51 protein-coding genes and 1 pseudogene (2 of these 52 only partly in view) are annotated in these 57,671 nt (G+C 34.7%); 46 read left to right on the forward strand and 6 right to left on the reverse strand.

Annotated elements, in window-relative coordinates; all coding sequences use genetic code 11:
- The 12 genes from CPHY_RS07765 to CPHY_RS07820 form a co-directional block, all read left to right on the forward strand.
- Window positions 1-84: the 3' end of a DUF3343 domain-containing protein gene (locus CPHY_RS07765; RefSeq protein ID WP_012199518.1), read on the forward strand. The gene continues 153 nt to the left of window position 1, outside the view; 84 of the gene's 237 nt are visible here — the last part of the coding sequence; the start codon falls outside the window, past its left edge; the stop codon is at window positions 82-84.
- A gap of 52 nt (window positions 85-136) precedes the next feature.
- Entirely contained in the window at window positions 137-880 is a 744-nt protein-coding gene (yqeC, locus tag CPHY_RS07770) for a selenium cofactor biosynthesis protein YqeC (RefSeq protein ID WP_012199519.1), read from the forward strand.
- Window positions 881-1,138: 258 nt separating this feature from the next.
- Window positions 1,139-1,789 carry a helix-turn-helix transcriptional regulator gene (locus tag CPHY_RS07775; protein ID WP_157668675.1) on the forward strand — a complete coding sequence of 217 codons (651 nt, stop codon included), beginning with the start codon at window positions 1,139-1,141 and terminating at the stop codon, window positions 1,787-1,789.
- 455 nt (window positions 1,790-2,244) lie between these two features.
- Window positions 2,245-2,619, forward strand: a complete 375-nt coding sequence (locus CPHY_RS07780) for a RidA family protein (protein ID WP_012199521.1) — start codon at window positions 2,245-2,247, stop codon at window positions 2,617-2,619.
- Window positions 2,620-2,948: 329 nt separating this feature from the next.
- The gene (ssnA, locus tag CPHY_RS07785) at window positions 2,949-4,286 is read left to right on the forward strand and encodes a putative aminohydrolase SsnA (protein WP_012199522.1); all 1,338 of its coding nucleotides are present in this window, start codon (window positions 2,949-2,951) and stop codon (window positions 4,284-4,286) included.
- Between the two features lie 52 nt (window positions 4,287-4,338).
- Window positions 4,339-6,021: a selenate reductase gene (locus CPHY_RS07790; RefSeq protein WP_012199523.1), complete on the forward strand. Its 1,683-nt coding sequence runs from the start codon at window positions 4,339-4,341 to the stop codon at window positions 6,019-6,021.
- A gap of 246 nt (window positions 6,022-6,267) precedes the next feature.
- On the forward strand, window positions 6,268-7,641 hold the full coding sequence (gene hydA / locus CPHY_RS07795) for a dihydropyrimidinase (protein ID WP_012199524.1): 1,374 nt from the start codon (window positions 6,268-6,270) through the stop codon (window positions 7,639-7,641).
- 181 nt (window positions 7,642-7,822) lie between these two features.
- A complete protein-coding gene (gene xdh / locus CPHY_RS07800) occupies window positions 7,823-10,372 on the forward strand; it encodes a selenium-dependent xanthine dehydrogenase (RefSeq protein ID WP_041703359.1) in 2,550 nt (849 codons plus the stop codon).
- Between the two features lie 66 nt (window positions 10,373-10,438).
- Entirely contained in the window at window positions 10,439-11,722 is a 1,284-nt protein-coding gene (locus tag CPHY_RS07805; protein ID WP_012199526.1) for a uracil-xanthine permease family protein, read from the forward strand.
- 253 nt (window positions 11,723-11,975) lie between these two features.
- The gene (dpaL, locus tag CPHY_RS07810; RefSeq protein ID WP_012199527.1) at window positions 11,976-13,196 is read left to right on the forward strand and encodes a diaminopropionate ammonia-lyase; all 1,221 of its coding nucleotides are present in this window, start codon (window positions 11,976-11,978) and stop codon (window positions 13,194-13,196) included.
- A gap of 94 nt (window positions 13,197-13,290) precedes the next feature.
- Window positions 13,291-14,475: a YgeY family selenium metabolism-linked hydrolase gene (locus CPHY_RS07815; protein ID WP_012199528.1), complete on the forward strand. Its 1,185-nt coding sequence runs from the start codon at window positions 13,291-13,293 to the stop codon at window positions 14,473-14,475.
- A gap of 353 nt (window positions 14,476-14,828) precedes the next feature.
- On the forward strand, window positions 14,829-16,292 hold the full coding sequence (locus tag CPHY_RS07820) for an N-acyl-D-amino-acid deacylase family protein (RefSeq protein WP_012199529.1): 1,464 nt from the start codon (window positions 14,829-14,831) through the stop codon (window positions 16,290-16,292).
- 312 nt (window positions 16,293-16,604) lie between these two features.
- Here the strand turns inward: CPHY_RS07820 and msrA are convergent.
- Both msrA and CPHY_RS07830 read right to left on the reverse strand, forming a co-directional pair.
- A pseudogene (gene msrA, locus CPHY_RS07825) lies at window positions 16,605-17,069 on the reverse strand (peptide-methionine (S)-S-oxide reductase MsrA); the annotation flags it as partial.
- Between the two features lie 371 nt (window positions 17,070-17,440).
- Window positions 17,441-18,319: an NAD(P)/FAD-dependent oxidoreductase gene (locus tag CPHY_RS07830; RefSeq protein WP_012199531.1), complete on the reverse strand. Its 879-nt coding sequence runs from the start codon at window positions 18,317-18,319 to the stop codon at window positions 17,441-17,443.
- A gap of 240 nt (window positions 18,320-18,559) precedes the next feature.
- Here CPHY_RS07830 and CPHY_RS07835 point away from each other — a divergent pair, with 240 nt between their 5' ends.
- The 11 genes from CPHY_RS07835 to baiCD all read left to right on the forward strand — a co-directional run bounded on the left by CPHY_RS07835 (window position 18,560) and on the right by baiCD (window position 30,417).
- Complete coding sequence (locus CPHY_RS07835; RefSeq protein WP_012199532.1) at window positions 18,560-19,840, forward strand: DUF1576 domain-containing protein; 1,281 nt, start codon at window positions 18,560-18,562, stop codon at window positions 19,838-19,840.
- Complete coding sequence (locus CPHY_RS20730) at window positions 19,837-20,190, forward strand: hypothetical protein (RefSeq protein ID WP_012199533.1); 354 nt, start codon at window positions 19,837-19,839, stop codon at window positions 20,188-20,190. Before CPHY_RS07835 ends, CPHY_RS20730 begins: the two co-directional genes overlap by 4 nt.
- 156 nt (window positions 20,191-20,346) lie before the next feature.
- Entirely contained in the window at window positions 20,347-21,519 is a 1,173-nt protein-coding gene (locus tag CPHY_RS21665; RefSeq protein ID WP_012199534.1) for a DUF429 domain-containing protein, read from the forward strand.
- Between the two features lie 52 nt (window positions 21,520-21,571).
- Window positions 21,572-22,108, forward strand: coding sequence for a YbjQ family protein (locus CPHY_RS07850; RefSeq protein ID WP_012199535.1), 537 nt, complete (start codon window positions 21,572-21,574; stop codon window positions 22,106-22,108).
- Between the two features lie 476 nt (window positions 22,109-22,584).
- Window positions 22,585-23,208 carry a hypothetical protein gene (locus CPHY_RS07855; protein ID WP_012199536.1) on the forward strand — a complete coding sequence of 208 codons (624 nt, stop codon included), beginning with the start codon at window positions 22,585-22,587 and terminating at the stop codon, window positions 23,206-23,208.
- A 3-nt stretch (window positions 23,209-23,211) separates the two neighbouring features.
- A complete protein-coding gene (locus CPHY_RS07860; RefSeq protein ID WP_012199537.1) occupies window positions 23,212-23,775 on the forward strand; it encodes a hemerythrin domain-containing protein in 564 nt (187 codons plus the stop codon).
- Window positions 23,776-24,343: 568 nt separating this feature from the next.
- Window positions 24,344-25,906, forward strand: coding sequence for an endo-1,4-beta-xylanase (locus CPHY_RS07865; RefSeq protein WP_012199538.1), 1,563 nt, complete (start codon window positions 24,344-24,346; stop codon window positions 25,904-25,906).
- Window positions 25,907-26,251: 345 nt separating this feature from the next.
- Window positions 26,252-26,623 (forward strand): ACT domain-containing protein, encoded by a 372-nt coding sequence (locus CPHY_RS07870; protein WP_012199539.1) that lies wholly within the window; start codon window positions 26,252-26,254, stop codon window positions 26,621-26,623.
- A gap of 37 nt (window positions 26,624-26,660) precedes the next feature.
- Window positions 26,661-27,236: a rhomboid family intramembrane serine protease gene (locus tag CPHY_RS07875; protein WP_012199540.1), complete on the forward strand. Its 576-nt coding sequence runs from the start codon at window positions 26,661-26,663 to the stop codon at window positions 27,234-27,236.
- A 163-nt stretch (window positions 27,237-27,399) separates the two neighbouring features.
- On the forward strand, window positions 27,400-27,969 hold the full coding sequence (locus CPHY_RS07880; RefSeq protein ID WP_012199541.1) for a TetR/AcrR family transcriptional regulator: 570 nt from the start codon (window positions 27,400-27,402) through the stop codon (window positions 27,967-27,969).
- Window positions 27,970-28,479: 510 nt separating this feature from the next.
- The gene (gene baiCD / locus CPHY_RS07885; RefSeq protein ID WP_012199542.1) at window positions 28,480-30,417 is read left to right on the forward strand and encodes a bile acid Fe-S flavoenzyme BaiCD; all 1,938 of its coding nucleotides are present in this window, start codon (window positions 28,480-28,482) and stop codon (window positions 30,415-30,417) included.
- A gap of 126 nt (window positions 30,418-30,543) precedes the next feature.
- Here baiCD and CPHY_RS07890 read toward each other — a convergent pair whose 3' ends face one another.
- Window positions 30,544-30,840 (reverse strand): DUF3892 domain-containing protein, encoded by a 297-nt coding sequence (locus CPHY_RS07890; protein ID WP_012199543.1) that lies wholly within the window; start codon window positions 30,838-30,840, stop codon window positions 30,544-30,546.
- 447 nt (window positions 30,841-31,287) lie between these two features.
- Here CPHY_RS07890 and CPHY_RS07895 point away from each other — a divergent pair, with 447 nt between their 5' ends.
- The 6 genes from CPHY_RS07895 to CPHY_RS07920 all read left to right on the forward strand — a co-directional run bounded on the left by CPHY_RS07895 (window position 31,288) and on the right by CPHY_RS07920 (window position 38,616).
- Window positions 31,288-32,097 (forward strand): FAD binding domain-containing protein, encoded by an 810-nt coding sequence (locus CPHY_RS07895; RefSeq protein WP_012199544.1) that lies wholly within the window; start codon window positions 31,288-31,290, stop codon window positions 32,095-32,097.
- The gene (locus tag CPHY_RS07900; RefSeq protein ID WP_012199545.1) at window positions 32,087-32,557 is read left to right on the forward strand and encodes a (2Fe-2S)-binding protein; all 471 of its coding nucleotides are present in this window, start codon (window positions 32,087-32,089) and stop codon (window positions 32,555-32,557) included. Before CPHY_RS07895 ends, CPHY_RS07900 begins: the two co-directional genes overlap by 11 nt.
- Window positions 32,557-34,851 carry a xanthine dehydrogenase family protein molybdopterin-binding subunit gene (locus CPHY_RS07905; protein ID WP_012199546.1) on the forward strand — a complete coding sequence of 765 codons (2,295 nt, stop codon included), beginning with the start codon at window positions 32,557-32,559 and terminating at the stop codon, window positions 34,849-34,851. The genes CPHY_RS07900 and CPHY_RS07905 overlap by 1 nt, the downstream gene beginning before the upstream one ends.
- Window positions 34,841-35,452, forward strand: a complete 612-nt coding sequence (locus CPHY_RS07910) for a nucleotidyltransferase family protein (protein ID WP_012199547.1) — start codon at window positions 34,841-34,843, stop codon at window positions 35,450-35,452. The genes CPHY_RS07905 and CPHY_RS07910 overlap by 11 nt, the downstream gene beginning before the upstream one ends.
- 181 nt (window positions 35,453-35,633) lie before the next feature.
- Window positions 35,634-37,658 (forward strand): methyl-accepting chemotaxis protein, encoded by a 2,025-nt coding sequence (locus tag CPHY_RS07915; RefSeq protein WP_012199548.1) that lies wholly within the window; start codon window positions 35,634-35,636, stop codon window positions 37,656-37,658.
- Between the two features lie 202 nt (window positions 37,659-37,860).
- Window positions 37,861-38,616, forward strand: coding sequence for a glucosamine-6-phosphate deaminase (locus CPHY_RS07920; RefSeq protein ID WP_012199549.1), 756 nt, complete (start codon window positions 37,861-37,863; stop codon window positions 38,614-38,616).
- 154 nt (window positions 38,617-38,770) lie between these two features.
- Here CPHY_RS07920 and CPHY_RS07925 read toward each other — a convergent pair whose 3' ends face one another.
- Entirely contained in the window at window positions 38,771-39,082 is a 312-nt protein-coding gene (locus CPHY_RS07925; protein WP_012199550.1) for a DUF3784 domain-containing protein, read from the reverse strand.
- A 60-nt stretch (window positions 39,083-39,142) separates the two neighbouring features.
- The gene (locus CPHY_RS07930; RefSeq protein WP_012199551.1) at window positions 39,143-40,204 is read right to left on the reverse strand and encodes an IS1595-like element ISClph1 family transposase; all 1,062 of its coding nucleotides are present in this window, start codon (window positions 40,202-40,204) and stop codon (window positions 39,143-39,145) included.
- Window positions 40,205-40,721: 517 nt separating this feature from the next.
- Between CPHY_RS07930 and CPHY_RS07935 the strand changes: the two genes are divergently transcribed.
- The 4 genes from CPHY_RS07935 (at window position 40,722) to CPHY_RS20735 (ending at window position 42,925) form a co-directional block, all read left to right on the forward strand.
- Window positions 40,722-40,985, forward strand: a complete 264-nt coding sequence (locus CPHY_RS07935) for a CD3324 family protein (RefSeq protein WP_012199552.1) — start codon at window positions 40,722-40,724, stop codon at window positions 40,983-40,985.
- A gap of 299 nt (window positions 40,986-41,284) precedes the next feature.
- Window positions 41,285-41,821, forward strand: coding sequence for a hypothetical protein (locus tag CPHY_RS07940; protein WP_012199553.1), 537 nt, complete (start codon window positions 41,285-41,287; stop codon window positions 41,819-41,821).
- 56 nt (window positions 41,822-41,877) lie between these two features.
- A complete protein-coding gene (locus CPHY_RS07945; RefSeq protein ID WP_012199554.1) occupies window positions 41,878-42,174 on the forward strand; it encodes a GNAT family N-acetyltransferase in 297 nt (98 codons plus the stop codon).
- Window positions 42,175-42,466: 292 nt separating this feature from the next.
- Entirely contained in the window at window positions 42,467-42,925 is a 459-nt protein-coding gene (locus CPHY_RS20735; RefSeq protein WP_012199555.1) for a GNAT family N-acetyltransferase, read from the forward strand.
- Window positions 42,926-43,247: 322 nt separating this feature from the next.
- On the opposite strand, the gene CPHY_RS07955 is transcribed toward CPHY_RS20735, so the two are convergent.
- Window positions 43,248-44,102, reverse strand: a complete 855-nt coding sequence (locus tag CPHY_RS07955; protein ID WP_012199556.1) for an AraC family transcriptional regulator — start codon at window positions 44,100-44,102, stop codon at window positions 43,248-43,250.
- A gap of 258 nt (window positions 44,103-44,360) precedes the next feature.
- Here CPHY_RS07955 and CPHY_RS07960 point away from each other — a divergent pair, with 258 nt between their 5' ends.
- The 13 genes from CPHY_RS07960 to gcvPB form a co-directional block, all read left to right on the forward strand.
- On the forward strand, window positions 44,361-45,680 hold the full coding sequence (locus tag CPHY_RS07960; RefSeq protein ID WP_012199557.1) for an ABC transporter substrate-binding protein: 1,320 nt from the start codon (window positions 44,361-44,363) through the stop codon (window positions 45,678-45,680).
- Between the two features lie 93 nt (window positions 45,681-45,773).
- On the forward strand, window positions 45,774-46,661 hold the full coding sequence (locus CPHY_RS07965; RefSeq protein ID WP_012199558.1) for a carbohydrate ABC transporter permease: 888 nt from the start codon (window positions 45,774-45,776) through the stop codon (window positions 46,659-46,661).
- Between the two features lie 10 nt (window positions 46,662-46,671).
- Window positions 46,672-47,499 (forward strand): carbohydrate ABC transporter permease, encoded by an 828-nt coding sequence (locus CPHY_RS07970; RefSeq protein WP_012199559.1) that lies wholly within the window; start codon window positions 46,672-46,674, stop codon window positions 47,497-47,499.
- A gap of 139 nt (window positions 47,500-47,638) precedes the next feature.
- On the forward strand, window positions 47,639-47,980 hold the full coding sequence (locus CPHY_RS07975) for an iron chaperone (protein ID WP_012199560.1): 342 nt from the start codon (window positions 47,639-47,641) through the stop codon (window positions 47,978-47,980).
- Between the two features lie 125 nt (window positions 47,981-48,105).
- Entirely contained in the window at window positions 48,106-48,708 is a 603-nt protein-coding gene (locus CPHY_RS07980; protein WP_278183993.1) for an FAD-dependent oxidoreductase, read from the forward strand.
- A gap of 346 nt (window positions 48,709-49,054) precedes the next feature.
- The gene (locus tag CPHY_RS07985) at window positions 49,055-50,158 is read left to right on the forward strand and encodes an endonuclease/exonuclease/phosphatase family protein (RefSeq protein WP_012199562.1); all 1,104 of its coding nucleotides are present in this window, start codon (window positions 49,055-49,057) and stop codon (window positions 50,156-50,158) included.
- A gap of 351 nt (window positions 50,159-50,509) precedes the next feature.
- A complete protein-coding gene (argS, locus tag CPHY_RS07990) occupies window positions 50,510-52,384 on the forward strand; it encodes an arginine--tRNA ligase (RefSeq protein ID WP_012199563.1) in 1,875 nt (624 codons plus the stop codon).
- Window positions 52,385-52,552: 168 nt separating this feature from the next.
- Complete coding sequence (locus CPHY_RS22420; RefSeq protein ID WP_012199564.1) at window positions 52,553-53,548, forward strand: GNAT family N-acetyltransferase; 996 nt, start codon at window positions 52,553-52,555, stop codon at window positions 53,546-53,548.
- A gap of 12 nt (window positions 53,549-53,560) precedes the next feature.
- On the forward strand, window positions 53,561-54,358 hold the full coding sequence (locus CPHY_RS08000; RefSeq protein ID WP_012199565.1) for a sugar phosphate isomerase/epimerase family protein: 798 nt from the start codon (window positions 53,561-53,563) through the stop codon (window positions 54,356-54,358).
- Window positions 54,359-54,630: 272 nt separating this feature from the next.
- The gene (gene gcvT / locus CPHY_RS08005; RefSeq protein WP_012199566.1) at window positions 54,631-55,713 is read left to right on the forward strand and encodes a glycine cleavage system aminomethyltransferase GcvT; all 1,083 of its coding nucleotides are present in this window, start codon (window positions 54,631-54,633) and stop codon (window positions 55,711-55,713) included.
- Window positions 55,714-55,738: 25 nt separating this feature from the next.
- Window positions 55,739-56,122 carry a glycine cleavage system protein GcvH gene (gene gcvH / locus CPHY_RS08010; protein WP_012199567.1) on the forward strand — a complete coding sequence of 128 codons (384 nt, stop codon included), beginning with the start codon at window positions 55,739-55,741 and terminating at the stop codon, window positions 56,120-56,122.
- A gap of 13 nt (window positions 56,123-56,135) precedes the next feature.
- Window positions 56,136-57,455, forward strand: a complete 1,320-nt coding sequence (gcvPA, locus tag CPHY_RS08015; RefSeq protein WP_012199568.1) for an aminomethyl-transferring glycine dehydrogenase subunit GcvPA — start codon at window positions 56,136-56,138, stop codon at window positions 57,453-57,455.
- 4 nt (window positions 57,456-57,459) lie between these two features.
- Window positions 57,460-57,671, forward strand: the 5' end (the start) of a protein-coding gene (gene gcvPB, locus CPHY_RS08020; RefSeq protein ID WP_012199569.1) for an aminomethyl-transferring glycine dehydrogenase subunit GcvPB. It continues 1,249 nt past the right edge of the window; only the first 212 of its 1,461 coding nucleotides appear in the window; the start codon lies at window positions 57,460-57,462; its stop codon lies off the right edge, out of view.

Below are 57,671 nucleotides of genomic sequence, written 5' to 3' on the forward strand. Positions count from 1 at the left end.
AATCCGGAGGTAAGATTTGAATTGGAAAATTTCATGGAAGAAAATCATATTGGCTACGATCAGATATATGAGATAGAGATATAAAAGCATTATAGTGAAAATAAAATCGGTTTTCACAAACAGAATGGAGACTTTTATGGAGTTTTATCAATTATATGGTTCAGAAGAACTCATAAAACAAGATAGTATTTCTAAAGCTTTTGGAATAGAACTATCTCAAAGAAAGGTGATTGCTTTTGTAGGCGCAGGAGGTAAAACGACCTCGGTTCATCATCTGGCAAAAGAGTTGGTTTCCCTTGGTAAACGGGTAATTATAACCACTACAACTCATATGTTTTTGCCTACGGAGCATGGAGTGCTAAAAGAAGACAAAGAGATGCTTTTAAGTATGCTTAACTTAAGTGGCATTGCAGTTGTTGGGACTCCATGTGGGGATGGAAAGATGGCAAAAGTTTCAGACTCTTTTTATGAATGGATGAAAACAGTATCGGATTATATACTGGTTGAAGCAGATGGTTCCAAGCGACTACCAATTAAGGTACCTGACAAACATGAACCTGTATTGCCAAAGGATACAGATTATGTTGTAGTTTTAGTAGGATTAACTTGTTTATCAAAGCCGCTCTTGGAATGCTGTCACCGATGGCAGATGGCAATGGAGATATTAAACTGTGAACCAACACATGAAGTTGAACCAGGGGATGTAGCTAAGTTAGTTGCAGAAGGGTACTGTAATAAATTAATGATTCCGTTTAGAGTAATATTGAATCAATGTGAGAGTATGGAAGAACGAGAAAAAGCAGTAGAAATAATAAACAATCTGAAAGAATTAAAAATATCGATTGATAATGTGGCTTTTGGAAATTATATTCTTTCCTAAGACCATTATTTTGGATTTACTTTATAAAGTTTTAAGGGATTATCTCATAAATTTTAAAGGAATTACCTCATAAAGTTTAAAATTACCTCATAAAGTTTAAAGGATTGCTTCATAAAGTTATTAATGTATTACTTCATTAAATTGAAGTATTGCTTTTTCTATCTTCATTTTATATAATTATTATTGCAAATTTAATAGAAATAGTAAAAAAGTGCATTAAAGTAGCACTGGAACGGGGGAACCATGCAGCGGGGAAATATGAAATTAACAGCGACAGATCGAATCATATTAAATTCATATCGTAGCTTTTTAGATGGACTAGCAGATTATTTAGGGACAGGGTTTGAGTATGTATTACATAGTTTAGAAGACTGTGAAAACTCTGTTATTAAAATTATAAATGGGCACCATACGGGGAGAAAATTAGGCGCTCCTATTACAGATTTAGCACTCAATATGCTTAATAAGATTCAAGACGAAAATCTAGATGGTTATATCTCGTACGAATCTAAAAATAAAAAGGGAAATCTACTTTATTCAACTACAATTAGTGTTTACGGTGAGCATCATCGTATTATTGGATTAGTCTGTATTAATTATCATGTAGATACTCCGTTATCAGAAACATTTCCAGTGTTCAAAATGCTCGATATGACTGCCAATAATATGATTAATGAAAACTTTGCTGTGGATGTAGATGGTTTGATTGAACAAGCTTATGCAGAAGCCTCCCAGCAGGTTATGGCCGATGAAAGTATATCAGCAAATTTAAAAAATAAAGAAATTGTTATCCTACTATATAATCAAGGTATTTTTAGAATGAAAGATTCGGTAATCAAAGTCGCAAAATTGATGGATGTTAGTAAAAATACGGTTTATATGCATCTAAGGGGATTGAAAGATAAATAAAATAAAGATATTTTTTTACTTAAAGAAAATGCATTTAAGGAAGTCGGAAGACTTCCTTTTATTTTTGATACACTATTAACACTATTCTAAAATATAGATTAAAATAAAAGCTTATACTAAAATAAAAGCTTATTATAATAACTAAATTATTAGTAATAATAAAAAGAAATAGATTTATATAGTCTGTTTCTTTTTTTGATGTCCAAGGAAGAGTTAGTAGAGCACTCTTGTTTCTCGTATTGAAATTGCAGAGTAATTTTCTTTGGACTACGCCACTTCAGATGTTGATAAGAGGTTAATTGAAACTCGCTTAGATACTAAAAAATGTTTATTTATGGTAAGCAATAGAATGAAATATAATAATAAAAAAATCCGGTTGACTGAAATATATTTTAGTATTATAATTTAGATGTAGATAATTAGACGAAAAAATTCGTAGAAAAGAGGATGTAATTATGCAAATAATCAATACAACAAATGCTCCAGCAGCAATCGGACCTTATAGCCAAGCTTTTGTAGTAAATGGAGTACTTTATACTTCAGGTCAGATACCACTAGACCCAGCAACTGGCGCAGTAGTAGAAGGTGGTATTAAAGAACAAACTCTTCAAGTTATGAAAAACATTAAGGCTGTTTTAGAAGAAGCTAATACAACATTTGAAAATGTTTTCAAAACAACTTGCTTTTTATCTGACATGGGAAATTTCGCAGCATTTAATGAAATTTATGGTGAATACTTTACAGGTAAGCCAGCTCGTTCTTGCGTAGCTGTAAAAGAACTTCCAAAGGGTGTATTAGTAGAAGTTGAGGTAATTGCAGTAACAAAGTAATTGCAGTAACAAAGTAATTGAAGTAGCATATGAATTTGTTTCCCATTTCTAAGAATACGTAATCTATAAAAAGCGCATTTTTAGTAAGTGGGAGGCTATCTGGTATCACAGGTAGCTATTTAATTTATGATAATGCTAATTTAGCAGTAATTAGTGATTTCAGTAGTATACTCACGGGTGTTATTAATTTATTGTATGCCGCATCTACAATCTGATGTGAGATACAATGGGTGTTAGTGCTAAGGGTGATTCTTTCACAAGCGATTAAGCCGATGCGCAAAGATACCATCTGAATTATAAGGTGCTATAGCACCAGAATTGAGGTTGCGATGTATTTAATAGGAAATGGTAAATTATTTACCAGAGACGCCAAAAATCCCTACATGGAATGCGGCGGTATAATAGTAGAAAATAATTTAATCAAAGAAGTAGGTAATTTTACAGTCTTAAAAAATAAATATCCGAATGCAGAAATAATTGATGCAAAGAATCAGATTATTATGCCAGCATTCATTAATGTCCATAATCACATCTATTCCTCATTAGCAAGAGGATTAAGTATAAAAAATCATAATCCTAAGAATTTCTTAGAGATATTAGAAGGATTATGGTGGAATCTAGATAACCACTTAACATTGGAAAATGATAAAGTTAGTGCAAAAGTAACTTATTTAAATTGTATAGAAAACGGTGTTACTACCGTATTTGACCACCATGCTAGTTATAAGAAAACAGAAGGAAGTTTAATGGAATTGGCTGAAGTGGCTAAAGAATATAAGCTTCGTACCTGTTTATGTTATGAAGTAAGTGACCGTAACGGGGAAGAAGAGATGAAGAAAGCAGTGAAAGAAAACGTGGACTTCATCAATTATGCTAATAACAATACCTCTGATATGATAAAAGGTACGATGGGACTCCATGCAAGCTTTACCTTAAGTGATGATACGCTTCGTTATGTCGTGGAACAAAATCCAGAAGGCGCAGGATATCATGTTCATATTGCAGAAGGTATGGATGATTTAGAAGACAGTCTTTCAAAATATGGTGTTCGTACTGTGGAACGTTTGCATTCTATGGGTGTCCTTGGACCTAAAACAGTAGCAGGACATTGCATCTATATTGATGATAAGGAAATCGATTTATTAAAGTCAACAGATACTATGGTTGTTCATAATCCAGAAAGTAATATGGGGAATGCAGTTGGTGCTCCTGATGTCTTAAAGATATTTGATAAAGGTATTCTTATTGGATTAGGTACCGATGGTTATACCAATGACATGATTGAAAGCTATAAAGTTGCGAACATTTTACAAAAGCACATGCATAAAGATCCAAACTGTGCTTGGGGTGAAATTCCAACTATGTTATTTGAGCATAATGCTCAGATTGCAAATCGTTTCTTCCAGACTCCATTAGGAAAAATTGAGGAAGGTTATGCAGCAGATATAATTTTTGTTGACTATGACCCAATTACACCAATGGATGAAAATAATATAAATTCCCATATTCTATTTGGAATGAATGGTATGAACGTAACAACTACCATCTGTAATGGGGAGATTCTTATGAGAGATCGTAAATTACTTCATATTAATAAAGAAGAAGTAATGGAAGAAAGTAGAAGAGAAGCAGCTGATTTATGGCGAAGAGTTAATGCAAACCGCTAAAGAATTGTGAATATCAAGACTCTTCACAGCAAACATCAGAACGGAGGATTATATGAGTGATATTATGGTACAAATCCCTTTCCACAAATTAATGGAAAGAGTGATGTATGAGAAAGAAAACTATAATACTGTATATGGAGTAAGCAATTTATATACCCATGATGGAAAGAAGGATCTAAACTTATTTGACCATGGTCTAGAGAATCCATTCGGACCAGCAGCGGGGCCACATACACAATTAGCACAAAACTTAGTTGCATCTTATGTAGGAGGAAGCCGTTTCTTCGAGTTAAAGACAGTTCAGATTTTAGACGGACACGACCTACATGTTGATAAACCTTGTATTCGTGCAGATGATGAATGTTACAATGTAGAATGGTCCACAGAACTTTATGTACCACAGGCATTAGAGGAGTACATCAAAGGCTGGTATGCAATTAAGTTAATTGCAAAAGAGTATGGCTTTGGTGATCCAGATAAATTTATCTTTAATATGTCAGTTGGATATAACTTAGAAGGAATTAAGTCTAAGAAAATTGATGACTTTATTGAAGGATTAAAGGACGCTTCTAATACAGAAACTTGGAAAGAATGTGAAAAATGGGCACTTGATCATGTAAATGATTTTAAGAACATTGATGAAGCATACATTAAATCCATTTCTCCAAAGGTTTGTAACTCCATAACATTATCTACAATGCATGGATGTCCAAGTGATGAAATTGAAGGTATTATTACTCACCTTTTAACAAATAAAAAAATTAATACTTATTTAAAATGTAACCCTACTTTATTGGGATATGACTTTGTAAGAAAGACCATGGATGATATGGGATATGATTATATGTCCTTTGAAACTCATGGATTCGAGAGTGATTTACAGTTTGAAGATGCAGTTGCATTAATAAGAAAGATGCAGGAGTTAGGAAAAGCGAATGGCTTAACTTTTGGTGTTAAATTATCTAATACCTTCCATGTTAAGATTAAAAATAGCGAATTACCTGGCCAAGATATGTACATGTCCGGAAAAGCACTGTATCCATTAACAATCAATGTAGCTGCAAAACTTGCAAAAGCATTTGATGGTAAATTACCAATGTCTTTCTCTGGTGGAGCAGATGCAAATAACATTAAAGATATTTTTAACACTGGTATTTGGCCAATCACAGTTGCAACAATTCTTTTAAAGCCAACTGGATATCAGGTAATTAAAAAACTTGCAACCCTTTTGGATGAATGTGAATTCCCAGCAGATCAAACTGTTAATGTGTCCTTACTTGAAGAACTTGCTAAAAAAGCAGTAGAAGATAGTAACTACAAAAAGACAGAAGCTGCACGTAAAAAACCACTTCTTACTTTTGGTGAAAACGTTAATGTAAGAGTAGAATGTAAGGTTACTTGTGGAAGCTGCGTTAATGTCTGTCCAAATCGTGCAAATACAACATTAATGGTTGATGGCGTGAAACGTATGCTTCACATTGATGATTATTGTAATGAATGTGGTAACTGCTATATCTTCTGTCCAGATAAATGTACTCCTTACAAGGATAGACTTACTTTATTTGCTGGTAAGAAAGAATTAGAAGATAGCACAAATCAAGGATTTGCAGTAATGGGTGATCGTGTGATATATCGTTTCGATGGCACTGTTAAAGAATGTGCTCTTACCGATGCCCCAGAAGTAATTAGAAGTTTTATCACAGCATTAAAAGAACAACAACCATATTTACTGTAGTCTTTTTATACACCATTAGTAAGATATTGTTGCTGCGTTATCCTAAATGAAATTATTATGCACAAGACCCGTGGGATGAAATGGGTTAGGTTGAAAGGAATTAATTTCTTTCAACCTGGAATTTGTGCTGGTACACAAAGTTCCTTTTTTAAAGCTACTAAGTTGGTAGATTGAGAGGATACATACCTGCATTATTCTAACTCAAACTTAGCTTGCATGGGAACCATACTTAGAAATGGGGTAAATATGAAGATTATTAAAAATGGTACTTTAATAAGCCCTCAAAAGATGCTAATAGCAGATATTGCAATACAGAATAACAAAATCATAGAAATTTCTGCAAATATCAATCCTTCCGATGAGGATGAAGTTTACGATGCCTCAGGGTGCTATGTATTTCCAGGATTTATTGACGGTCATACACACTTTGATATGGATACAGGAACTGCTCATACAGCAGATGATTTTATTAGCGGTACCAAGGCTGCAGTGGTCGGAGGAACTACAACAATTGTAGATTTCGCCACACAGGAAAAAGGCCAATCTTTAAAGGAAGCTTATGATATCTGGATGAAGAAAGCGAAGGATAAAAGCTCTTGTAATTATCGTTTCCATATGGCAATTACCGATTGGAATGAAACAATAAAAGAAGAAATGAATAAGATGCCAGAACTCGGAGTTACCTCCTTTAAGATGTATATGGCATATGACAGTTTACTCTCCAATGATGCTGAAATTCTTGCTTGCTTAAAAAAGATTAAAGAAATTGATGGAGTTCTTGGAGTTCATTGTGAAAATGGTACTTTAATCAATGAGTTAACAAAAGAAAAGATAGCAGCTGGTGAGACTTCACCAGGTGCTCATCCTGCATCAAGACCGGATTATGTTGAGGCAGAGGCTATTAATCGATTAGCTTATATCAGCACTTTAGCCGATCATCCGGTAAATATTGTTCATCTTAGCTCACTTGCGGGGTTAAATGAAATTAGAAATGCAAGAAAAAGAAATCAGGAAATTACGGTAGAAACTTGTCCACAGTATTTATTATTAGACGATCATTATTATAATTTAGATAATTTTGAAGGAGCGAAATATGTAATATCACCTCCTTTAAGAAAAGAAAAAGATAATAAAGCTTTGATTCAGGCGATTGTGGATGGTGAAATTGATACGATAGCAACCGACCATTGCAGTTTTAATTTTAAAAATGATAAGGAATTAGGAAAAGAAGATTTTCGTAAAATTCCAAATGGTGCTCCGGGAGTGGAACACAGACCACAACTGATTTATACCTACTTGGTTGAAGAAAGCCGTATTGATGTTATGAGAATGTGTGAGCTGATGTCAACAAATCCAGCAAAGCGATATGGAATGTATCCAGAAAAAGGAGCATTAGAAGTTGGCAGTGACGCAGATATCGTTATTTTTTCTCCTGATTATGAAGGTGTAATCACAGCGAGTAAGCAAATACAGAATGTTGATTACACACCATTTGAAGGATTTAAGATAAAAGGACAGGCAAAGAACGTATTTGTTAATGGCGAATGCGTTGTGAAGGATGGAACTATTGTAAAAGAAAATCAAGGAACCTATGTATTTGGTCCTAGGAAGAGAGTGTGAAAAGATATTCTAAGTCTGCAAAGTACGCCGACTAAGAATATCTAAGTTTCACACTGCCTACTAATGTGAAAAGAAAATCTAAGTCAGCAAAGTACGCCAACTAAGAATTTCTACGTTTCACATAGGAAGAACGCAAGAGCAACATTCTTCACAAGGAATGTGCGTAAGAATGGAGGTAATTATGTATCAAGTGAATATTAACGGCACCATGTATGAGTGCCAAGAAGATAAGAAGCTTTTAGATTTCCTTCGATATGATTTAGGTTTTACATCAGCAAAAGATGGTTGTAGTGAAGGTGCTTGTGGTACATGTACAGTGTTGGTAGATGGCAAGAAAGCAAGAGCTTGTATCTTTACTCTTTCTAAGTTAGCTGGAAAATCAGTAATTACAGTAGAAGGTTTAAGCGATCGTGAAAAAGAAGTATATGTTCATGCTTTTGGAAACACAGGAGCAGTGCAATGTGGATTCTGTATTCCTGGTATGGTAATATCAGCAAAATCATTACTTGATAATAACCTAGAACCAACAAGAGAAGAAGTTAAAAAAGCAATTATGGGTAACATCTGCCGTTGTACTGGTTATGTGAAAATTGAAGATGCTATTTTATTAGCTGCAAAAATGTTCCGTGAAAATTTACCGGTTCCAGAGGATTCCGGAAATGGTAAGGTTGGAGAACATTTTAAGAGAATTGACGCAGAAGAAAAAGTACTTGGTACTGGTGAATATGTAGATGATATTACCGTAGAAGGTATGATTTATGCAAAAGCGTTACGTGCAAAATATCCAAGAGCAATCGTTAAAGATATTCGCTTAGAAAAAGCGTTAGCTCATCCAGATTGTGTACGCATCCTTACAGCAGAAGATGTTCCTTTTAACAAAACAGGACATATTGTACCTGATTGGGATGTATTAATCGCAAAGGGTGATACTACTAGATATGTTGGTGATGCCATTGTTTTAGTAGCTTCTACTAAAAAAGAAACCTTAGACGAGATTTTAAATCTTGTAGAAGTTGATTATGAAGAATTAGCACCTCTTACAAATCCAGTAGAGGCGATGAAAGAAGATGCTCCAAAGTTACATGAAAAAGGAAATATTTTAACAAGAGAAAGTATTTCCAGAGGTAATGTAGACGAAGCAATTAAAAATTCTAAATATGTTGTAACAAACCATTATTCTGTTCCTATGACAGATCATGCGTTCATGGAGCCTGAGTGTGCAATTGGTATCCCAGAAGGTGAAGGCTTATTAATGTATACTGCTTCTCAATCTGTATACGATGAACAACATGAAATTTCAAGAATGTTAAATATTGATCCTTCCTTAGTTCGTTGTCAGACTAAATTAGTAGGTGGCGGATTCGGTGGTAAGGAAGATATGAGTGTTCAGCACCATGCCGCATTAATGGCTTATATCACACAGAAACCAGTAAAGGTAAAATTCTCTAGACAGGAAAGCTTAAATATCCATACAAAGCGTCATGCTATGGAAATGGATATTACTACTGCTTGTGATGAAAATGGTATCTTAACTGCAACAAAAGCTACAATTATCTCTGACTGTGGTGCATATGCAAGTCTTGGTGGACCAGTATTACAAAGAGCATGTACTCATGCTGGTGGACCATATAATTATCAGAATCTTGAGGTGACAGGATACTGTGTTTATACCAATAATGTACCTGGTGGAGCATTCCGTGGATTTGGTGTAACTCAAAGCTGTTTTGCTCAGGAACAAAACCTGAATGAACTTGCAGAAATGGTTGGCATGTCTCCTTGGGAATTCCGTTATAAAAATGCAATTCGTCCTGGTAATGAATTACCTAACGGTCAGATCGCATCAGATGATACAGCATTTGTAGAATGTTTAGAGGCAGTAAAAGATGCTTTTGAATCTAACAAATATGCAGGTATCGCAGGTTGTATGAAAAACTCTGGTATTGGTGTAGGTTTACCTGATGTTGGACGTTGTAACTTAAAAGTTGTAGATGGTAAAGTTCATATCTTAACTTCTGCAGCATGTATTGGTCAGGGTATTGGTAATGTTATGTTAAGTATGGTATGTGAAACAACTGGCTTAGAGCCATCTAGGATTGTTTACGAACGTGCTGATACAGCAACAACACCAAACTCTGGAACTACAACCGCTTCCCGTCAAACTTTATTTGCAGGTGAAGCTGCAAGATGTGCTTCTGAAGATCTAAAAGAAGCTCTTAAGACAAAGACTTTAGAAGAATTAGAAGGTGAAGTTTTTGAGGGAGTATATAGTGGTGTAACAGATAAGATGGGAGCTGATAAGAAAAATCCTGTCAGCCACGTTGCTTATGGTTATGGTGCTCAGGTCGTTATTATGGATGAGACGAAAAAGGTAACCAAAGTAGTTGCTGCCCATGATGTTGGTCGTGTTGTGAATCCAAAGGCTTGCTCCGGTCAGATTGAAGGTGGAGTTGTTATGGGTCTTGGTTATGGATTAACTGAAGATTTTGTTATGGAAGACGGCTATGTAAAAACAAAATATGGTACTCTTGGATTATTTAGAGCAACTCAGGCACCTGAGATTGAAGTAATTATGGTTGAAAAAAATGATCCAAATGGACTAGCTTATGGTGCAAAAGGAATTGGTGAAATCTGTACCGTACCAACTGCTCCAGCTGCTGCATATGCTGCATATCGCGTAGATGGTAATAGAAGATTTTCTCTACCAATCTCCGACACAGCATACAGAAAATAAATTCATGTTGTTTATTACTTTGCAAAAGTATTAGCATAAACAAAAAACAAGTAAAGAGGAATGGATATGGCAAATGATAATAGAAAGTTAGGTGCTGGTGAAGTTGTTCCTTTAGCTTTACAGCACGTAGTAGCCATGGTAGTAGGCTGCGTTACAGTTCCAACAATTCTTGGAACTGCTGGGGGAATTGGTAGCGATGATTTAGTTATTATGATGCAGGCTTCACTACTTTGTGCAGCGATTGCAATCTTGATTCATGCATTTGGAAAATTTGGAGTTGGATGTAAACTTCCAGTAATTATTGGTAGTGGTTTTGCATTCATCCCTACCCTTACCAGTATTGTTAAGACAGATGGAATGTCTGGTGTATTAGGTGCACAATTAATTGGTGCTTTGGTTGGTATTTTGGTTGGTCTTAGCTTTAAAAAGATTCGATTTTTATTCCCACCAATTGTTACAGCTTCCGTTGTATTAACCGTAGGTATTTCCCTTTATGGAACCGCTGTAAAATATATGGCGGGTGGAGAAAAGAGTCCGATCTTTGGAACTCCAAAAGCTTGGATTGTAGCACTCATTACCTTAGGTTCTGTATTATTCTTTTCACAATTTTGTAAAGGAATTTTAAAAGTATCAGCGACTCTTTTAGGGTTAATTATTGGATATGTAGTTGCAGCTTGTTTAGGAATGGTAGATTTTACAAGAGTTGCAAATGCAGCGGTTGTTGCTCTACCAAAACCATTCCATTTTGGTCTTAGCTTTTCCGTTGGTGGAATTGTATCCATGATTATTATATTTGTAATCAATTCCATACAGGATATTGGACAATTTGAAGCAACAACAGCAGGAGCATTTAACCGTAAAGCAACAGATAAGGAATTATCCGGTGGTATTATTGGAAATAATATCTCAAGTGCTATTGGTGCAATCTTAGGTGGTACTCCAAATGCTACTTGCGGACAAAACGTAGGAATTGTAGTTACTACAAATGTAACAGATCGAATTGTATTTGTTGTTTCAGCTTTGATTATTATGGTAACTGCATTAATACCAAAGCTTGCAGAAATCTTTTTAACTATTCCACTACCAGTACTTGGTGGTGCAACAATTACTGTATTCGGAAGTATTGCTATGACAGGTGTTAGAATGCTTTCTGGTGCTGGTTTAACCCCAAGAAATTTATCCATAGCTGGTCTTTCTGTTGCATTAGCAGTTGGTTTATCAAGAACTCCTGGTGCATTTGAGAGTTGTCCTGAAGTAATCAGAATGATCTTTGGTGGAAGTGAAATTGTTATTGTAGCATTAATCGCTATTGTATTAAACCTAATTTTACCTAAGGAAAAACAATCCTAGAGATTACTTTGAAAGTAGGTACCATGGTGTCACAAAGTGGCACCATGGAAATATGTATACTAATCTCTGATGAAAACTTACTAAAAAATTCTCACATAAAGCCATATGTTCAGAATGTAAACATGTTTTACTTTCTCCTCATTTTTTTAGAAGTTATATAATCGAGATTAATTTATCACATTATTTTACACAGTAACTTGTACAAAAGCACTAATTAAAAAGGCGCTAAACGCCAGAATTGAGGTTAGGTATTATGAAAGAAACATTTAAAAGTGTATTTTATCCAAGAAATAATAATGAAAAATCAAATATTGATTTTTTAAACTTCGAGGAAGCAGGTAAAGCTCATGCATTCCATGCAAGCTTTCCAGTTTATAGCGAAACTCCATTAGCTGAGCTTAAGAACTTAGCGAAAGAAATTGGTGTGAAAAATATTCATGTGAAAGATGAATCTTACCGTTTCGGTTTAAATGCGTTTAAAGTATTAGGTGGATCTTATGCGATTGGACGCTTAATTGCTGATAAAATTGGAGAAGATATCAAGAATTTAACAGCAACTAAAATGATATCAAAAGAAATAAAAGATAAAACAGGAGATATGGTATTCGTAACAGCTACCGATGGTAACCATGGACGTGGTGTTGCTTGGACAGCAAATCAGTTAAACCAAAAATCCGTAGTTTACATGCCAAAGGGATCTGCTATTGAAAGATTAAATAACATCCTCGCAGAAGGTTCTGAAGCTTCTATCACTGATATGAATTACGATGAAGCTGTTCGTCTTGCAGATAAGAATGCAAAAGAAAAAGGCTGGATTGTAATTCAGGATACTGCATGGGAAGGCTATGAGGATATTCCTACATGGATCATGCAGGGTTACATGACATTAGGTTATGAAATTGTAAAGCAATTAGAAGAGACAAAAGCTGAAGCTCCAACACACATCTTCTTACAAGCAGGAGTTGGTTCTTTAGCTGGCGCTATCTGTGGATTCTTTGCAAATTACTATAAAGGAAATCAACCAAAGATCGTGGTTGTAGAGCCAAACAAAGCAGACTGTATCTATCGTACTGCTGAAGCAAACGATGGTAAGCTTCACTTTGTAACTGGTGACTTAAATACAATCATGGCAGGTTTAGCTTGTGGCGAACCAAATAGCATTGGATGGGATGTATTAAAGGATTATGCAGATGCATTTATCTCTTGCCCAGATTATGTAGCAGCAGATGGTATGCGTGTAATGGCTAGTCCATTAGATGGTGACAAGAAGGTTGTATCTGGAGAAAGTGGTGCAGCTACTCTTGGTTGCGTTTACAATATCTTAACAGATGATTCTCTTGTAGATTTAAAGGGGAAATTAGGTCTTAATGAAGATTCTAGATTACTATTCATCTCTACTGAAGGTGATACAGACAAAGAAAATTATCGTAATGTTGTATGGAATGGTAAAGACACACGTTTCGATGCAGAATAATGTGAAATAAAACGATTTCATATTTCATGTTTAAACGGTATTCAATCTGCAAGCAGATGGAATATGCACCGGGTATAAGAAAGGAGATAAAACAATGCTTAAAGGAAATAGAGAACAAGAATTAATAGAGTTAGCACAGAAAATGATACAGGCAAAAAGCTATTCAGGAGAGGAAAAACAAGCTGCTGAGACAATAGGTGAATTCTGTAAAGCAAATGGATTTGATGATGTTATTTATGATAGATATGGTAATGTAATCGGAATTATCAAAGGAAATCGTCCAGGTCCAAAGGTATTATTTGATGGACATATTGATACAGTACCTGTATCTGATGAGAGCAAGTGGACACAAAAACCATTTGCTGGAGAAATTGTAGACGGTAAGTTATATGGCCGTGGTACATCCGATATGAAGGGTGCAGTTTCTGCATTTACAGCAGCTGCAAAATACTTTGCAGAAGATACCAACCGTGATTTCGCTGGTGAAATCCTTATTGCTGGTGTTGTTCATGAAGAGTGCTTTGAAGGTATCGCTGCACGTGAAATCTCCAAAAACTTCAAACCAGATTACGTAATCATTGGCGAAGCAAGTCAATTAAACGTTAAAATTGGTCAGCGTGGACGTGGAGAGATCGTAGTTGAGACATTTGGTAAACCAGCTCACTCTGCAAATCCTGAAAAAGGAATTAACGCTGTTTATAAAATGAGTAAGGTAATTAATGCGATTAGAGACTTAGTTCCTACAGAGCACCCAGTATTAGGCAAGGGTATCTTAGAGTTAACAGACATTAAATCTGCACCATATCCTGGAGCTTCTGTAGTTCCTGAATATTGCCGTGCAACTTATGATCGTCGTTTATTAGTTGGTGAGACTAAGGAATCTGTTATTGCTCCAATTAGGGAGTTATTAGATAAATTAATGGCAGAAGATTCAGAATTAAAGGCTAAAGTTTCTTATGCTGTAGGCGAAGAAATGTGCTACACAGGAAATAAAATCGAAGGCGAAAGATTCTTCCCTGGCTGGTTATATGATCAAGATGAAGCTTGGGTTCAGGCAGTTGTAAAAGAACTTAACAACGCTGGATTCAATCCAGAGATTACACAGTATAATTTCTGTACTAATGGTTCTCATTATGCAGGAGAAGCAGGTATTAAGACATTAGGTATCGGACCTTCCCGCGAGAATTTAGCTCATACTGTTGATGAGTATATCGAAATAGAGCAACTTACAAAAGTATGTGAATGCTACTATGGTGTAATGAAAGCGTTATTAGTATAATAAGTTAATTAATAAAGACGAATCATTATTACGCGGATACTTTATTAAAACAAGGAAAAGTTCGCGAAGCGTACTTTTCCTTGTTTTTAAACCAGAGAATTTTTATTATAAAAACGACTTATAAAAGTCTAGTTTATTTAAAGAATATTTGGATGAAATGTCACAATGAAGAATGTTCATTGTGATGATTTCTTTCTAACTTCTTTTGAAAGGAAGTGTGACTTATTAAAACTTTAATTATAAATGCTACGATTGTTGATGGAAGTGGAGAGCCAGCCTATCAGGCGGATCTATTAATTAACGACGAAAGAATAGAAAAAATTGGACAGATTAGTGACGCAGGTGTAGACAAGGTGATTGATGCCAAAGGTCTAGTAGTTGCACCTGGTTTTATTGATACACATTCACATAGTGATTTAGATGTTTTATTGCGCCCTCAGGTAATGCCTAAGGTAATGCAAGGTATCACGACTGAATTTTTAGGTCAGGATGGTGTTTCTATGGCACCACTTCCAGTGGAATATATCTCAGATTGGCGTAAGAATATCGCTGGACTTGATGGAGTAAGTGACGAAATTGACTGGACCTATCAAACAACCGACAATTATTTAAAGATGATTGAGAAAGTTGGCCCTGGTATTAATGAGTGCTATCTAGTTCCACATGGAAATATTCGTATGGAAGCAATGGGACTTGGTAATCGCCAACCAACAGACGAAGAAATCGAGAAGATGAAAGAGATTACACGTAGAGAGATGGAAGCAGGAGCTTTTGGTTTATCTACAGGTTTAATCTATATTCCTTGTGCATATTCAGAAAGTAAGGAAATCATAGAAATGTGTAAAGTAGTTGCTGAATTTGATGGTGTATTTGTAATTCACCAACGTAGCGAAGCTGACACTATTGTTGATTCTATGAATGAAGTAATAGAAATAGGCAGAAAATCAGGAGTTAGAGTTCACTGGTCTCACTTTAAAGTTGCAGGTAAGAAGAACTGGGATAAAATAGATACTGTACTTTCTCAATTAGAGCAAGCAAGAGCTGAAGGTATCAGAGTAAGCTTTGATCAGTATCCTTATGTTGCAGGTAGTACTATGATGGGTGCGATTTTACCACCTTGGGTACATGATGGCGGAACGAATAAAGTTATCGAACGTCTTAGAGATCCAGAAATGCGTAAAAAGATGCGTTATGATATGGAAAATGGTATTCATGGTTGGGATAACTTTGTAGACTTTGCAGGGTTTGAAAATATCTACGTTACCAGTGTAGTAACAGAAAAAAATAAAGATGCAGTAGGCTTAAGTATTACTCAGTTAGCAGAACTTCGTAATCTAGATGCATATACAGCAGCTTTTGACCTCTTAATGGAAGAGGAAAACGCAGTTGGTATGGTAGACTTTTATGGAGTAGAAGACCATGTGAAATTATTTATGGCTCGTCCTGAGATGAATGCATGTACCGATGGCTTATTAGCACCAGGAAAGCCACACCCACGACTTTATGGAAGCTTCCCAAGAATCCTTGGTAAGTATGTCCGTGAAGAGAAATTAATGTCTATAGAAGAAGCAGTAAGAAAGTTAACTTTCAAAGCAGCTGATGCTATGAGTCTTAAAGACAGAGGGCTTTTAAAAGAAGGTTACTTTGCAGATATTACAATATTTGATCCTAACACGATTGAAGATAAAGGAACTTTCGTTGATCCAATTAAGTTCCCAGTCGGTATTGAATATGTTATTGTAAATGGTAAGGTTGCTGTGGAACACGGAAAGCATACTGAAGTACTAAACGGTAAAGTAGTAAGAAATAAAAGATAATTAAAAGATAAATAAAAGATAAATAAAAGATAAATAAAAGATAAATAAAAGATAAATAAAAGATAAATAAAAGATAAATATTAGAAAAACTGCTATTAGGGCTAAAATCTGATATATATAATATTAAAAACCGCTATAAAGAGTAATTTCTTATAGCGGTTTTTGTGTCCATAGTGATTATCCTTTGCATATTTGGTTTAGTTATTAAATCATTATACCAAAATAGTCACTATGGATTTTATTTAGTTCAATTCATTTTTCAATGGACCATTTGTATTAAGCATTTTTTGCAGAATCAAACGCGCATTGCCCTATGTGGCAATAACCACTTGGATTCTTATCTAGATACTTCTGATGGTATTCTTCTGCATCATAAAAATGAAGCAGCTGTTTTACTTCAATAGCAATTGGTTTATCATATTTTTTTGCCAATTCTTCTAAGGATGGTTTGATTATCTCTAAATCAGCTTCATCGATATAATAAATTCCCGTACGATATTGAATACCCTGGTCGCCACCTTGTTTGTTGACTGATGTTGGATCGATAACTTCATAGTATAAACGTAAAAGTTTCTCAAGCGGAAGGATGGAGTCATCATATTGTATTTCAACGGTTTCTGCATGTCCAGTGTTGTTATGACAGACTTCTTCGTAGGTTGGATTGGAGGTGGTTCCATTCGCATATCCAACTTTCGTACTTAAAACCCCATGTATTAAAGAAAAGTATTTTTCTCCGCCCCAAAAACAACCGGCAGCGATATAAATTGTTTTATTCATATAGGCCTCTTTCTGTAATTGATTACAAGTATTTGTTAGTAAAAAAGATATTATTTTTCTTGACTATACTATTCTTGCTACATACAGTCAAGTCTGTTTTTTTATTTAATTATGACTGTCTGTTTTTTTATTTAATTATGACTCTGTTTTTTATTCATTTTGACTCTGCTTTTTATTTATTATGAACTGTGTTCTAAAATTAAATTATGATGGACTGTTTAACCTAAATTATAACAGTTTGTTTTTTTACTTAAATTTATGATAGGCTGTATAAAATAAGGATTTGTTATTACTTTGTTATTATGAATAAAGACTACCGTCATGAGGTAATACCCCTGACGGCATTTTTTGTTATTTATATTAGCCTTATTTTATATTTGAGGTGTTTTTGATTTTGGGTTTCTAAGATATTTAACAATTGATGTACCAGCCTTAGCGCCGTCATAAACCGCTTTTGATATTTGTAACATGCCACCAGTACAATCACCTGCAGCATACAGACCGGGAATATTTGTAGCCATATTATTATCGACTACGATCTTATTATTTTCAGTGATAGCACCAATTTTTTTCGCTAAATCAGTACTACCGGCAACGCCAACCGCGACAAATAACCCGGATATAGAAAGTTTGCTTCCATCTTCAAAGATAATTGTTTCTAATGCTTCCTGGCCTTCTAGTGACTCAATAGGAGTGGTATTTACCTTTATGAAATCTGGGATTTCAATTGCTGGTGTTTTGCCATTGGTTAAGAGGGTAACTGAGTTTGATGTTTGCAATAACTCCAAAGCTTCATGAAGGGCATATTCTCCATCACCTAACACAGCGACATCTTTTCCTCTATAAAAGAAGGCATCACAAACAGCACAGTAACTGACACCATGTCCTTCTAAATCTTTTAATCCCTTAATTTTAGGGGTATTGCGAGCGGTTCCCGTAGCGATCACAACACTTTTTGCAGTGTAATCTTCATTCTTTGTATTAACTACTAATTGATCAATATAAGAAAGACCGAGAACTTCATCTGAGATGAAGTTCACACCAAGTCTTTTTGCTCCTTCAATCCCTTCCTTTACTAAATCCTCACCAGAGATAGGCTGACTAAATCCATAATAGTTTTCGATCTCAGACGCTTTTCCTAAAGCACCAAAATCTTTTCCTATAATAGTTGTTTCAATGCCTGCTCTAATTGTATATAAAGCTGTAGAAATGCCTGCTGGTCCATTTCCAATGATAATTACGTTTGCCATAACTATGACCACCCTTCTTTCGTTACTTTCCTTTATGGTTAGCGGAGATTATAACAGGTTACATGAGTAATTTTCTGTGACTGAATCACAGAAAAAAGAGTCAAAAATCTTTAATTAATAAAATATGGAAGATATTGTTTCTAATTTTATTTAAAATGAGCTGTGATTTTTCTTGTATAAAAAATATTATTCTTGTAAAATATTATTACTATAAATTGATAAAATATGAGGAGGTAGTTTTTGGAGTTTAACAAAGCAAATGAGAAAGACATCGGAAATGTTAGAAAATTAAATTTATTATCGGTAATACCTATTTTGTTTCTATTCGTTGGAATTATTTATGGCTTTTATAATGGAAGCTTTCACTCGGTGGTTAACGGGTTTATCAATATTGTTCTCTCACCAACTATATTAGTTACAGATTTCATTCAGGTTGGTGGTATAGAAGCAGCATTTATTAATGTTGGTCTAGTTGGTCTCTTAAATATCTTTATTATGCGCCATTATCGGCTAAAGCTGAATGGTATTTTAATTGCAGCATTCTTTACGGTTATCGGCTTTTCCTTCTTTGGAAAAAATCTATATAATATTATTCCAATTTATTTCGGTGGTTATATTTATTCTATAAATAAGAAAATTTCTTTTAAAGATATTATCATCCCATTAATGTTTGGTACTGCATTAGCACCAATGGTAAGTGAAATTAGTTTTTCAGGCTTATTACAGCCGTTTTGGGCTATTATAGTCGCAGTATGCGTTGGTATCTTTATTGGATTTATTTTAGTACCCCTATCCTCACATATGCTCAAATTTCATGATGGATACAATCTTTATAATATTGGTTTTACATCCGGTATTTTAGGCACAGTATTAACCAGTGTACTTAGAAGTTTCGGTATTTCAGTTGAACCAGTAAGTATTATCTCTGACAAAAATCATCTGGTTATTATCATACTATTATTGTTTTTATTCCTAGGCCTTTTATGTACTGGTATTTATATAAATAAGCGTGCTATACTTGATTTTAAGGAAATACTTCAATATAAAGGAAGACTAATTACGGATTTTACACATCTGGTAGGTTTTGGAGTAACGTTACTAAACATGGCGTTGCTTGGATTTCTTAGCTTAATCTATGTATTATTAATCGGAGGTACTGTAAATGGTCCAGTTTTAGCCGGAATTTTCACGATAGTTGGATTCGGTGCATTTGGTAAGCATATAAAGAATTGTCTACCAGTTATGATTGGTGTAATTGTAACTGCTTTATTATTTGGAAATGACCTATCTACTACAGGGATTATTATATCGGTTTTATTTTCAACTACACTGGCACCAATTGCAGGAACATACGGACCAGTTATTGGCTTTATAGCAGGTGTTCTCCATATGATTTTGGTAACAAATGTTGGGGTGATACATGGAGGTATTAATCTATATAACAATGGATTCGCAGGTGGATTGGTAGCAGGAATTATGATTCCAGTGCTAGATGCATTTTATAAGGAGAGAAATAGATGAGACACGAAGCGAAGAAGATAGCTCAGATTGTAAGCGAGATGTTAACTTTATTCCTTTTAAATGGAGCAGAAAACATAGATATTAAAGTTAATACCAAAGTATCTAAAAATGAGCAGAATACAGAGATTATCATTATTCAATATGAGTGCAATTATGGAGAAGAGTTTATCCAAAAAATTAAAAACAATTTAAATACTGGGCGTCAAATTGAAATTGAAGGTTATTATTGGCAACTGGTTGGAGATGATGATTCTGGCGATGAACTTCATCTGGTTGGAGCTATGGTGGATCAAGCCAATGTAACAATAGAGGGAAAAGACTTGCACATTCAGTTGTTGAGAAAAGCTTAAGTTAACAGGAAATTGCTTGATGTAAAGGGACTTAAGTTAGTAAGTAATTGTTTGATATTAAGAGACTTAGGAAAGCAATTAATTGTATATTATTAATATATCTTATTAAGTAAGTGTTTGCTAAAATATAGGATAAATGATTTTTTTGGAGGATGTATGCAAGGCTACAACTGTATTATGGTATTTCATCAAAATGGTGACTTACTATTCTGTAAAAGAAGAAAAGATCCCTACTTAGGATTCTATAATCTTGTAGGGGGTAAAATTGAAGCAGGGGAAGATGGATTTGATGCTGCTTATCGTGAGTTATATGAAGAAACCGGGATTTCTCCTAAGGACATTAAGCTTCAACATATGATGGACTTCACATATTATAATCAGGATTGTTATGTTGAGGTGTATGTTGGACATTTACAAGGAGAAGTCGTTTTACAGGAGGAAGATCATCCGCTAGAATGGTTGGATATGGGGGAAGACTTTTTTGATTGCAGCAGATTTGCAGGAGAAGGAAATATCGGTCATATGGTTGAGCAGGTTAAACTATATGGTACCGGAAAATCTAGGATTTCTATAAATACAAATGATAAAGAGATAAATGATAAAAAGATTAATCTTAATAGTATATGTATTGGTGTAGATGGTTGTAAAGGCGGATGGATTACAGCCATAATAAAACAAGGTAAGTTAATTTTAGAAAAATATTCGAACCTTGAAGACATAGTATTAAACAATGGAACATTTGATGAATTTCTAATTGATATGGTGATTGGTTTACCTAGTACAAGTGAGCAGATTAGACCAGATACGGAAGCAAGAAAGCAGATTAAGGAAAGGTCATCAACAATTTTTCCAGCACCATGTAGACAAGCTGTTTATGCTGAGGATATATCTAAGTCTTACGATGAAAATGTAAGGGTATTAGGCAAAAAATTTACCCCACTGACAGTTGGAATTATACCCAAAATGCGAGAAGTTGATAGTTTTCTTCAAGAAAATAATCAGTATAAGAACGTAATTAAAGAAAGCCATCCAGAAGTTTGCTTTGCAAGATTAAACGGTAGTACAGTATTATCTAAGAAATCGGAAATAGACGGGGTAGAAGAGAGAATAGGGATACTATCGAAGTTCATAGATGAGATAAGTTTTGAAAAAATTAAAATATGTGCGAAAGAATTTAAATGTAATGTGGATGATATTATCGATGCAATTTGTCTTTCCGTTTCTGCAAATTTCGTTAATCAGGGTGAATATATAGTGATCCCAGAGAAGCCGATGGTTGATGAAACAGGACTATTAATGCAGATGGTAGTACCGAATAAGTTTGGATGATTTCAATAATATAAATATTGTAATATAAATAATTTGATCGGAGTGGGTAATTATGGATTATATTATTTGTGAAACATGTGGTTTTGAGGAAAATGAGCTTGGATTAAAACGATGTAAAAGTTGTGGTGCAGAATTATATTATGTTGATGAGGCTTATTTCGATGATAAAGAGTATCAGATAATGGGAGAAGAAATTTGGAGGTCGGAAACCGAAAGAGTGGATGATGAAGAATTTTGGGAAAATGTTAGAAAATGTATGGTAACCACAGGAAACTCCTTTGAAGGATATCACATTACGGAATATATTGATGTTATATTTGACGAAAGGCTTACTGGAATTAAATCAGAAACAAGTTTAAGGTCATTAAGTGATATTTTATCTTCTTTCGCAGGTGCAGAATTACGTGCTTATACCAAGCAAATAAATGAATTAAAAAGACAAGTGAAAGAGAGTCTAAAGCAACATGCCGTTTTTATTGGAGGAAACGCTATTATAGCTATACATTTTGAAACAACTATTACGGAATGTGGTGCTATTATGGTTTCTATCAATGGAACAGCGGTTAAAATTGAGGAGACTAAATCATAAGACGAGTATCTGATATCAGATACGAATCGGAAAATGTAAGATATTAAGAAAAATAGAAAGTAAGTATAAGTGAAAACTTTGTACTTACTTTTTTGTTGAGTTAAGGAGATATTAGAGCTGTAGAAGATATTATAAGTAATCAAGAAAATGTATTTTGTGATTGTTTAACGAAATGTGAAGTGATGAATTGTTTTTACTTTACAGAATGAAAATCCAGTTGGGATATATATTGCTTTGTGAGTTACTAAAAATAGAGTAAACTTTGTTGGAAATACAACGGATTATTTTTATTTTTTATTATATAACAATGATAGACATAAAAACCATTATTTATAGTCAAACTCTATTTTAGTAAAAACTATTTATGCCATATAAAGTACTGCCATAAGTAGTTAATATTAAAAAATGATCAAAAAATAATAATTTAATATGAATTCATAGAATATGAAATTAAAGGTAATTGAAAGGAGTAAATCATGAGCGCATTTTTAGGACCTATTCATTATTGGTTATATAATAAAATTATGCTTCAAGAAAAAATCGTGGAGGAATTACTTTCACTAAATGAGGAGGAAGAATTTGTTCAAGGTCTTGATGATTCAACTGTAATGCTATGTGGAATTATAGAGAATCAACCTTTAGAAAATATGATTGATACCGGTAATATACATGGATGGTTACAGGAGAAAATTCATATTGTAGAAAATAGATTAAGCTACGTGGTAACTGCAATTACAAAAGAGAATGCGGATAGAATGGAACAAATTTTAGAACGAGTTTATCAGGTTGGCGTAGAGGTTTATAATTCATTGGAACAGAAAGATGATATAACAAGTGCAGAGCAAATCTTTAAACTATTAAATGATATGTTGCTTGATGGTATGCCATGCGATCACATAAATGAGATTGTTTCTTCTACGTCTGATGAAGTTGAATTTAGAAGAACAAGATGTATTCATGAAGTTTATTGGTTAGAACAGGGTGGTTTAGTGATGAACTATTATGAAATTCGTACTAAATTTGTTCAAGGCCTTTTGGCAAATACAGCATTTGAATATGTTGCGGATGACGAAGGAAATTATCATATCAGGAGGAAATAAGCTATGTATGGAGTAGATATCTTAGTAAAAGAACATGAGAATATTAAAAGAATGGCAAAAGTTATGAGAGCTGCAAGCTTACAAGTTTTTAATGGAGAAGAATTAGTAACGAAAGACTTCTATCAAATGCTTGATTTCGTTCGTAATTATGCAGATAAGCATCATCATAAAAAAGAAGAAGATATCCTTTTTGAGTATATGAAAAAGGAACTTGGTAAGTTGGCGCAGAATCTGATTACCAATGGAATGTTAGTGGAGCATGATTTGGGCAGACTTCATATGAGAGAGCTTGAAGCTGCATTACAAGAATATGAAGCTAACAATAGTGTAGATGCAAAATTAGATATTGTCGTAAATGCCACAGCATATACTTATTTAATTAATCGTCACATTGATAAAGAGAACGAAGTAGTATTTACTTTTGGAGCAAAAAATCTAACAGAAGAGAGTAGAACTATTGTAGACCAAAGAACAAAAGAAATGGAAGAAGGCGCTACCAAAGAGGGAGTGCAGGATAAATATTTAAAGGTATTAGAGGAATTAGAAAAAAAGTATATATTAGGATAGTATAAGAATAAAGAACAGTAACTTTAGAAATGTACTATTGAACAATATCTATAGAAAAGTACAAATAGAATATAGAAATAAAACAGTACTTATAAAGCGTTGCTGGACTTGCGCCAATAACGTAGACACAAGTCTAGCAATGCCTATAGAAAAGTATATATACAACAATTCGATATAAAATACAGACTAAACCTACCTATATTTATATTAAAAAATACTTGTTTGATTTATTTCTGCATGATAAAATGATAATAAGAAATATACAAAAAATACCAATTTGTAACAAAAAGATGGTTAGAATAATTAACCCAATATTTAAAGAATAGTTTGCAATATAGAACATATTTTGTACAAGCATTTGACGAGTTTTGTTATTAAAACATTCTTTGATAGTACCATGCGTATAGCAGAATAGATAAACTTTTTTGTTTATGAAACAAAAGATTGCAAGTAATGTATTCTATAATTTTAAAAACACAGCAGATTTGCGGGGTCTGCTTTGTTAATACAATGGAGGAATCCTAATAGGTGCTTTCATTGTAAATAAATTATTAATGGAGGGGTAATTATGCTACAAAAAATGAACGGAAAGGTTAAAAAGATTCTTGGAATTAGTATCGCATTTCTTATGTTGATCATGGTAATTCCAACATCAATCGCAAAAGCAGCAACCAATAAGACCTATGATTTTAATTCGATGACTTATCAATCCACATGGGGAGTTACATATTCTATCAGTAATGGATCAGGAACATTTAATTTCACTGGTCAATACCGTGAAATTAAGTTCAATCTTCCGGAAACGCTAGATATGTCTCAATGTACTAGTGTAACATTCAATGCTTCCAGTCCAAATGGACAGATTGCATTTAAGCTTTACGATACTTCTGGAAATCAGGTGGCTGTAGTGTATAACTTTAATTCCAATACCTCAGACTGTACCTTCGCACCAAATAGTACGGCAAAGGTAAACAGTATTGGAATAATGGCGCAAGGGACAAATAACTACTCAGCAGTTGTGAATCGAGTTACATTTACAATGACAGGAGGGTCTTCTGGCACTGGTTCTTCAACTTTATTAAACACTTATGGAAATATATTAAAAAACTCTGGAACTGCTGTTAATTTAAGTCAGCTGCAAAATTCAAATACACTAAGTGTGATTAAGACGCAATATAATAGTATCACATTAGAGAATGAAATGAAGCCAGATGCAGTTCTTGGAAGTTCATCAACATTAATGACTGTTGCTCAAGCAAAATCGAATGGTTATTATATTCCTTCTAGCTACACGGAAAGTACAGTTCCAACTCTTAAATTTAGTACCATCGATGCAGTTCTACAGATTTGCTACAATAACGGGCTAAAGCTTAGAGGACATACATTAGTATGGCATTCCCAAACACCGGATTGGTTCTTTAGAACAGGTTATAGTTCTAGTGGATCGTATGTTAGCCAAGCTGTTATGGATGCAAGAATGGAAATGTTTATTAGGTCTTATATGAGTCATATTTATAATGGAAGCTATGGAAGTGTAGTATATGCTTGGGATGTTGTAAATGAGTATTTGCATGCTTCTACCTCTGGATGGTCTCAAGTTTATGGATCCAACCTTGGTACCACACCATCTTATGTAAAGAAAGCTTTCCAGTATGCGTATGATTGTCTTAGCAGTTTTGGATTAACGAATTCAGTAAAATTGTTTTATAATGATTACAACACATATGAGGTTACAGATCAGATCCTATCATTAGTAAATTTTATTAACTCTGGTACGAAACTTTGCGCTGGTGTTGGAATGCAGTCTCACTTAAATACCTCCTATCCTTCTGTATCGGCATATAAAACAGCTATGCAGAAGTTCTTGAATGCAGGATATGAAGTACAGGTTACTGAACTTGATGTTACGAATACATCAGCTTCCACACAAGCTACTTATGTATATGATTTGATGACTGCTATTCTTTCTCTAAAGAAAGCAGGTGGGAATATCACTGGTATTACATGGTGGGGACTATATGATAGCGTATCTTGGCGTGCCTCCCAAAATCCTTTGTTATTCAGTAATTTAACTACTCCAAAAGAATCTTATAATAAAGCGTTACAAGCATTTACAGATGCAGGATATTAATTATATTTGATAAGTGATACAGTAAATAAAAAGTATGTAATAGCGCATCGAGGGGATATTTTATTTACTAACTAAAAACTGTCATCCCGCAATGGCAGAAGGATAAATTATTGAGCGTATTTTTGATTAAGGCACAACATTTTTCTAACTTGTTTGTGCCTTAATTAATGCGTAAGGGCCTGTATAACTCATGATTACCAAGATGTTTCGGTGAAACTATTTTACAAAGTATTGGTTGTTCAGTTATATCTTGCAAACCACTTCAATGTAAGCTACAATGAGTAAAATGTCGTGAAGAACAAGCGATAAAATAAAACTAATATGCAGGTAGGTGGGGATAAAAAGATGGAACTGAAAGTGATTAATCAAGAGTTTACAGTGTGTAAAATAGATAATATTAACAAAATAAATTTTTTAGATGAGTATTGTTTTCTAGGGAAAACAGAGGAGGAAATATCATTAGTATGTAGTACAAAGTTCGCACCCCCTGAAACGATAGAACGTAACGATGGATGGAGAGCATTTCGTATTGAAGGCATATTGGACTTTTCATTGATTGGGATATTATCTAAACTTACAACTATCCTTGCAGAAAATCATATAGGTGTTTTCGCAGTGTCCACCTATAATACTGATTACATATTAACAAAAGATGTTGATTTTGAAAAAGCTTTGAATGTGCTTGAGAAACAAGGTTACTATATTAATAGATTGTAAAAGAAAGAAACTTGTTTTCATGGAAAAAGGAGTTATAATGAAATTTCTAAAGAGAATCGATTATAATGCACCAGTAGTTTTAAGTTTTGCAATCCTCTCCTTTATTGTTTTACTATTGGGAGAAGCAACAGGTGGAGCTTCCACGTTAAAATTTTTCTGTGTTTATCGTTCTTCCTTGACAGATCCGTTTACCTATTTTCGGTTTTTTAGTCATGTCTTAGGTCATGCAGATTTACAACATTATGCAAGTAATATGCTTCTGTTATTAATCCTTGGACCAATGCTGGAAGAAAAGTATGGAAGTAAAATAATACTCGAAATGATCGTTGTAACAGCCTTTGTTACTGGTATCATTAATTTTATATTCTTTACCAATGGATTACTAGGTGCAAGTGGAATCGTATTTATGATGATCGTCCTGTCTTCGATGGTCAGTTTAAAAGAGGGGAAGATACCATTAACTCTTATTATTGTTGTAATTATCTATCTTGGACAAGAGATATCGGTTGGGCTAACAACGAAAGACAACATATCGCATTTAACTCATATTTTAGGAGGAGTTTGTGGTGGTATTATGGGAGCGATGGTTTTTAATAAGAAGAAACTGGTATAGTAAATCCTACGTTTGTCATTCTATTTCCTACTAAGAAACGTCTTTACAGTTTTTGGTACTATGTTATAATTGAAAGCAAGCTGTTTGGCAATAAAGTAGATAGTTTGCAAAAGAGTATTACAAGCCAAACAAATTTATGATTACGAGTGAATAGAGGTCAAAATTGCGAGAATTAAAAAGCATTGAAGAAAAAATATTAGATAGGACATTATATTTGATCGGGAAGGATGGCTCCTGCAATATATCGATAAGAGCTATCGCTAAGGAAGCAGATGTTAATGTAAGTGCAATAAACTACTATTTCCGCACGAAGGAGGAAATGTTAAAGCAAGCGAAGGAGCTATACATTGTAAACACTCAATCCATTACCGATATTCTTAAGGAAGAATATGAAGACGAAGAAAAACTAATAGTTGCATGCAATGAAATTTTGGAATATATAATACGATATCCAGGCATTACTGTCCTATTAAAAGATGCCAAAGAAAAAGAGGATGAAATATCAAAAAAGATTCTAAAGGCATCTGATGAGATGTCGACAGGTATCAATGATCTCTTAGCTAAAGTGTTAAAGGAAGATCTTAATCAATACAAATTAATGGTATTTTGGTCAGCCATTAATTATCCAATCGAAAATCAAGGAATAAATCAATTTAATACCACTATTATAGAAGATAGAGAAGATAGAGTATCCTATATTAAGTACTTACTCTCAATTTTAAAAGGAAAATAAAAGAAAATATGAATAGTAGTTCATTTGGCGGAGATGGAACAGAATATAATTCTTACTATGTGTTAGAGCGATAAATTATGAATGATTGAAGTTCGCAATCTTTATATATTGTGTAATAAAAGAAGTCCCATTTAGCAGAGCATTTTATGCCCTACTAAATTAATATCATTTTTCAACCACATGTTGCGATAGAGCTTTATTTTTAGTAAGAGTATAATTGTATCTAGATGGAAGTTGTCATCAGTAAGTTGACAGCTTCCGTTTTTTATTGTGTCCTAGTATAGGTTCCAAACTACACATTTATAGTAACAAATATGGACCCTATATCATTTGAAGCATTATATATAGGATAGTTGTTAATGCGTAAAAAAAATACTATGACAAAATTAAAACAATTTGTTTTAAACATATTGATTTAATTTTAACAATGATATATAATCCAAGTATCATCATAATAGAGTTATTTTAAGTTGTGGCATTCGATGATAATAAAAGTTGGAGGTTAAGATTATGGCTTACGAAAAACTATTTAGTCCAATAAAATTAAGAGGCTTGGAATTAAAAAATCGAATTATGTTTCCTGCGATGGGAACGAAGATGCCCACTGAAGAAAAGCAAGTGAATCAACAACTGATAGACTATCATGTAGCTAGAGTGAAAGGTGGATGTGGATTAAACTTTACCGAGGTTTGCTCCGTGTATCGTTTGGCTTCCCCTAAAAAATTCTTAGCAATTAGTGAAGATAAATATATTCCGGGATTAAAGAAATTAGCTGATGCCATTCATGAAGCTGGTGGAAAAGCGGGGGTACAGTTATGGCTTGGAGGTTTTGCTGTTGCAAGTGACCCAGAACAGATGATTATTATACCAAGTGATGTTCCTGTGCCGGGTACTGAATATACACTGCCAGGAGCTAGTATTGAGACAATTAAAGAAGCGGTGAATGCATTCGGTGAGGCTGCAAAAAGAGCTGTTGAAGCAGGATATGATACGATTGAATTTCATGCTGGGCATAATTATACACCTCACTCCTTTTTAAGCCCATATTTTAATAGAAGAACGGATGAATATGGAGGAAGCCTTCCTAACCGTGCAAGATTTTTAATTGAATGTATCGAAGCTATACGACAGAACATTCCAGAGGATATGCCGTTATTCATGAGACTTGATGCTCATGATGATTATCTTGAGGGCGGACTTACGATTGAGGAAGTTATTGAATTTTGTAAGATGGCAAAGGCATCCGGCGTGGACGTACTGGATGTTTCTAGAGGTAATTTCTCAACAGCAGCAATCAAATATGAGGTTCCACCGATTGACTTACCTAGAGGCTTTAATGTTGAAAATGCTGCAAGAATCAGAAAAGAAACGGGCATGATTACAGTAGCAGTTGGTAGAATTAATGATCCTTTACAAGCAGAGACAATACTAACAGATGATAAAGCGGATATGGTTGTTATTGGACGTGCACAATTAGCAGATCCTGAATTTTGTAATAAGGCAAAGGAGGGACGGGAAGGCAGTATTGTACGCTGCGTAGGCTGTAATCAAGGATGTTATGACGGATTTGTATCGACAGAGATGCCATTTATCACTTGTTTAAGAAATCCAGCTCTCGGAAGAGAAGCGGAATATCAACTTACCGAAACAACGAACCCTAAGAAGGTGTTAATCATTGGCGGTGGTATCGGAGGCTTGGAAGCTGCCCTTCAGTTAAAAAGAAGAGGTCATCAGCCAATCTTATGTGAAGCCTCAGGAACGCTTGGAGGTCAGTTTGCTTTAGCAGGAGAAGCACCAAGAAAAGAGGAGATGAAACTAGCTGCCATTGCAATGGGTGAGCAAGTGAAGAGTGAAGGTGTTGAGGTAAGACTTAATAAACCGGTTACAGAAGAATTAATCAAGCAGATTAATCCAGAGGAAGTAATTATAGCGGTAGGGTCTGCTCCAATCGAATTAAATATTCCGGGAGCAAAACTTTCTCATGTGACGAACTCACATGAAGTACTTGCTGGTAAAAAAGAAGTTTCAGGCAGAGTTGTAGTAATTGGTGGCGGTCTTGTTGGTCTAGAGGTTGCTGAATATATTCATGAGATGGCAGACCATATTACAGTAGTAGAAATGCTTGATCAGGTCGCAAAGGATCTTGGTCAGCTACGTAATATTTGTGTTATGGAAAGTCTATATGCTTCTGGTGTAGAAACAGTAACCAATGCAAAATGTGTTGAAATAAAAGAACATGCAGTAGTTGTAGATAGAATGGGTAATTTGGAAGAAATCCCTTGTGAATTTGTTGTCGTAGCTATCGGTGCAAAGTCACGTAATTTTGATAATATTATCACATACTGTAAGGAAAATAACATAGCGACTCATGTTATTGGAGATGCTATACGAGCAAGAAGGGCTCTTAACGCAGTTGCTGAGGCAAATGAAGTGGCTAGAGCTATATAATTTTTAGAAAGAAAGGCAAACTGATATTCCATAATGGAAATTCAGTTTGCCTAAATCTATTTAAGAAAGCTATTTTCAATTTCTCTTATGAGATATCAAAATTCGCTACTATTAAGAGAAAACAATTTAACTTTTTACAGTCGGTAAACTGCTTAAATTATTGTTTTCTGTGCCATCTGGTAATGATTTCAGATATTCGGTATCTTTACGATGAGCTACACCTACTCCACTGATTTCACCAGCTTTGGCAAGTTGAACGCCTTCTTCTTTTGAGACAACTGCACCATCCGATAATTGATAACCTGTAATAGTGCCACTTTCTTTTACTAATCCAGTAATGTGTTTTGCATTTTCTTTTGGTTGTGGTATATCGTCTAGTGCCGCCATAGCGAGAGAGGAACCATCAATTTTATTATTTTCCATATATTACTCCATTTCTGCGCTGCCATTTAAGAATTAATAGTTTGTGGTCACAGCGCATGCACAAACTTAGTAAGGGGAATTACTTTTTCCTCCTTTTCTTTTTAAAGATCTTAAAGATAGTATTGCTTCAGTGAAACGAAAAGTATTCATCAAGAAACAAATGGTAAAGAAACTATCATCTTTCGCTTTGACAAAGCCATGTTCCCATGCTAGAATATCAAAGGATTTGCAAATGCTTTAAATAAGAAAAAATTCAGTTACAGAATGGAGATATTTCTATATTTGATAATTTTTGCAAGGACGGAATAATAAGATAACATAAGGACGTTATAATTCGATAATTTTATCAAAAACAAGTTTCGTTATTACGATTAGTTATATGATTTAAGGATTCGTAGTAATTACCAAAATGTTTTTGATATGAAATAGACATAAGGGAGGATACACGTGTTAACAATTAACCAGTATGTAAAAGCAGAGAGTTTACAGCAAGCCTATGAATTAAACCAAAAGAAAAATAACGTGATTCTTGGCGGAATGCTTTGGCTGAAGATGCAGAAAAAAAGTGTGGGTACAGCCATTGATTTATCAAATTTAGGATTAGATACGATTGAAGAAACGGAGGATAGCTACTTAATAGGAGCTATGGTAACGCTTCGTACCTTAGAGTTACATAAAGGTATCAATTCTATGACAAATAACGCAGTCTCTGAGAGCGTAAAACATATTGTAGGTGTTCAATTCCGAAATCTCGCAACGATTGGCGGGAGTATATTCGGCCGATATGGTTTTTCTGATGTACTTACTATATTCATGGCTTTGGATGCTTCGGTTGAATTATATCAAAAGGGAATTGTCTCAATGGAGGAATTCTCAAAAATGCCTTATGATAATGACCTTTTAGTACGCGTGATTATTAAAAAACAAAAGATGAAGGTGGCTTACCTTTCACAACGAAATACGAATACAGACTTTCCTGTATTGACTTGTGCGGTTAGTAATATAGAAGGAACGTATCGATGTGTCATCGGTGCTAGACCAAAGCGTGCAGTCTGTCTATACGATAGTAACGGTATATTAAAGGATGGTATCACACAGGAAAGTGCAGAAAAGTTTGGCGAATTTATGAAGGGTCAGATTATTACTGGAAGTAATATGCGTGGAAGCGAGGAATATCGCAAGATACTTTCTGGCGTATTATCAAAGCGAGCATTGTTAAAGTTAAAGGATTATGAGGTGACGTCTTATGCAGATTAAGTTATGGCTCAATGGAAAAATGGTGACGGAAGACGTTGCTGCTGATATGTTATTAATTGATTTTCTACGTGCTCATGGTTGCTTCAGTGTAAAAAGAGGCTGTGAAACAGCAAATTGCGGACTATGTACTGTTTTTGTTGAGGACAAGCCAGTACTTTCTTGTAGTATGCTAGTGGCTAGAGTAGATGGTAAGAAGATAACAACATTAGAAGGCTTACAAGAAGAAGCAGAAGATTTTGGAGCATTTATTGCGGATCAAGGTGCAGAACAATGCGGATTTTGTAATCCTGGATTAATCATGAATGCAATTGCCATGTTTCGTGAAAATCCAAACCCAACAGACGAAGAGATTATACAGTATCTAGCAGGAAATCTATGCAGATGCTCAGGATATGAAGGACAACTTCGTGGAATCAAGGCATTCCTTAGCTTTAAGAAAGAAAAAGGGGGTGTATGCTAATGGCAGATTTTAAAGTAGTTAATAAACCAATTCGAAAAATAGATGCCATGGCATTAGTGACAGGAAAACCTGTTTATACAGACGATGTAACACCATCTGATTGCTTGGTAGTTAAAGTAATGCATAGCCCTTATGCACATGCAATGATAAATGAGATTGATACAGAGATTGCGAAAAAGGTACCAGGTATCGAAGCAATCTATACTTATAAAGATGTACCTGGGAGACGTTTTACAATGGCGGGTCAGACCTATCCAGAACCAAGCCCATATGACCGTTTGATTTTAGACCAAAGACTCCGTTTTGTCGGTGATGGTGTGGCAATTGTAGCCGGAGAGACAGAAAAAGCGGTTGATAAAGCGCTAAAACTAATTAAAGTAAAATACGAGGTGCTAGAGCCAGTTCTAGATTTTAGGACTGCAAAAGATAATAAAGTATTGGTTCATCCAGAAGAAAGCTGGGAAGCACTTTGTCCAGTTGGAGCAGATAACAAAAGAAATCTCTGTGCGACCGATTTAAGCGAACATGGTGATGTTGATGGCGTTATGGCAGAGTGTGATGTTATTGTGGAAAATACTTACCATACGAAAGCCAATCAACAAGCGATGATGGAGACATTTAGAACCTATACCACAATGGATCCATATGGCAGGTTACATGTGATAGGCTCTACTCAGATTGTCTTCCATGTGAGACGTATTTTAGCGAATGCATTAGATATTCCAAAATCAAAAATACGTGTAACTAAGCCTAGAATAGGTGGTGGATTTGGTGCAAAGCAAACTTGTGTAACAGAAATATTTCCTGCTTTTGTTACATGGAAAACTGGAAAAGCGGCGAAACTAATTTATACAAGAGAAGAGAGTCAAACCGCTTCCACACCTAGACATGAGATGGAAATCAAAGTACGTATTGGTGCTACAAAAGAGGGTATCATTCGTGTACTAGATGTCTATACATTATCCAATACAGGATCTTATGGAGAACATGGGCCAACTACGGTAGGACTTTCTGGACAAAAATCGATCTCTCTTTATAACAATAACTTAGAGGCTTATCGTTTTGGCTATGATGTAGTGTATACGAATGTCCAATCTGCTGGTGCTTACCGAGGATATGGTGCAACGCAGGGTATCTTTGCTATGGAATCAGCAGTGAATGAGTTAGCATCGAAACTTAACATGGATCCTGTAATTATCCGTGAGAAGAACATGGTAAAAGAAGGACAGGTTATGCCTTCTTATCATGATGAAACAAACAGTTCTTGTGCCTTAGATCGCTGTATGACTCGTGCGAAAGAGATGTTTGATTGGGATAACAAACCTTTGGCAGTTGATTTAGGAAATGGGAAAATAAGAAGTGTCGGTGTTGCCATGGCGATGCAAAGTTCAGGAATTTCAGGAGTCGATGTAGGTTCTGCTACAATTAAGTTAAACGATGAAGGATTTTATGCATTATCCATCGCAGCAGCAGATATGGGAACTGGCTGTGATACCATCTTAGCACAGATGGCAGCAGAGTGTCTGGAATGTGATTTTGATGATATCATTGTATATGGAGCTGATTCCGATAGTTCTCCTTATGATTCTGGTTCCTATGCATCTAGTACAACTTATGTGACAGGAAAAGCGGTAGAAAAAGCTTGTCTGCAATTAAAAGAAAAGATGTGTAAGATAGCAGGTGAAATGTTATCTTGTTCGACGGAAGATTTAGTATTCCAAGGAAAGAAGATTAGTAAGGTTGATGGTAGCGAAGAAATCACATTAATGGACATTGCAACAAAGTCCATGTGTGGTAATACAGAAGCTACACAAGTAACAGTGTCACATTCTTCTAAAGTTTCACCACCTCCATTTATGGTTGGTATGGTTGAGATTGAGGTAGATAAAGAGACTGGAGCTACCACCCTTTTAGATTATGTTGCAGTAGTTGACTGCGGTACGGTAATCAACACGAATTTAGCTCGTGTTCAAACAGAAGGTGGTTTGGCACAAGGTATCGGTATGGCATTGTACGAAGATGTAACTTATAATTCTGTTGGTAGAATCTATGAAAATTCATTTATGCAATATAAGATTCCTACTCGTCTTGATGTAGGTAAGATGAGAGTTGAATTTGAAAGTAGCTATGAGCATACTGGTCCTTTTGGAGCAAAATCAATTGGTGAAATCGTAATTAATACTCCTTCCCCTGCGATTGCGCATGCAATCTATAATGCGACTGGAGTATGGCATCGTGAGTTACCAATAACTCCTGAGAAGGTTATGATGGGGATATTAAAAAATGAAAACTAGACTTATATTACTGGCGGCTGGAAACAGCCGTCGTTTTGGAAGTAATAAGCTTTTATATTCGATTGATGAGAAGCCGATGTTTATGTATGGGTTAGAAGTTATGAAGGAACTTATATTAAAGGATTTCGACAGAGAGCTTTATGTTGTTACCCGGTTTGAACCAGTGATGGAGGCAGTGGAGGAAATGAAGTCTGATCCGTATCTACATGATCGAACTCATATAGTAAATTCACCAGAAAGTACACTTGGAATCTCATATTCAATTAAAGCTGGTTTACTTGAAGGAGAGATTCAGCCAGATTATTATGTGTTTATGGTTGCGGATCAACCTTTCATAAAGGTAGAGACTGTGGAGAGATTAATTAAGGAAACGCTGAATCAGGAAAAAATAGCGGGATGTGTTACCTGGGAAGGGGTTCCTGGCAATCCAGTAATTTTTTCAAAGCATCTAAAATATGAATTGCTAGAGTTACAAGAAGATCAGGGTGGTAAAGTAGTCTTAAAGAAGTATATGAATCAGATTTGTAAAATCACAGCGTCATGTGAAGAAGAATTAATTGATAAGGACACCAAAGACGAATTTGATATGGATGGTAGGTAAGGAGATAGGTTGATAGAAAAAATAACTTCATAACGGCATGAAATGAGGTAATCAGAACTATAGATGTATTCGGGGAAGAAACCAATGAAACATTAAAAGCTCATAGTCTGAACTTAAAAAGATGTTTCATTATGTTAAGTGATAACTAAAAACACGAAAGATTTATACACAGGAGATTTATATGACCATTGGAAAAAAAGAAGTAAGAAATACTAAGGTAAAAAGAAGTATAAAAACAAAACTCATTCTAATAATTGCTCCGCTTGTTGTCATTGCAATTGGAACATTACTTATGATTACGTATACAAATTCAAGGAAAATCATAATGGATGATGCAAACCAACTGGTAAAGTCATTAACAAAATCAAATGCAAATGAGATAGAAACTTGGTCACAAGAAATAATTTCCTCATTAAATCAAGTTCAGAATACGCTTAATAATGTTGAATTAGATACCAATGCTTTGATGAAGTACTTAAAATCAACTATGAATCAAAATGATAGTTTTGCAGATGGTGTATATGTTGGAACAGACAAGCAAGAACTGTTTACTCCTTTTGACTTTACAATGCCATCAGGTTTCATAGTTACTGAGAGGGATTGGTTTAAAGAAGGGTTGGAAAATGAACATTTCCAATACGGAACAGCATATCTAGATGCTCATACTGGAGAATATATTGTAAGTGCTTCTGCTAAACTTAAGTCAGCTAATGGAGTGAAAAAAGTCGCTTCAGTAGACATATCTTTAAAAGAAATGTCGAAAATTATTAGTACGAAAAAGATAATGGAAACTGGCAGACTTTTTATCGTTGATATAACCAGTAGTAAGATTCTCGCAATTAATGATGAAACTCTAATCAATACTGATTTTAATGTTAGTAATAACGATAAATTGATTGCAGAGATGGCAGCTAGGATAAATTTAGATATTGATGAATTCACTGAGCTAACATTAGATGGAAGTAAATATTCTGTTGATGTTCAATCGATTAAGAATACTCCTTGGAAGGTGATTGGATACATACCTCATTCCGAAATTTTAGAAACATTAAACAATCTTCAAATTTTTGTATTTGTTCTATTTCTAGGTTCTATGATTGTGTTAGTAGTCTTAGTAGAACGAGTTATTCACTATATCATAAAACCAGTAAAGAATTTAAATACTTCTATTGAAAAAATAACATCAGGCGATTTCTCTGTTGATGTGAGCATTAAGGGAAATGATGAAATTGCAATGATGTGCAATAACATGCAAAAATTTATTGAAACAATGCGAGGTACAATTATAGAAGTTACCAGCATGTCAAACAGTTTAGAAAAGCAGTCTGATAACAGTACTAAAATCGCTCAAGTATTATACGATTCCGCACAAACACAATCAAATGCGATGTTAGAATTAAATCAAACGGTAGATGAGTTAGCTAGAGCTGTAACTGATGTTGCAGAAAATACGACCTCTCTTTCTATGGTAGCTTCAGAAACAGGCCAAAAAGGTAAAGATGCAGGTGAAAAGATGAAAGATACCGTTATGATATCTGAAAAAGGTAAAGAAGATATGCTTCATATTGATACTGCTATGAAGAGTGTTGATTTCAATGTATCTCAGCTAAAAGAAGCAGTGGAACAGGTAATTGAATCCAGTGAAAAAATCAATGATATCGTTAAGTTGATTGCTGATATTTCAAGTCAAACGAATTTATTATCATTAAATGCAGCGATAGAGGCAGCAAGAGCTGGAGAATCTGGAAGAGGATTTTCTGTTGTTGCAGAAGAAATTAGAAAGCTTGCTGAAACCAGTGAAAGTTCTGTGAGAAGTATAGCGGAATTAAATCAAAACATACAAAAGCTTGTAACCAATACTGTAGATAAGACACAGGAAAGTACGGACAGTATTAAAAACAGTATAAACTTAATTCAAGCTGCCAGTGATACGTTTAATAAGATCTATGTAACTATCAGTGAGACCAGTGATATTGTCGAAGATATGATTGTAAATGTTAACCGTGTAGATGATGTGGCTACTTCGGTAGCAGCCATAACGCAAGAACAATCTGCTGCAGCAGAAGAAATACTAGCAACTTCGGAAAACCTATCAAGCCATGCTGCGACAATAACAGAACATAGCTTTACGGTAGAACAGGATGCATCAGTGCTTTCACAAACTGCGGAAAATCTTAATAATCAAATGAAATTCTTTAAGATATAAAGAAATAGATATGGAGAAAATGGGGGTAACCATTACTGTATTTTGAAGTTAGCTGGAGTTTCCATCGCTACTGTAAGGGACTCCGTACGAAAGAACTATTCAAAGGTAAGGAGATAAGAGTGAATCACACGCCAAGTTTGTGCTGCGCCAAACCCACGCCCTTAACTGCTCCTAAAAGATAGTCGCAGCATGGAGGCTAATAATGGTTCAAAAGCATTTTGATAAGGTTGTCGTAAATATTTATGATACAAGAGAAGAGATGGGAGAAGCAGCTGCTAGAGAAGCTTCGGAGTGTATAAAAAAGTTATTGCAAGAGAAAGACGTAATCAACTGTATGTTTGCGGCAGCTCCATCTCAGAATGAATTTTTAGTAGCTTTAGTAAATGATAAAAATATTCCGTGGCATCGAATCAATGCTTTCCATATGGATGAATATATGGGCCTAGAAGAAGGGGATTCCCGCACATTTCGAGCATTCTTAAAAAAGGCAATCTTCGATAAGGTTCCTTTCAACCAGATATTTTTAATCAATGGTGAAAAAGAACCGGAAGAAGAATGCGAGAGATTAGAGGCAATAATGAAAGAACATCCTTTGGATATTGTTTTCATGGGAATAGGAGAAAATGGTCATATTGCATTTAATGATCCACCGGTAGCAGATTTTAAAGACCCTAAAAATATTAAGATTGTTGAACTTGAAGAGAATTGTAGAAAGCAACAAGTAAATGATAAATGTTTTGAGAGTCTAGATGAAGTTCCTAAGAATGCGTTAACAGTTTCGATTCCGAAACTTATGCAGGCAAATCACATCTTTTGTATCGTTCCTGGAATCTTAAAAGCACAAGCAATTAAAGGTACTTTTCTAGGGCCAATCAATGAATCTTGCCCAGCTAGCATATTAAGGAGACATGACAACGCACATGTTTATGTAGATAAGGATAGTGCATCGAAGTTATAAAAAATAATTGCAGTGAAGTTATAAAAAATAATGAGTCTGTTACACCATGGTTTGTAGTGAATAATTTTTACTAAAAAAATTGGCTCTGTCACAACATACTGTTGAAAATTAGTGATATTTAAGCAGAGCTTACCACTCTGCTTAAATAATGCTATTAGAATAACCCACCATTATACTTTAATTGAGCAAAAATCATAATAATTAAACCGATAATAAAACAGACTCCAAAGAATATCCATCCATAAAACGTAGTTGTTATAAAATCAATTGCACCTGTCAATATCATTCCGATTCCCATAACAATACATGCCTTACCCATTTTTTCTGTGTATGGTTTCTTGTCCTTTTCAATCACTTTAGTATAGTGATAATCATGGATTAGTGTTATCTGTTCTTTTTTCCAGATACGCCACCCCAAAAAACTAAAAATTAACCCAATTAGTACCAGAAATACTAATTCAAACATATATACCCTCCATTCTATCCATTAGTTTAATAATTCTTCTATATTTAAAATAACTCAAATTCAGATATTTAATGGTATTGATGGACGCATTGACAATTGTCTGAAGTGAAAAGAAAGAATACTTGTCATTGCTTTAGCTAAGAGCAAATCAGCTTTTTCAAGTTGTGTATGACCTTTTAAGTCAAACCAAGTATGCCATACAAGATAGTTGTTAAGGTATTTTGTAGCCACACCATTAAATTTATCCATGAACTTCTTAAGCTTTGTATGATAATTATTGATTCTTTGAATATTGTAAATTCCCTTTTTCTCTTTACCTGATTTTAGCTGAATTAACTGAATATTTTTACTTTTAGCAAATCTAACATAAGCATTCATTTTATCCGTACAAAGAGTTGATTCAGAACAGATTTTTCCATCATAAACAGCATGTAAATTCTTAGTTGCTATCCTTCCTAATGATGCTATTTTACCATAAGAATGACCTTTTCGGTCAATAGCACATGGGACACAGACCTGCTCTTTTGATAATCCTCTTTTATGTGCTAAACCACCACGTTTGCGAGCTTCTCTCGGTATTTTAAAGGAACTTCTCTTATGATTGCCTTTATATGAAACACGAAAAAAGGTTTCATCTGCTTCTATAATACCATCCAATCTTGTTTTTTCAGCAGGTTGCTGGAGGGCATCCAGGAGTTTATGTCTCCATGCAAAAGCTGTATTTCGGTGAATACCACAAATATTCGCAGATTTACGTACAGAAAAACCATTCAACATACATTTAGTGAATGATTCCCAAATACTAAGATTCTTGCGTGTTCCAGATGCAACTGAGTTAGATAATACAGTAAAGGATTTTCCACAGTCCTTACAGACATAACGTTGTTTATCAATGGTTTTGTTTCCGTCTTTATCAGTTTTGTAAATATGACCATTTCTTGAAATATGACCAATACAACCGCAATGGGGGCATACGAATCCAGACGTAAAGCGTTCATCTTTGACAAATTGCTCAAAATCGTTATCAATAGGTAGTTGATATGAAATCATTGAGTATAGCTTTTTCTGTTCTTGTGGTGAAAGCTGAGTATACAGTGTAAAAACGTCTTTAATATCTGGCATATAATATCCCTCCTTTTACAGTTTATAAGGGTATTATAACACACTAAAAAGAACTTACAAACTAATGTTCTGAATATCAACAAAATGTTGTGACAGAGCCAAAAAATTAAAGAAAGGAGCATCGCAAAATAGCAATTTCATAGCTATTAAGCGATGCTTCTCTAGTTTATAAGGTGAATGTTAAAGGATGCGCCGCATCCCCTAAACCTTCTTTTTGGGACTATCGAATTATTCTATCCAAAGTAATTGAATATATTTTTTCAACCCCTTTAATTATGTTGACGAGTTATGTCTCGTGTTGTAGTATTTAATTAAGATCATGATTAAATTTAAGGTGGTGATTAATATGAGTATTAGAATTCGTTTGAGAAATAGTCTTGACCAAGCTTTATCCCATGCAGAGTAAGCGATAGATCTTTTCTGTATGGGATAATAAGAAATATCTGCGAAGCTCTGCACTTTATGAATAAAAAGGAGAGACTTAATTCTCTAATTATATTGATAAGGAGCGGATATTTTGAAGTACATAAATGCAGCAGAAATATTACCAGATAATCTCTTAAATGAAATCCAAAGATATGTGAATGGAGAAGTTTTGTATATCCCCAGTGTTAAAAAGGAAATAAAATGGGGAGAAAGAAATGGTACAAGACAATACTTTGAGAGTCGAAACCGAGTGATAAAGCAAAAGTTTCAGATTGGTATTACAATCGAACAGCTAGCAGAAGAATTTGGATTAGCATACGAGACGGTGAGAAAAATAGTTTATAGAATGGACTAAGTAAGATCTTTATAATAACAAATTTCCTTTATAAAATGAGAACAATTGGATCGATTTGATAGTATAGCAGCCTTTGGAATTTATTGAAAGGGGTAGTTTCTATTATCCACCAAGTTGTTCTCGTTTTTTATGGATTGTTTCTTAAACATTTAGCTCTCTTGTGCTGAAAAACAAGATAAAAGATTAAAGTAATCTTGTGGGGTAGAATAATTATAAAAAAGGTCGGAATACTCAATTGGTTCGGTATGAACTATAATGAAATAGACTAGAAATATTAAGAGTATTTAGGAGGTATCGCTATGTCTATTAATTTTAGAAACTATACAAATCAAGCTGGTATTACTCAGGATTATTATTTGGTGAGGAATTTTTTCATTAAACTTGGATATTGTGAGTTTACTTATGTAAGGTGGGATTGGATGGCTACCCACGGATATCTGGATCGAACCTCTGTGGGTAACATAGGATTATGGTGTGAGGATAGTGAGGTTGTGGGTGTTGCAACTTTTGATTGCTCCTTAGGTAGCGCTTTCTGCTTAACATTACCGGAGTATGCTTATTTAAAGAAAGAAATGTTATTATACTCTGAAGAGAAACTATCAAAGGAAGGTAAATTTGAAATTGTTATACAAGATAAGGATAAAGAATTTCAAGAGATTGCAGCGATATTAGGTTATGTGGCTTCAGAAAACAGGGAGCTCGATTCAATATTCTACATTGAGCAAACATCTACAGACTATCAGCTTCCTGAAGGTTTTAGAATCACCACCATGCAGGATACTTTTGACTTAAAACAATATGGAAGGGTTTATGGAAAGGGTTTAATCATGAGTTAAATGGGGAGGGTGAATATAAGTTTACGAAGGAACTTGAATTACAAGGAAATAAAGAAATGTTACGTCCTAATGTGGATTTAGATTTAAAGGTAGCAGTTGTAGCACCAAATGGTAATTTTGTTTCTTATTGTGGTATGTGGTTTGATAAAGAGGCAGGATATGCAGTCATCGAACCTGTAGCTACAGATCCCCAATATCGAAAGATGGGGTTAGGCAAGGCAGCGGTTCTAGAAGGAATACGACGTGTTGGAGAAAAAGGTGCAAAAACTGCATTGGTCGGTTCTTCTCAACAATTCTATTATAGTATTGGTTTACGTCCTTATGCTTCGTCTACTTTATGGAGAAAAAAATAGTAAGATAAGTTATACACCGGCTGCCTATCGAAAGAAAACCAGGCCTCTTAAGCTTCCGATTCGTTTGAATGGAATGAGTCAGTTTGTCGGGATTATCAGCGACATATTCCTGAAATATTAGGTTATCAAGTATTACGTCCTGTAAAGAAAATTAATATTTGAAAAAATAAAAAAATAAATAATCTATAGAATGCCCTCATATATATGTAAAATAATGGTGTATTAATCCTATTCACTAAATTATAATAAACGAAACTTTGATAGTAAATTATGTTATGTAGGGGGTATTAAGATGTTAAGTAACAGAAAGATGAACCTTACTGAATTTGATGAAATGATGAAGTTAACATTTGAATTAATTAAAAGTCATTCAGACATAAAAGATTCAGAACAGGTAGACTGGAAAGGGCAGGTACACGATTTATTACCAGATGGGTTAGAGAGCGAAGGAAATTACTTCTATACCTTTTTTGATGAGACGGATAGTATTGTTGGATATGCTTGGTGTGTGGATAAAGAAGAGAATCTTCGACTAATCGCATACATTGGTGTTAAAAAGGAATATCAACGTAAAGGTTATGGTCTAGAAATCATGAGAACAGTTTGTGACTATGCCAAACAGGATGGAATCAATAAGATGGTATTAGGTGTTGAAAAAAATAACTTACCAGCTTATCAGTTGTATTTGAAAGAAGGATTTAATGTAGAAGGTGAAGAAGATATCCGATATATAATGATGAAGGAATTATAATCCTCTTATCAAAATTATTACTCAATAAATTAATTCATTTCCCTAATTAATTATATGAGGGAAAGCAGAATTAGTCATCTTTAACAATGAGATTGAAATCAAGAAGTTATTGTTCGAGTCGAATGGATAAAGACAAATTAATAGCATTAGAAGAATCACCAGCAAAGTACTGTTCTTTGTTGGTGATTCTTTTTATACATAATAAGAGAAAGCTCGTGATGAGTAATTTTATAGATCATTCTAGTAATTCTATAAATACATCGTGACTATTTTCTAGAATATATTAATAACAAAATAATAGAAAACAGCAATTATAGTTTTACTATGTTGTATACATCATCTTAAACTCCGTAGGAGTGCAATTCTTAACAATCTTAAACATCCGTATAAAAGAAGATAGGCTACTAAAGCCACATTGCAATGCAACTTCGGTGATGGTAAGTTCATCATTCATTAAAAGGCTTTCTGCATAAGCAATTCTTTTATTATTAAGATATCGATAAAAGGATACATTGGTAAATTGTTTGAATAACCGGCTGAAGTGGTATTTGCTAAATCCAGAAAGATCTGAAATTTCATCAAGAGTTAAATTTTCACCGCAATGTTCATTTATGTAATTGCAAATAAATAAAAATCTCTCTGTATATTCGCGCTGTTTTGAATTTTTATTCCGAAAGTGTGCGTTTGGAGAGTAATTTCGTCCTATTAGAACAAATATTTCGATTAATTTGGAGTAGATGGAAGCCTCACTAAGAGTCGCTTCAGCAAAATATTCTTCTTTGATGGAAAGTAATAATTGACGGATTTTAACATGTGCAGATGGGGACTCTTCGGCTGTTATAAGAAGGGCTGGAGCAATGAAGGATAAAGTCGTTTCTAATTCCCTCATCCCATAAAGCAGTGTAACATCCGCTTGAAAGATAAGGCGTTCCCCCATAGGCGGAGCTTCCATGCTGTGTACTACTCCTGGATTTATGATTAGAATGTCACCTTCCCTTAGACAAAATACTGTTTTTGAACAGGCTACATGGTAATCGCTTTTCGTTGGCATTATAATTTCAAGAGGTATATGCCAATGACTCGGGTAGTTTTCGCATTCGTCATTCACATAGAGTCGCAATTTCGTATTGATCTTAAAGTTTACAATCTCTTTCATCCCATGTAATGTTTCTATCATGAATCAACCTATCCTCCATTTCGCAAATCGAGTCTTGTTAATAGATACCATATATTTACATATAAGATTATAACAATTTTAAATTAAATTACAATCATATATGGGAAAAAATAGCAAGATTTCGTAGTTAAAAAGCAATTATTCGGATGAAAGGAATGTCTCAATTTGATATAGTAAAATCACAAAAAGACATACATATTATGGAAAATATTTATACAATATTCCTAAAATATGTTGATTCTAGGAGGTAGGGTATCTATGTTAAAGAGGAAAATATCAGCACTAGTTCTTGTCGCAGCAATGACTTTTAGTTTACTAGCAGGATGTGGGAATAAATCTTCGGATACTTCCACAAACAAAACGGATGGGGTAGTTGAAATTAAGTGGATGTTTTGGGATGACTTATCGGCCACTCAGGACTTAATTACAAAAGGATACGCACAAGTAATTGAACGTTTTAATGAACAATATGCTGGAAGATATCACTGTACACCGATTACTACAAATCTAGAGGAATATGATACGAAATTAAATGCATTAGTTGCTGCCAATAATTGTCCGGATGTATTTATCTGTAATCCAGGACCTAATTTAACGCAGTATGTGGAAAGTGGGACAGCAGCGGATCTAACGGATATTTTAAAGAAAAACGAATCAAAGTGGTATGAATCCTTTACAGAAGGTATTTTCGAGAGAATGACATACGATGGAAAAATTTATGCAGTTCCAACAAACTTTGCAGCAGCTTTAGTTTTTTATAATACAGAGATATTTGGAAAAACAGGGGCTTCTGTTCCAACAACATTTACGGAGTGGATTGCTACCTGCAAAAAGATTCAAGATGCTGGATACACACCAATTTCTTGCTCAGCTGGTACCGCTTGGTGCTTATCGATGATTGCAGGCTATCTTTGTGATAGAGCTGGTGGACCAGATAATTTAATTGGAGTAAATACGGGCACTTTAGATTGGACGAGTGAATCTTTTCTAAATGCTGGTGAAAAGTTAGTTGAATTATCAAAGTATTTTCAAAAAACAGCAGCAGGAGATTCGAATGATCAAGCAACTGCAGGTTTTTATAACGGCGAAGCTGCCATGTTAGTACAGGGATCTTGGGCAATTGGCCAGATTAATGGTAACAATCCTGAGATGGAGCCAAAGTGTGGAGTATTTTCTTTCCCAGCAATCGAAGGTGGGGCTGATCCTAATCGTATGATTGTTAAAACGGATAATCTGGTTATGAGTTCAAAAACGAAAAATCAGGACGCTTGTATAGCTCTTATGAAATGTTTTACAGACGAAACAGCACAGAAGTATACTGCCGAAGTTGGCGGAAAGATTCCAATTATTAAGGTTGATTTCGATAAAGAAAAAGCACCAGCACAGCTTAGTTATGTTATGGATATCTTAACAAAATCGACTGGTACCCTTGGTTTTTATAATGAATCTTTAGCATCTGTAGAGGCAGGGGATACATTCGATAATTCTATGGTTGACCTATTCCTCGGAAGTATTTCGGTAAATGAAGCATTCCAAAATGTTCAGGATTTCTATAAAGAGCATGTATGGAAAAAGTAAGATAATGGGAAGGCTGGGCTGTCGCGCTAGTGACAGCCCAACTTGGTAAAAAAATTAAGGCAGTTTACTTTTTTCAGATTAGGGGGGAATTGTTTGGATAAAATCTTTCGAAATAAGTTAGCTATCATTTTATTTATAACACCTGCATTACTTTTGTTTACAGCAATCCTATTGATCCCAATATGCCAGTCTTTCTATTATTCCCTATGTGATTGGAATGCGTTAACGTCACCTAAATTTGTTGCTTTCGATAATTTTAAGCGACTCTTTTTAAAAGATAAGATTATGAGGACTGCCCTTAAAAATTCTTTATTTTTTATGTTTTTTTCTGCTATTACGCAGCAGATATTGGGACTTATCCTTGCAGGAATATTAACTAATCTTAAGAGAGGTAGAAATCTATTTAAGAATATTTACTATCTACCGGCAGTACTGTCTTCCGCTGCACTTGGGTTGTTATGGTCTTTTCTTTTTAACCCGAAAATGGGTATTAACCAAATTCTATCTTATTTTGGAGTGGAAGGTCCACTTTGGTTAATGGACACGAAAGGGTTTATTATTTTACCAATGTGGGTTATTGCCTTTGTTGCCTTATGGCAGTATACAGGTACAACAATGATGCTTTACATGGCTCAGATTTCTGGAATATCGAAATCACTTTATGAAGCTTCCTACATAGATGGTGCAAGTAAATTTAAAAGTTTCTTTACTATCACCTTACCTTTAATAAAACCAATGGTAGCAACAACACTTTCTCTGAACTGTATTGGTTCCTTGAAGTTCTTTGATTTAGTTTATAATATGACGCAAGGCGGGCCGAATCATAGAACAGACGTCTTAGCAACACATTTATATAATGAGGGCTTTCAATACTTTAAATATGGTTATGCCAATGCGATTGGAGTAGTTCTCTTATTGATGTGTCTCATTGTAACAGTTGTAATTAACCGAAGTATAAAAGTAAAGAATTATGAGATGTAGGAGGTGTATGATGAAACGATTAAAATTTAGTAATATCATCATCTATCTATTTCTATCTGTCTTTGCATTATTGTATGTTGTACCATTTTTGTGGATGATTTCAGTATCCTTTAAAACCAATGCAGAGGTTTTTACCAATCCTTTTAAATTACCTCAAGTATTTCAATGGAACAATTATTATGTTGCTTGGAATAGTGGTAAGTTAGGTGTAGCAACATTAAATTCAATTATTGTATGTTTGATAACGTTACTTGCAAGTATGTTCATTGGTTCTATGGCTGCATTTGCAATTGCTAGAATGAGATGGAAATTAGCAAGACCAGCGATGACATATTTCCTTATTGGTATGATGATACCAGTTCATTGCGTTTTAATACCGTTGTTTATCCAGTTCTCAAAATTGAATTTAACAAATCATTTATTAGGATTAATTTTACCGTATATCACATTCTCTTTGCCAATGACAATTTTTATCATGACAAACTTTTTTAGAGGGATGTCATCCGAATTGTTTGAAGCGGCATGTATTGATGGTTGCTCTATCTATCGGTGCTTTTTTCATATTGCATTGCCACTTGCAAGAACTGGATTATTTGTTACTGGATTAATGACGTTTGTGAACAACTGGAATGAACTCTTAATGGCTATGGTATTTATTTCTGACGTACAAAAAAAGACTCTGCCAGTAACCTTAACTTATTTCGTTGGTCCGTATGCAACCAATTATGTTCAGATGTTTGCAGCGATTGTTATTGCAATAGCACCGTCCATTCTAATCTATTGTTGTTTTAGTAATCAAATCGTAGATGGCTTGACACAAGGAGCAATTAAGGGGTAAATTCTCAAAATCTGAATCAAATAAATCCATACTACATAATTAATTCATTTCATTAAGGAAAATTATAAGAAGAAATAACTATACTTTTATGATAAAATAGATTTAAATCGAAATGAATTACGTTAGGAGAGAGAAATAGATGAATGAGATTGATCAGTATATTCTTCAGTATCCATTGGAGCTTCAACATAAATTACAAGAGATAAGAAATATTATAAAAGAAGCAGCACCGGAAGCTACAGAGAAGATAAGTTGGAGAATGCCTACCTTTTATTTGAATGGTAACTTAGTACATTTTGCTTTGCATAAAGCGCATATTGGTTTTTATCCTGGGGCAGAAGGGGTGGAACAATTTAAACATAAGCTTGGTGACTATAAATATTCAAAAGGAGCAATACAATTTCCGCTTAGCAAACCGCTTCCAAAAGAGCTGATTACTGAAATTGTAAAGTTTCGAGTGGTAGAAAATAATAACAAATAGGCTACTTATATGTTCGGATAGAGGAATAGTATTTTTTTCTGTAAGGAGATAAACTTCTTATGGAAAAAACATACCATTCTTCTTTTTTGTATTATTTTATAAATGTATAAATTAAAGATGACCGAATATTAAATACTCCATTTGATAAAGAGATTACAGACCTAATGGAGGAAGAACTAACATCACAAGGTGTTCACCTATATCTAAATTCTGCAGTAACTGAAATTACAGAAAATAATGAAGTAAAAGCAATTGTGAATGGAAGTAAATTCATTCCTGTAGATATTGTTGTGATTGCGATTGGGGTACGGCCAAATACTGCGTTTTTAAAAGATACTGGAATAGAGATGTTACCAAATGGGGCGATTATTATAGATGAATATGGAAGAACAACGGTAAGAGATCTCTATTCTGCAGGAGATTGTGCAACGGTACCTCATCAGCTATTAAAAAAACCTGCATACATTCCATTAGCAACTAGTGCGAATAAGCTTGGAAGATTAGTTGGAGAAAATATGAGTGGCGCTATGACCGCTTATCAAAAAACTTTAGGAACAATTTGTATTAAGGTATTAGATTTAGAAGCTGGTGCTACAGGACTTACAGAAGAACAAGCCAAAAAACTTGGTATTAATTACGGCACTGCATTTGTTAACGATATGAATCAAGCAGGTTATTATCCAGGGCAGGAAAGCCCAAAAGAAAGGAATTGGGTCTTTTTATCTTAATTATATATCGTTACAATCAATGGTTACAAAGAAACCAATATACCTTAAAGTATTTAAATCTAATCCTGCACGGAACTTATATAGACGCTTTGGTTTTGAAACTTATGAAGAGACAGAATCGCATCATCTAATGGTTTTTAAACCATAGCAATTGTAAGGCTATGGTGGTTAAGTTTACATAGTTCATTTGTATTTATTAAAATCTAAGTATTTTGTTATTCCTGTCTTAGAAAGTAAGATAATTTAGACATGTACTTGATTTACGTTTACGTATTTTGTATTATCGATTATAATTAATATAATGGTTAATCCAAATACATAACATTGGGAGGATGAATTATTCCATATGAGAATAGGAAGAATATTAAAAATAGTGAGCATAGTACTTGGTGTTATTTTCGTTGTGATTTTAAGTTATGTTGCTTATGTATTCCTGACTTATCATAGAATTGATGATAATCAAATATTAGAAAGTTATACAAAAGGCGAGGTTAAAAAGCAGGAAGTGTCTCTTAATACTGAGTATTCAATTTTAACCTATAACATTGGTTTCGGTGCTTATTCTTCTGACTATAGTTTCTTTATGGATGGAGGAAAATTTTCCAGAGCATATAATAAGCAAGCAGCTATCGATAATATCAATGGCAGTATCAAGGTTGTCAAGAGCAAGGATACAGACTTTGTATTCATACAGGAAGTCGATCTTAAGGCTACTAGAAGTTATGGAGTGAATGAGAACGAGATGATTCTTGATGCATTTCAGGATATCTCTTCAGCATTTGCAGTTAACTACGATTCTCCTTATTTAATGTATCCAATATTAGAGCCACATGGGAAGTCAAAAGCAGGGATAAGTACAATATCTAAGTTTCGAATCATAGATTCAGTAAGACGCAGTTTACCGATTGATACTTCAGTTTATAAACTTATTGATTTAGACAGATGCTATACAATATCAAGAATTAAGGTGGAGAACGGAAAATACCTATGTCTTTATAATGTACATCTTTCGGCATATACTAAAGATGAAAGTATTGTAAAAAACCAGATAAAGATGTTAAGCGAGGACATGAAGAGTGATTTTGAGGAGGGTAATTATATTATCTGTGGAGGTGATTTTAACCAAGATCTATTAGGTGATTCTCCATCCATCTTTCACACTCCTACTTTGGAAGAGAATTGGGCAAAGCCATTTCCATCTCTTCTACTTCCATCCGGTATTACAGTTGCATATGATCTATTAAGTGATGAATTGAGAGGGAAGTTAACTCCTTCTTGCCGTAATGCGGATTCTCCATATATCAAAGAAACTTCTTTTGTTACAATGGTAGATGGTTTTTTAATCTCTACTAATGTACAGCTAAATAGTATAGAAACAATTGACAATGGCTTTTTATACTCGGATCATAATCCAGTGATAATGAAGTTTCAGTTGATGCCTGTTAAGTAGTAAATTTTAAATATCATCGAATCCACAATCATACAACAAATTCACATGAATACAATTTCTTTGCAAGAAAAAGTATAATGTGCTAGAATAACTAAAATATTTGGAAAGGAATGGCTATTATGTTAATAGGATTTTGCAATAGCTTAAGACGTAGAAGCAGACGTAGGCTCTTGTAACGAAGCGTAAGAAACGCATAGTTGCAAGAAAGGTACGTCTTGTTTCTATGCGGTCCTGTTACTATTAGACTTATCATCAGAACCGTATTAGATTTTGCTATGATAGCAATCTTTTATGGTTCTTTTTTTATTCTTTTTTAGGAAATATTGCAAGATTATATTAGGAGGTTCAGAGATGAAAGGTGTATTAAGTGATTTGATTTATGAAAGTTGTCAAGAAATGATGAAAGAGATTACAAATGTAGAGAAAACAAAAGAAGGAAAAATAAAAGGAAAGAAAGCAAAAGATTTGACAATAAAAGAATGGAAAACAAATAAAGGAATAGTAGAAGAAGAGATAGATAAAGAAGAGATAGATAAAGAAGAGATAGATAAAGAAGAGATAGATAAAGAGAGGTTTACAAAAGATCAAATCAAAAATCTTTTAGAGGTTCCTTCAAATCAGATATATGGTGATTATTCTTTACCATGCTTTTACTTTACCAAAATATTTAAAATGGCACCAAAGTTAATTGCAGAAGTTATAAAAGAGAAAATTAAAATGATGGATACGGAAGGCATATTAAAGAATTTAGAAGTCGTGAATGGATTTTTAAACCTATATCTGAATAAGGAAAACCATATAAAAAAGCTTTTATTCGAAGGAAGGAAAGAGGATTTTGGATGTGGAAAGGCTGGGCTTGCCCAGACTGTGTGTATAGATTATTCTTCTCCAAATATCGCAAAGAATTTTCATGTTGGGCACCTTCGTACAACTCTAATAGGAAATTCGTTATACCATATCTATAAAAAGCTTGGTTATCAAGTAATCAGGATTAATCACCTTGGGGATTGGGGTACACAGTTTGGAAAGCTTATTGTAGCATATCAAAAGTGGAGTAACAAAGAAGCTGTCGAAGAAAAAGGTATTGAAGAATTGCTCCGTATTTATATAAAGTTTAGTAAAGAATCAGAGCAAAATCTTGAGCTTGAGGAGGAAGCTCGTTCCTGGTTTGTGAAGATGGAACAGGGAGAAAAAGAAGCTCTTACTATATGGAAATGGTTTAAAGAAATTAGCATGATAGAGTTCGAACGAATTTATGATTTGTTAGGAGTTTCCTTTGACTATTATACTGGCGAAAGTTTTTATATGGATAAAGTTCCAGATCTAGTTCGTGAACTAATGGAGAAGCACTTATTAAGTGAAAGTGAAGGAGCTAAGATTGTTGACTTAAATCAGTTTGATATGCCACCATGTATGATTATTAAAAAGGACGGTAGTTCGATATATCATTCAAGGGATCTTGCTGCAGTTCTTTATCGGAAGAAACAATATCAATTTGATAAGTGTATCTATGTAACTGGACAGGAGCAGAAATTACACTTTGAACAAGTTTTTAAAGTTATTGAGCTTATGGGTTATGAATGGAGCCAAAATCTAATTCATGTTCCATATGGATTGGTTCGCTTACAAGGTGTTAAATTATCTTCACGAACTGGGAATATTGTTTATGCAGAAGATATTTTAACAGAAGCAATAAAAAGAGCTTTAGAGCTAATTCATCAAAAAAATCCAAATCTTGATCAACCAAAAGAAGTTGCAAGAAAAATTGGAATTGGTGCAATAATTTTTCATGATTTGTTTCATCAACGAATGAAAGATGTGGATTTTTCGTGGGAGGATGTATTAAGCTTTGAAGGTACGACAGGTCCATATGTTCAGTACACTTACGCAAGGGCAAAAAGCATTTTGAAAAAGGCAGAAAACAAACCTAAGATAGACGAGGTAGACGTATCCTTACTAAGCGATGTTACCACTTATTCGCTACTAAAAATAATATCAGAGTACAAAGAATCTATATATGAGGCAGCAAACCGATTTGAACCCTCTGTGATTGCTCGATATACGATTTTATTATCCACAGCTTTTAATAAGTTTTACCATGAGTGCAATATTCTAAATGCAGATGAAAACTTAAGGGATGCGCGTTTGATTGTTGTAGACCTTACACAAGAAATTACTAAAGATGCTATGGGATTATTGGGTATTGAATGTCCAGAAGAAATGTAGAGTTTGACACTTTTGACAGGTTTGCTTAGCTTGTTTGACGCGTTTTATGTGTTTAACTTAGTTCATAATAAGACTACCATTCCATGATTAATTTTGCTAAAATAAGTTAATCGATAAGCTATTAAGAAATGCTTCAGAAAACTTAGAAAATTAGAAAAGGAGCCTTCTATGGAAAAAGAGAGTGAAAGGGACGAGGAATACTTTGATCTTTATGATAAGAATCGAAATTTATTAGGAAAAAAGCATCGCCGTGGTGATAAGATTGGGGATGGAGAGTACCATTTGGTTGTTCATGTTTGTATATTTAATCATAAGAACGAGTTGTTAATTCAACAGAGACAACCATTTAAGAAAGGCTGGCCTAATTTATGGGATTTATCTGTCGGAGGTGCTGCGATGGCAGGGGAAGATAGTCAAAGGGCAGCGGAACGAGAGACTAGGGAAGAGATTGGTTTAGAGATTGATCTTACCAACATAAGACCACATTTTACTGTAAATTTTGAGAATGGATTTGATGATTATTATTTTATAACAAAAGATATTTCCATAGAGGATCTTACTTTACAGCCAGAGGAAGTGAGAGCGGTGAAGTGGGTGAATAAGGAAGAGTTATTAGCAATGCAAAAGAGTGGAGTAATGATTCCTTTTTACTTTTTAGATAAGATATTTGATATTAAAAACGCTTATGGAAGTATATTAACTGAGCGAGAACCAATAGAAATTAAGTATGCAACAGAGGAACATTTAGATTCTTGGATGAACCTGGTTGAAATTGTACGTTGGAATTTTCCAGGGCTAGAAACAGAAGAATTGTTAGAAGAATACAAAAATACGGTGAGAAAGAATATCAAAAGAAGGAGTGCCATCTGTGCGCTTCAACATCACCAGGTTGTAGGAATTCTATTGTTTTCTACCAACCACAATATGCTTAGTTGTCTCGCAGTTCATCCGGATTACCGTAGAAGAGGAATAGCTACACGTTTGGTTATTGAAATGATGTGTAATCTTAATAAAGAGAAGGAAATAGTCGTAGAAACATTTCGAGAAGAGGATGAAAAAGGTGAGGAAGCAAGAGCCTTTTATCAACATATGGGGTTTGTGGAAGGTGAACTATGTCAGGAGATGAATTATCCACTACAGCGATTCAAAAAACTGCCTAATTAGGAGGGGGAAAAGATGCAATTTGGTATGCCTACCTTAATAGAACAGGACAATTTAGAAGAAACTGCAATTCTTTGTAAAAAGCTTGGATTACAGTTTATAGAACTAAATATGAATTTTCCGCACTATCAGATAGATATTTTAGAAAATGTAGATTATTTTCTTGGCATAATGAAGCAGCATGATATATATTACACCATTCATTTGGATGAAAACCTTAACGTATGTGATTTTAATCGTTCAGTTGCAAAAGCGTATTTTGAAACGGTGAGAAGGACAATTGCAGTAGCTAAAAAGCTTCATGCTCCCATTATAAATATGCATCTACATCCAGGCATCTATATTACTCTACCGCAAAGAAAATTATATCTTTATGAGCAATATCAAGATATCTATCTAGAAAATATGGAAAGATTCCGTTTCATGTGTGAAGAAGAAATTGCAAAAGAAGATATTAAGATTTCAATTGAAAATACAGGTGGTTTTTTACCATTTCATAAAAAGGCAATAGAGCTATTACTACAGAGTAATGTATTTACCTTAACCTTGGATATCGGTCATTCTTATTGTGCGAATGGGGTTGATGAGAAGTTAATTCTGGAGAAGGAAGATAGGTTAAAACACTTTCATATTCATGATGCTAAGGATAATAAGAATCACTTAACACTAGGTACTGGAGAGATTGATTTATCAAAATGGCTTACCCTTGCTAAGATAAATAAATGTCGGTGTGTATTGGAAACAAAAACAATGGAGGCTCTGACTCTATCAGTTCAGTGGTTAAAGGATTATAAAACAGATCTCTTTATCTAATATTAATTTTCTTTGAATCAATATTTGTTGGACTTAAAAATCTTTGTATAGTATTCAAATGTTAAAATGCTTACGTGATAAGCAACTAATCCATAATTCTATAATCTATTAAAACATCTATACCAATTTGCAAAAGATATATGGTAAAATAGTAAATAAGAAAATTATGTAAATAAAGGATGTGATAATCTGAATAGAATGTTTGTATTGGGTAGTGAGTAAGATTGATAAAGAATTCAGTTAATTTCTTATAAATTTAAGGAGGATTAGACATGGAACTAAAAACACCGCTTTACGAAATGCATCTGAAACTTCATGGCAAAATGGTCCCTTTTGCTGGATATCTCCTTCCCATCCAATATGAGGAGGGAATCATAAAGGAGCATATGGCAGTAAGAACAAGAGCAGGGATTTTTGATGTTTCTCATATGGGGGAGATACGCTGTAGTGGAAAAGACGCACTTAGGAATCTGCAGCAGTTACTGACCAATGATTTTACCGATATGTCGGATGGTCAAGCAAGATACAGCCCCATGTGTAATGAGCAAGGGGGTACGGTGGATGATCTAATTGTATATAAGAAAAAAGAAGAGGAGTACTTAATCGTCGTAAATGCTTCTAATAAAGAAAAGGATTACCACTGGATGTTAGAGCATAAATTTGGAGAGGTGGTGTTTGAAGATATTTCTGATAAAATCTCACAAATCGCCTTACAGGGTCCTAAGTCTCAGGAAATACTTATGAAGCTATCAACAGACATTCCCGAAAAGTACTATCATGCTGTTTTTGATGGAATGGTGGCTGGAATTCCATGCATGATATCCAGAACCGGTTATACAGGGGAAGACGGTTTTGAACTTTATTTAGATAATACATATGCTAAAACAATGTGGGAAACGCTTATGGAGGCAGGAAAAGAATACGGACTGATCCCTTGCGGGCTGGGGGCAAGGGATACCCTGAGGCTGGAGGCAGGCATGCCGCTGTACGGTCATGAGATGAATGATGAGATTAATCCGGTGGAAACCGGCCTTTCGTTTGCTGTGAAGATGCAGAAGGAGGATTTCATCGGTAAAGACCATTTGCCAGATAAGGATTCTCTGATGAGAAAACGAGTAGGCTTAAGGGTAACAGGGCGTGGAATCATAAGGGAACAGGAAGATGTACTTGTAGACGGGAAGAAAGTAGGCTTTACAACATCGGGAACCCATTGCCCATACCTGGGCTATCCGGTCGCCATGGCTATCCTTAATAAGGAATACATAAAAGTAGGTACAAAAGTAACGGTGATTGTTCGGGGAAGAGAAGTAGAGGCAGAAGTGGTGCCCCTTCCATTTTATAAAAGAACAAAATAATCCATCAAGGAAAAGGAGAATTATTATGAAGGTATTAGAAAACTTGGTTTACACAAAAACACATGAATGGGTAAGGTTTGAGGATGAAACTACAGCATTAGTCGGTCTTACGGATTATGCGCAACAGACGTTAGGACAACTTGTCTTTGTTAATCTTCCGCAAGAGGGTGACGAAACGGTAACCGGAGAAAGTTTTGCCGATGTGGAGTCTGTAAAAGCTGTTTCAGATGTCTATTGCCCGGTAACCGGAGTTGTATCGGAAATTAATGAAGAACTTCTCGATGCACCAGAAAAGATCAATGACACTCCTTATGAAGCCTGGTTTGCAAAGATAACCGATATTACGGAGAAAGAGGAATTCTTAAGTCCAGAGGAATACGAAGAATTTGTAAAAAAAGAAATGGAATAAAGGAGATCTGCATATGGGTTCATTTGTACCAGCAACCGATCGAGATAAAAAAGAAATGCTGTCAGCGATTGGAATTGATAGCATAGAAGACCTTTTTGGGCAGCTTCCGCAAGATGTTAAGCTAATGGATGGGCTGAACCTTCCGAGTGGAATGTCTGAAATGGAAGTATGTAGGAAGATGGAAGGCATTGCAGCAAAAAATACGGTATTTCCGGTAATTTTTAGAGGGGCAGGTGCATACAGGCATTATATTCCGGCCGTTGTGAAAAGCGTGTTATCCAAAGAAACTCTATACACCGCTTATACCCCATATCAGGCGGAAATCAGCCAGGGAATCTTACAATCCATATTTGAATACCAGACGATGATTTGTGAACTTACTGGAATGGACACGGCCAATGCTTCCGTGTATGACGGTGCTGCCGCGGCGGCAGAAGCGGTAGCTATGTGCAGGGACAGAAAGAAAACCAAGGCCTTTGTCTCCGCTGCGGTTCATCCTCAGGTAATGGAGACCATAAAGACCTATTGTTTTGGAAATGGGATGGAATTGACTGTTATTCCTGAGAAAGACGGTATAACAGATCTTAATTTTCTAAAAGAACATATTGATGGTCAGACCGCATGTGTATATATTCAGAATCCGAATTATTACGGTAGTCTGGAATTAGCCAGAGAAATCGGAAGCATAGCAAAGGCAGCCGATGCCAAGTATATCATGGGCGTAAATCCTATTTCCTTAGGTGTCATAAAGACGCCGGAAGAATATGGTGCTGATATTGCAGTGGGAGAGGGACAGCCCCTTGGATTGCCGTTAGCATTCGGCGGGCCATATATCGGCTTTATGGCATGTACGAAAGAACTGATTAGAAAATTGCCAGGAAGGATCGTCGGAGAAACTGTTGATTTCAATGGTAAAACAGGATATGTTCTAACTCTTCAGGCAAGAGAACAGCATATCCGAAGAGAAAAAGCATTAAGCAACATCTGTTCAAACCAGGCACTTTGTGCATTGGCAGTGGGAGTCTATTTATCTGCTATGGGAGCAGAAGGGCTGAAGCAGACAGCTATACAGTGTATGTCAAAGGCACATTATATGGCAAATCAATTAGAAGCAATCGGGTATCCGGTTATAAACCACGGGGAATTCTTCCACGAATTTGTGACCATTTCAAAGGTTCCAGTAGAAAAGGTAATGAGTGCACTGGAAGAGGCAGGAATTCTTGGCGGTTATCCATTAACCGGTGAAAGAGCCGGGCAAATCTTATGGTGCTGTACGGAAATGAATGCAAAAGATGACATCGATCGTGTTATTGGCATTCTGAGGGAGGTGTAAGGTTATGCTGATATTTGAAAAAGGGCAGGAAGGAAGAAAGATGAGTATTCTGCCGGAATGTGATGTGCCAATCAGTCTACCAAAAGAAGACGACCAGAGAAAAAAGAGTCTGCACCTTCCAAACGTGTCTGAAAATGAGATAAGCAGGCATTATACAGAAGCAGCGAAAAAGGCATATGGTGTAAATGACGGCTTTTATCCTTTGGGCTCTTGTAC

The organism is Lachnoclostridium phytofermentans ISDg, assembly GCF_000018685.1.
GTDB classification, from domain to species: domain Bacteria; phylum Bacillota; class Clostridia; order Lachnospirales; family Lachnospiraceae; genus Lachnoclostridium; species Lachnoclostridium phytofermentans.

Bases quoted from the DNA above. Each gene is read 5' to 3' on its own strand.
- yqeC (WP_012199519.1), top strand. From the start codon at position 137: ATGGAGTTTTATCAATTATATGGTTCAGAAGAACTCATAAAACAAGAT.
- CPHY_RS07775 (WP_157668675.1), top strand. From the start codon at position 1,139: ATGAAATTAACAGCGACAGATCGAATCATATTAAATTCATATCGTAGC.
- CPHY_RS07780 (WP_012199521.1), top strand. From the start codon at position 2,245: ATGCAAATAATCAATACAACAAATGCTCCAGCAGCAATCGGACCTTAT.
- ssnA (WP_012199522.1), top strand. From the start codon at position 2,949: ATGTATTTAATAGGAAATGGTAAATTATTTACCAGAGACGCCAAAAAT.
- CPHY_RS07790 (WP_012199523.1), top strand. From the start codon at position 4,339: ATGAGTGATATTATGGTACAAATCCCTTTCCACAAATTAATGGAAAGA.
- hydA (WP_012199524.1), top strand. From the start codon at position 6,268: ATGAAGATTATTAAAAATGGTACTTTAATAAGCCCTCAAAAGATGCTA.
- xdh (WP_041703359.1), top strand. From the start codon at position 7,823: ATGTATCAAGTGAATATTAACGGCACCATGTATGAGTGCCAAGAAGAT.
- CPHY_RS07805 (WP_012199526.1), top strand. From the start codon at position 10,439: ATGGCAAATGATAATAGAAAGTTAGGTGCTGGTGAAGTTGTTCCTTTA.
- dpaL (WP_012199527.1), top strand. From the start codon at position 11,976: ATGAAAGAAACATTTAAAAGTGTATTTTATCCAAGAAATAATAATGAA.
- CPHY_RS07815 (WP_012199528.1), top strand. From the start codon at position 13,291: ATGCTTAAAGGAAATAGAGAACAAGAATTAATAGAGTTAGCACAGAAA.
- CPHY_RS07830 (WP_012199531.1), bottom strand. From the start codon at position 18,319: ATGGCAAACGTAATTATCATTGGAAATGGACCAGCAGGCATTTCTACA.
- CPHY_RS20730 (WP_012199533.1), top strand. From the start codon at position 19,837: ATGAGACACGAAGCGAAGAAGATAGCTCAGATTGTAAGCGAGATGTTA.
- CPHY_RS21665 (WP_012199534.1), top strand. From the start codon at position 20,347: ATGCAAGGCTACAACTGTATTATGGTATTTCATCAAAATGGTGACTTA.
- CPHY_RS07850 (WP_012199535.1), top strand. From the start codon at position 21,572: ATGGATTATATTATTTGTGAAACATGTGGTTTTGAGGAAAATGAGCTT.
- CPHY_RS07855 (WP_012199536.1), top strand. From the start codon at position 22,585: ATGAGCGCATTTTTAGGACCTATTCATTATTGGTTATATAATAAAATT.
- CPHY_RS07860 (WP_012199537.1), top strand. From the start codon at position 23,212: ATGTATGGAGTAGATATCTTAGTAAAAGAACATGAGAATATTAAAAGA.
- CPHY_RS07865 (WP_012199538.1), top strand. From the start codon at position 24,344: ATGCTACAAAAAATGAACGGAAAGGTTAAAAAGATTCTTGGAATTAGT.
- CPHY_RS07870 (WP_012199539.1), top strand. From the start codon at position 26,252: ATGGAACTGAAAGTGATTAATCAAGAGTTTACAGTGTGTAAAATAGAT.
- CPHY_RS07875 (WP_012199540.1), top strand. From the start codon at position 26,661: ATGAAATTTCTAAAGAGAATCGATTATAATGCACCAGTAGTTTTAAGT.
- baiCD (WP_012199542.1), top strand. From the start codon at position 28,480: ATGGCTTACGAAAAACTATTTAGTCCAATAAAATTAAGAGGCTTGGAA.
- CPHY_RS07890 (WP_012199543.1), bottom strand. From the start codon at position 30,840: ATGGAAAATAATAAAATTGATGGTTCCTCTCTCGCTATGGCGGCACTA.
- CPHY_RS07900 (WP_012199545.1), top strand. From the start codon at position 32,087: ATGCAGATTAAGTTATGGCTCAATGGAAAAATGGTGACGGAAGACGTT.
- CPHY_RS07905 (WP_012199546.1), top strand. From the start codon at position 32,557: ATGGCAGATTTTAAAGTAGTTAATAAACCAATTCGAAAAATAGATGCC.
- CPHY_RS07910 (WP_012199547.1), top strand. From the start codon at position 34,841: ATGAAAACTAGACTTATATTACTGGCGGCTGGAAACAGCCGTCGTTTT.
- CPHY_RS07915 (WP_012199548.1), top strand. From the start codon at position 35,634: ATGACCATTGGAAAAAAAGAAGTAAGAAATACTAAGGTAAAAAGAAGT.
- CPHY_RS07920 (WP_012199549.1), top strand. From the start codon at position 37,861: ATGGTTCAAAAGCATTTTGATAAGGTTGTCGTAAATATTTATGATACA.
- CPHY_RS07925 (WP_012199550.1), bottom strand. From the start codon at position 39,082: ATGTTTGAATTAGTATTTCTGGTACTAATTGGGTTAATTTTTAGTTTT.
- CPHY_RS07930 (WP_012199551.1), bottom strand. From the start codon at position 40,204: ATGCCAGATATTAAAGACGTTTTTACACTGTATACTCAGCTTTCACCA.
- CPHY_RS07940 (WP_012199553.1), top strand. From the start codon at position 41,285: ATGTCTATTAATTTTAGAAACTATACAAATCAAGCTGGTATTACTCAG.
- CPHY_RS07945 (WP_012199554.1), top strand. From the start codon at position 41,878: ATGTTACGTCCTAATGTGGATTTAGATTTAAAGGTAGCAGTTGTAGCA.
- CPHY_RS20735 (WP_012199555.1), top strand. From the start codon at position 42,467: ATGTTAAGTAACAGAAAGATGAACCTTACTGAATTTGATGAAATGATG.
- CPHY_RS07955 (WP_012199556.1), bottom strand. From the start codon at position 44,102: ATGATAGAAACATTACATGGGATGAAAGAGATTGTAAACTTTAAGATC.
- CPHY_RS07960 (WP_012199557.1), top strand. From the start codon at position 44,361: ATGTTAAAGAGGAAAATATCAGCACTAGTTCTTGTCGCAGCAATGACT.
- CPHY_RS07970 (WP_012199559.1), top strand. From the start codon at position 46,672: ATGAAACGATTAAAATTTAGTAATATCATCATCTATCTATTTCTATCT.
- CPHY_RS07975 (WP_012199560.1), top strand. From the start codon at position 47,639: ATGAATGAGATTGATCAGTATATTCTTCAGTATCCATTGGAGCTTCAA.
- CPHY_RS07985 (WP_012199562.1), top strand. From the start codon at position 49,055: ATGAGAATAGGAAGAATATTAAAAATAGTGAGCATAGTACTTGGTGTT.
- argS (WP_012199563.1), top strand. From the start codon at position 50,510: ATGAAAGGTGTATTAAGTGATTTGATTTATGAAAGTTGTCAAGAAATG.
- CPHY_RS22420 (WP_012199564.1), top strand. From the start codon at position 52,553: ATGGAAAAAGAGAGTGAAAGGGACGAGGAATACTTTGATCTTTATGAT.
- CPHY_RS08000 (WP_012199565.1), top strand. From the start codon at position 53,561: ATGCAATTTGGTATGCCTACCTTAATAGAACAGGACAATTTAGAAGAA.
- gcvT (WP_012199566.1), top strand. From the start codon at position 54,631: ATGGAACTAAAAACACCGCTTTACGAAATGCATCTGAAACTTCATGGC.
- gcvH (WP_012199567.1), top strand. From the start codon at position 55,739: ATGAAGGTATTAGAAAACTTGGTTTACACAAAAACACATGAATGGGTA.
- gcvPA (WP_012199568.1), top strand. From the start codon at position 56,136: ATGGGTTCATTTGTACCAGCAACCGATCGAGATAAAAAAGAAATGCTG.